At 62.5% G+C, this 54,084-nt stretch carries 58 protein-coding genes, 1 pseudogene and 1 riboswitch (2 of these 60 only partly in view); of the genes and pseudogenes, 39 read left to right on the top strand and 20 right to left on the bottom strand.

Annotated features, from left to right (window positions below; translation table 11 throughout):
* From ACJRW5_RS12035 to ACJRW5_RS12025, 3 genes and pseudogenes are all read right to left on the bottom strand, one after another.
* Positions 1–259, bottom strand: the 5' portion of a protein-coding gene (locus tag ACJRW5_RS12035) for a DUF1145 domain-containing protein (RefSeq protein WP_484570737.1). The gene continues 47 nt to the left of window position 1, outside the view; 259 of the gene's 306 nt are visible here — the first part of the coding sequence; it begins with the start codon at positions 257–259; the stop codon falls past the left edge of the window.
* Positions 260–413: 154 nt separating this feature from the next.
* Positions 414–1,148 carry a PA1041 family peptidoglycan-binding anchor lipoprotein gene (locus tag ACJRW5_RS12030; RefSeq protein WP_484570736.1) on the bottom strand — a complete coding sequence of 245 codons (735 nt, stop codon included), beginning with the start codon at positions 1,146–1,148 and terminating at the stop codon, positions 414–416.
* A 139-nt stretch (positions 1,149–1,287) separates the two neighbouring features.
* Positions 1,288–1,641: pseudogene (locus tag ACJRW5_RS12025) on the bottom strand (OmpA family protein); the annotation flags it as partial.
* Between the two features lie 439 nt (positions 1,642–2,080).
* On the opposite strand from ACJRW5_RS12025, the gene ACJRW5_RS12020 reads away from it, so the two are divergent.
* The 3 genes from ACJRW5_RS12020 to ACJRW5_RS12010 all read left to right on the top strand — a co-directional run bounded on the left by ACJRW5_RS12020 (position 2,081) and on the right by ACJRW5_RS12010 (position 4,248).
* Positions 2,081–2,578: a DUF6231 family protein gene (locus ACJRW5_RS12020; protein WP_484570735.1), complete on the top strand. Its 498-nt coding sequence runs from the start codon at positions 2,081–2,083 to the stop codon at positions 2,576–2,578.
* A 4-nt stretch (positions 2,579–2,582) separates the two neighbouring features.
* A complete protein-coding gene (locus ACJRW5_RS12015; protein ID WP_484570734.1) occupies positions 2,583–3,065 on the top strand; it encodes a YchJ family protein in 483 nt (160 codons plus the stop codon).
* Positions 3,066–3,132: 67 nt separating this feature from the next.
* Entirely contained in the window at positions 3,133–4,248 is a 1,116-nt protein-coding gene (locus ACJRW5_RS12010; RefSeq protein ID WP_484570733.1) for a hypothetical protein, read from the top strand.
* A 34-nt stretch (positions 4,249–4,282) separates the two neighbouring features.
* Here the strand turns inward: ACJRW5_RS12010 and ACJRW5_RS12005 are convergent, their stop codons facing one another.
* The gene (locus tag ACJRW5_RS12005; RefSeq protein ID WP_484570732.1) at positions 4,283–4,834 is read right to left on the bottom strand and encodes a hypothetical protein; all 552 of its coding nucleotides are present in this window, start codon (positions 4,832–4,834) and stop codon (positions 4,283–4,285) included.
* Between the two features lie 192 nt (positions 4,835–5,026).
* On the opposite strand from ACJRW5_RS12005, the gene ACJRW5_RS12000 reads away from it, so the two are divergent.
* The 4 genes from ACJRW5_RS12000 to ACJRW5_RS11985 all read left to right on the top strand — a co-directional run bounded on the left by ACJRW5_RS12000 (position 5,027) and on the right by ACJRW5_RS11985 (position 8,809).
* Positions 5,027–5,524, top strand: a complete 498-nt coding sequence (locus ACJRW5_RS12000) for an LEA/WHy family protein (protein ID WP_484570731.1) — start codon at positions 5,027–5,029, stop codon at positions 5,522–5,524.
* A 4-nt stretch (positions 5,525–5,528) separates the two neighbouring features.
* The gene (locus tag ACJRW5_RS11995; protein WP_037049080.1) at positions 5,529–5,723 is read left to right on the top strand and encodes an SEC-C metal-binding domain-containing protein; all 195 of its coding nucleotides are present in this window, start codon (positions 5,529–5,531) and stop codon (positions 5,721–5,723) included.
* Between the two features lie 7 nt (positions 5,724–5,730).
* Positions 5,731–6,195 (top strand): DUF2489 domain-containing protein, encoded by a 465-nt coding sequence (locus tag ACJRW5_RS11990; RefSeq protein WP_484570730.1) that lies wholly within the window; start codon positions 5,731–5,733, stop codon positions 6,193–6,195.
* A 100-nt stretch (positions 6,196–6,295) separates the two neighbouring features.
* On the top strand, positions 6,296–8,809 hold the full coding sequence (locus ACJRW5_RS11985; protein ID WP_484570729.1) for a penicillin acylase family protein: 2,514 nt from the start codon (positions 6,296–6,298) through the stop codon (positions 8,807–8,809).
* 245 nt (positions 8,810–9,054) lie between these two features.
* Here ACJRW5_RS11985 and ACJRW5_RS11980 read toward each other — a convergent pair whose 3' ends face one another.
* Positions 9,055–9,747: an NUDIX hydrolase gene (locus tag ACJRW5_RS11980; RefSeq protein ID WP_484570728.1), complete on the bottom strand. Its 693-nt coding sequence runs from the start codon at positions 9,745–9,747 to the stop codon at positions 9,055–9,057.
* A gap of 141 nt (positions 9,748–9,888) precedes the next feature.
* Here ACJRW5_RS11980 and ACJRW5_RS11975 point away from each other — a divergent pair, with 141 nt between their 5' ends.
* The 3 genes from ACJRW5_RS11975 to nadE are packed head-to-tail and all read left to right on the top strand — an operon-like array spanning position 9,889 to position 12,567.
* On the top strand, positions 9,889–10,533 hold the full coding sequence (locus ACJRW5_RS11975; RefSeq protein ID WP_484570727.1) for a nicotinamidase: 645 nt from the start codon (positions 9,889–9,891) through the stop codon (positions 10,531–10,533).
* On the top strand, positions 10,530–11,729 hold the full coding sequence (gene pncB / locus ACJRW5_RS11970) for a nicotinate phosphoribosyltransferase (protein WP_484570726.1): 1,200 nt from the start codon (positions 10,530–10,532) through the stop codon (positions 11,727–11,729). Before ACJRW5_RS11975 ends, pncB begins: the two co-directional genes overlap by 4 nt.
* A 10-nt stretch (positions 11,730–11,739) precedes the next feature.
* A complete protein-coding gene (gene nadE / locus ACJRW5_RS11965) occupies positions 11,740–12,567 on the top strand; it encodes an ammonia-dependent NAD(+) synthetase (RefSeq protein WP_484570725.1) in 828 nt (275 codons plus the stop codon).
* Between the two features lie 160 nt (positions 12,568–12,727).
* Here nadE and ACJRW5_RS11960 read toward each other — a convergent pair whose 3' ends face one another.
* Both ACJRW5_RS11960 and dcd read right to left on the bottom strand, forming a co-directional pair.
* Positions 12,728–12,937: a hypothetical protein gene (locus tag ACJRW5_RS11960; protein WP_484570888.1), complete on the bottom strand. Its 210-nt coding sequence runs from the start codon at positions 12,935–12,937 to the stop codon at positions 12,728–12,730.
* Between the two features lie 209 nt (positions 12,938–13,146).
* Entirely contained in the window at positions 13,147–13,713 is a 567-nt protein-coding gene (gene dcd / locus ACJRW5_RS11955; protein ID WP_296269511.1) for a dCTP deaminase, read from the bottom strand.
* Positions 13,714–14,013: 300 nt separating this feature from the next.
* On the opposite strand from dcd, the gene ACJRW5_RS11950 reads away from it, so the two are divergent.
* Entirely contained in the window at positions 14,014–14,226 is a 213-nt protein-coding gene (locus ACJRW5_RS11950; RefSeq protein ID WP_037049100.1) for a cold-shock protein, read from the top strand.
* A 374-nt stretch (positions 14,227–14,600) separates the two neighbouring features.
* On the opposite strand, the gene apbC is transcribed toward ACJRW5_RS11950, so the two are convergent.
* Entirely contained in the window at positions 14,601–15,689 is a 1,089-nt protein-coding gene (apbC, locus tag ACJRW5_RS11945; protein ID WP_484570724.1) for an iron-sulfur cluster carrier protein ApbC, read from the bottom strand.
* Positions 15,690–15,849: 160 nt separating this feature from the next.
* Here apbC and metG point away from each other — a divergent pair, with 160 nt between their 5' ends.
* From metG to ACJRW5_RS11895, 10 genes are all read left to right on the top strand, one after another.
* Entirely contained in the window at positions 15,850–17,886 is a 2,037-nt protein-coding gene (metG, locus tag ACJRW5_RS11940) for a methionine--tRNA ligase (protein WP_484570723.1), read from the top strand.
* A 21-nt stretch (positions 17,887–17,907) separates the two neighbouring features.
* The gene (locus tag ACJRW5_RS11935; protein ID WP_484570722.1) at positions 17,908–18,675 is read left to right on the top strand and encodes a DUF4349 domain-containing protein; all 768 of its coding nucleotides are present in this window, start codon (positions 17,908–17,910) and stop codon (positions 18,673–18,675) included.
* A gap of 123 nt (positions 18,676–18,798) precedes the next feature.
* Positions 18,799–19,383 (top strand): electron transport complex subunit RsxA, encoded by a 585-nt coding sequence (rsxA, locus tag ACJRW5_RS11930; protein WP_061242958.1) that lies wholly within the window; start codon positions 18,799–18,801, stop codon positions 19,381–19,383.
* On the top strand, positions 19,380–19,955 hold the full coding sequence (gene rsxB, locus ACJRW5_RS11925; RefSeq protein ID WP_484570721.1) for an electron transport complex subunit RsxB: 576 nt from the start codon (positions 19,380–19,382) through the stop codon (positions 19,953–19,955). Before rsxA ends, rsxB begins: the two co-directional genes overlap by 4 nt.
* A complete protein-coding gene (rsxC, locus tag ACJRW5_RS11920; RefSeq protein ID WP_484570720.1) occupies positions 19,952–22,603 on the top strand; it encodes an electron transport complex subunit RsxC in 2,652 nt (883 codons plus the stop codon). Before rsxB ends, rsxC begins: the two co-directional genes overlap by 4 nt.
* Before the next feature lie 136 nt (positions 22,604–22,739).
* A complete protein-coding gene (locus ACJRW5_RS11915; RefSeq protein ID WP_484570719.1) occupies positions 22,740–23,771 on the top strand; it encodes an RnfABCDGE type electron transport complex subunit D in 1,032 nt (343 codons plus the stop codon).
* Positions 23,772–23,773: 2 nt separating this feature from the next.
* Positions 23,774–24,409 carry an electron transport complex subunit RsxG gene (gene rsxG / locus ACJRW5_RS11910; RefSeq protein ID WP_484570718.1) on the top strand — a complete coding sequence of 212 codons (636 nt, stop codon included), beginning with the start codon at positions 23,774–23,776 and terminating at the stop codon, positions 24,407–24,409.
* Positions 24,406–25,113 carry an electron transport complex subunit E gene (locus ACJRW5_RS11905; RefSeq protein ID WP_484570717.1) on the top strand — a complete coding sequence of 236 codons (708 nt, stop codon included), beginning with the start codon at positions 24,406–24,408 and terminating at the stop codon, positions 25,111–25,113. Before rsxG ends, ACJRW5_RS11905 begins: the two co-directional genes overlap by 4 nt.
* Positions 25,110–25,748 (top strand): endonuclease III, encoded by a 639-nt coding sequence (nth, locus tag ACJRW5_RS11900; protein ID WP_484570716.1) that lies wholly within the window; start codon positions 25,110–25,112, stop codon positions 25,746–25,748. Before ACJRW5_RS11905 ends, nth begins: the two co-directional genes overlap by 4 nt.
* 112 nt (positions 25,749–25,860) lie before the next feature.
* Positions 25,861–26,040 carry a PA3496 family putative envelope integrity protein gene (locus ACJRW5_RS11895; RefSeq protein ID WP_004423730.1) on the top strand — a complete coding sequence of 60 codons (180 nt, stop codon included), beginning with the start codon at positions 25,861–25,863 and terminating at the stop codon, positions 26,038–26,040.
* Between the two features lie 45 nt (positions 26,041–26,085).
* Here ACJRW5_RS11895 and gloA read toward each other — a convergent pair whose 3' ends face one another.
* The 3 genes from gloA to ACJRW5_RS11880 form a co-directional block, all read right to left on the bottom strand.
* A complete protein-coding gene (gloA, locus tag ACJRW5_RS11890) occupies positions 26,086–26,478 on the bottom strand; it encodes a lactoylglutathione lyase (protein WP_484570715.1) in 393 nt (130 codons plus the stop codon).
* A gap of 92 nt (positions 26,479–26,570) precedes the next feature.
* The gene (locus ACJRW5_RS11885; protein ID WP_484570714.1) at positions 26,571–27,788 is read right to left on the bottom strand and encodes an argininosuccinate synthase; all 1,218 of its coding nucleotides are present in this window, start codon (positions 27,786–27,788) and stop codon (positions 26,571–26,573) included.
* Positions 27,789–27,954: 166 nt separating this feature from the next.
* Complete coding sequence (locus ACJRW5_RS11880) at positions 27,955–28,890, bottom strand: flagellar protein MotY (RefSeq protein WP_484570713.1); 936 nt, start codon at positions 28,888–28,890, stop codon at positions 27,955–27,957.
* A gap of 153 nt (positions 28,891–29,043) precedes the next feature.
* Here ACJRW5_RS11880 and pyrC point away from each other — a divergent pair, with 153 nt between their 5' ends.
* From pyrC to ACJRW5_RS11865, 3 genes are all read left to right on the top strand, one after another.
* Positions 29,044–30,090 carry a dihydroorotase gene (gene pyrC, locus ACJRW5_RS11875; protein WP_484570712.1) on the top strand — a complete coding sequence of 349 codons (1,047 nt, stop codon included), beginning with the start codon at positions 29,044–29,046 and terminating at the stop codon, positions 30,088–30,090.
* Positions 30,087–30,761 carry a ribonuclease T gene (gene rnt / locus ACJRW5_RS11870; RefSeq protein ID WP_484570711.1) on the top strand — a complete coding sequence of 225 codons (675 nt, stop codon included), beginning with the start codon at positions 30,087–30,089 and terminating at the stop codon, positions 30,759–30,761. The genes pyrC and rnt overlap by 4 nt, the downstream gene beginning before the upstream one ends.
* A gap of 178 nt (positions 30,762–30,939) precedes the next feature.
* Complete coding sequence (locus ACJRW5_RS11865; protein ID WP_484570710.1) at positions 30,940–31,158, top strand: bacterioferritin-associated ferredoxin; 219 nt, start codon at positions 30,940–30,942, stop codon at positions 31,156–31,158.
* A 117-nt stretch (positions 31,159–31,275) separates the two neighbouring features.
* On the opposite strand, the gene ACJRW5_RS11860 is transcribed toward ACJRW5_RS11865, so the two are convergent.
* Positions 31,276–31,644 carry a DUF5064 family protein gene (locus ACJRW5_RS11860; protein WP_484570709.1) on the bottom strand — a complete coding sequence of 123 codons (369 nt, stop codon included), beginning with the start codon at positions 31,642–31,644 and terminating at the stop codon, positions 31,276–31,278.
* A 92-nt stretch (positions 31,645–31,736) separates the two neighbouring features.
* Positions 31,737–32,054 carry a DUF2288 domain-containing protein gene (locus ACJRW5_RS11855; RefSeq protein WP_484570708.1) on the bottom strand — a complete coding sequence of 106 codons (318 nt, stop codon included), beginning with the start codon at positions 32,052–32,054 and terminating at the stop codon, positions 31,737–31,739.
* A 296-nt stretch (positions 32,055–32,350) separates the two neighbouring features.
* Here ACJRW5_RS11855 and ACJRW5_RS11850 point away from each other — a divergent pair, with 296 nt between their 5' ends.
* From ACJRW5_RS11850 to ACJRW5_RS11825, 6 genes are all read left to right on the top strand, one after another.
* On the top strand, positions 32,351–33,472 hold the full coding sequence (locus ACJRW5_RS11850; protein WP_484570707.1) for a branched-chain amino acid ABC transporter substrate-binding protein: 1,122 nt from the start codon (positions 32,351–32,353) through the stop codon (positions 33,470–33,472).
* A gap of 119 nt (positions 33,473–33,591) precedes the next feature.
* Positions 33,592–34,515 (top strand): high-affinity branched-chain amino acid ABC transporter permease LivH, encoded by a 924-nt coding sequence (gene livH / locus ACJRW5_RS11845; RefSeq protein WP_484570706.1) that lies wholly within the window; start codon positions 33,592–33,594, stop codon positions 34,513–34,515.
* The gene (locus tag ACJRW5_RS11840; RefSeq protein ID WP_484570705.1) at positions 34,512–35,771 is read left to right on the top strand and encodes a high-affinity branched-chain amino acid ABC transporter permease LivM; all 1,260 of its coding nucleotides are present in this window, start codon (positions 34,512–34,514) and stop codon (positions 35,769–35,771) included. The genes livH and ACJRW5_RS11840 overlap by 4 nt, the downstream gene beginning before the upstream one ends.
* A complete protein-coding gene (gene livG / locus ACJRW5_RS11835; protein ID WP_484570704.1) occupies positions 35,768–36,535 on the top strand; it encodes a high-affinity branched-chain amino acid ABC transporter ATP-binding protein LivG in 768 nt (255 codons plus the stop codon). The genes ACJRW5_RS11840 and livG overlap by 4 nt, the downstream gene beginning before the upstream one ends.
* Positions 36,536–36,538: 3 nt before the next feature.
* Positions 36,539–37,240 (top strand): ABC transporter ATP-binding protein, encoded by a 702-nt coding sequence (locus ACJRW5_RS11830; RefSeq protein ID WP_484570703.1) that lies wholly within the window; start codon positions 36,539–36,541, stop codon positions 37,238–37,240.
* Positions 37,241–38,055: 815 nt separating this feature from the next.
* Entirely contained in the window at positions 38,056–38,916 is an 861-nt protein-coding gene (locus tag ACJRW5_RS11825; protein WP_484570702.1) for a DUF6279 family lipoprotein, read from the top strand.
* A 12-nt stretch (positions 38,917–38,928) separates the two neighbouring features.
* On the opposite strand, the gene ung is transcribed toward ACJRW5_RS11825, so the two are convergent.
* Positions 38,929–39,618, bottom strand: coding sequence for a uracil-DNA glycosylase (gene ung / locus ACJRW5_RS11820; RefSeq protein WP_484570701.1), 690 nt, complete (start codon positions 39,616–39,618; stop codon positions 38,929–38,931).
* A gap of 120 nt (positions 39,619–39,738) precedes the next feature.
* Here ung and ACJRW5_RS11815 point away from each other — a divergent pair, with 120 nt between their 5' ends.
* A complete protein-coding gene (locus ACJRW5_RS11815) occupies positions 39,739–40,569 on the top strand; it encodes an HDOD domain-containing protein (protein ID WP_484570700.1) in 831 nt (276 codons plus the stop codon).
* 7 nt (positions 40,570–40,576) lie between these two features.
* Here the strand turns inward: ACJRW5_RS11815 and ACJRW5_RS11810 are convergent, their stop codons facing one another.
* Entirely contained in the window at positions 40,577–41,458 is an 882-nt protein-coding gene (locus tag ACJRW5_RS11810; protein WP_484570699.1) for an AraC family transcriptional regulator, read from the bottom strand.
* Positions 41,459–41,582: 124 nt separating this feature from the next.
* On the opposite strand from ACJRW5_RS11810, the gene ACJRW5_RS11805 reads away from it, so the two are divergent.
* From ACJRW5_RS11805 to mmsB, 6 genes are all read left to right on the top strand, one after another.
* Complete coding sequence (locus ACJRW5_RS11805) at positions 41,583–43,079, top strand: CoA-acylating methylmalonate-semialdehyde dehydrogenase (RefSeq protein WP_484570698.1); 1,497 nt, start codon at positions 41,583–41,585, stop codon at positions 43,077–43,079.
* Between the two features lie 98 nt (positions 43,080–43,177).
* Complete coding sequence (locus ACJRW5_RS11800; RefSeq protein ID WP_484570697.1) at positions 43,178–44,425, top strand: substrate-binding protein; 1,248 nt, start codon at positions 43,178–43,180, stop codon at positions 44,423–44,425.
* Positions 44,426–44,431: 6 nt separating this feature from the next.
* Positions 44,432–45,595 carry an isobutyryl-CoA dehydrogenase gene (locus ACJRW5_RS11795; protein WP_484570696.1) on the top strand — a complete coding sequence of 388 codons (1,164 nt, stop codon included), beginning with the start codon at positions 44,432–44,434 and terminating at the stop codon, positions 45,593–45,595.
* Between the two features lie 53 nt (positions 45,596–45,648).
* Positions 45,649–46,467 (top strand): enoyl-CoA hydratase, encoded by an 819-nt coding sequence (locus tag ACJRW5_RS11790; protein ID WP_484570695.1) that lies wholly within the window; start codon positions 45,649–45,651, stop codon positions 46,465–46,467.
* Positions 46,468–46,566: 99 nt separating this feature from the next.
* Positions 46,567–47,670, top strand: a complete 1,104-nt coding sequence (locus ACJRW5_RS11785) for an enoyl-CoA hydratase/isomerase family protein (RefSeq protein WP_484570694.1) — start codon at positions 46,567–46,569, stop codon at positions 47,668–47,670.
* A 77-nt stretch (positions 47,671–47,747) separates the two neighbouring features.
* Positions 47,748–48,632, top strand: a complete 885-nt coding sequence (mmsB, locus tag ACJRW5_RS11780) for a 3-hydroxyisobutyrate dehydrogenase (RefSeq protein ID WP_484570693.1) — start codon at positions 47,748–47,750, stop codon at positions 48,630–48,632.
* A 115-nt stretch (positions 48,633–48,747) separates the two neighbouring features.
* Here the strand turns inward: mmsB and ACJRW5_RS11775 are convergent, their stop codons facing one another.
* Positions 48,748–48,993 (bottom strand): DUF1145 domain-containing protein, encoded by a 246-nt coding sequence (locus ACJRW5_RS11775; protein WP_484570692.1) that lies wholly within the window; start codon positions 48,991–48,993, stop codon positions 48,748–48,750.
* 124 nt (positions 48,994–49,117) lie between these two features.
* Positions 49,118–50,905 carry an alkyl/aryl-sulfatase gene (locus ACJRW5_RS11770; RefSeq protein WP_484570691.1) on the bottom strand — a complete coding sequence of 596 codons (1,788 nt, stop codon included), beginning with the start codon at positions 50,903–50,905 and terminating at the stop codon, positions 49,118–49,120.
* Between the two features lie 96 nt (positions 50,906–51,001).
* Here ACJRW5_RS11770 and ACJRW5_RS11765 point away from each other — a divergent pair, with 96 nt between their 5' ends.
* Positions 51,002–51,922, top strand: coding sequence for a LysR family transcriptional regulator (locus tag ACJRW5_RS11765; protein WP_484570690.1), 921 nt, complete (start codon positions 51,002–51,004; stop codon positions 51,920–51,922).
* A gap of 6 nt (positions 51,923–51,928) precedes the next feature.
* On the opposite strand, the gene ACJRW5_RS11760 is transcribed toward ACJRW5_RS11765, so the two are convergent.
* Genes ACJRW5_RS11760 through ACJRW5_RS11750 form a run of 3 tightly spaced genes read right to left on the bottom strand, consistent with a single transcriptional unit; the run spans position 51,929 to position 52,735 of the window.
* Positions 51,929–52,360: a hypothetical protein gene (locus ACJRW5_RS11760; RefSeq protein WP_484570689.1), complete on the bottom strand. Its 432-nt coding sequence runs from the start codon at positions 52,358–52,360 to the stop codon at positions 51,929–51,931.
* Positions 52,361–52,403: 43 nt separating this feature from the next.
* The gene (locus ACJRW5_RS11755) at positions 52,404–52,556 is read right to left on the bottom strand and encodes a hypothetical protein (RefSeq protein WP_484570688.1); all 153 of its coding nucleotides are present in this window, start codon (positions 52,554–52,556) and stop codon (positions 52,404–52,406) included.
* A complete protein-coding gene (locus ACJRW5_RS11750; protein WP_484570687.1) occupies positions 52,556–52,735 on the bottom strand; it encodes a hypothetical protein in 180 nt (59 codons plus the stop codon). The genes ACJRW5_RS11755 and ACJRW5_RS11750 overlap by 1 nt, the downstream gene beginning before the upstream one ends.
* A gap of 205 nt (positions 52,736–52,940) precedes the next feature.
* A riboswitch (guanidine-I (ykkC/yxkD leader) is annotated at positions 52,941–53,059 on the top strand.
* A 52-nt stretch (positions 53,060–53,111) separates the two neighbouring features.
* Between ACJRW5_RS11750 and ACJRW5_RS11745 the strand changes: the two genes are divergently transcribed.
* Positions 53,112–54,084, top strand: the 5' portion of a protein-coding gene (locus ACJRW5_RS11745) for a putative urea ABC transporter substrate-binding protein (RefSeq protein WP_484570686.1). The gene runs 89 nt beyond the window's last position; only the first 973 of its 1,062 coding nucleotides appear in the window; it begins with the start codon at positions 53,112–53,114; the stop codon falls past the right edge of the window.

Genomic DNA, 54,084 nt, shown 5'->3' with positions numbered 1-54,084 from the left:
ACGGTTTCGTCGTATTCAGCGGATACAGATGGAAGATACCGAATATCAGCACCTGCAAACGGTCGCGCCAGGGAGTGGGCCGCCCCGCCAGCGGAGCGGAGAACAGCCACAGCTGCAGTACATGCAACACCAGCATGGCAGCCGCCAACAGATAGATCAGTTGTTCGAACGGAGCACCGAAGCGCTTGGCCAGCGCTGCGCCGCATACCACCCAGAAGGCCAGGACCAACGCCTTGCCCACGGTCAACAATGACTTCATTCCGCCCTCTTGCTCATGCCATTTCAATAGCGCAGCACGTTAACCGGTCGCAGCGCGTACCACCAGCGGCAAGGGTCGTTTTCGATGATTTTGTCTGTGCTGGGCAACGTTAAGCGTGCCCCCGGAACGGTCCCGGGGGCACAGCGCGCCATCATCAGCGGGAAACGTAGAGTTCGACTCGGCGATTTTCCGCGCGTCCGGCATCGCTGCCGTTGTCCGCAACCGGCTGACTCTCCCCTCGTCCTTCGGTGCTGAGCTTGCCTGCCGGCACACCCTGCGCGACAAGGAAGTCCGCAACACTGCGAGCGCGGCGCTCGGACAAGCCCTGGTTATAGGCATCGCTGCCCACGGAGTCAGTGTGACCAACGACTTTTACCGCCACCAGATTAGCGCCCGTCAAACGGCTACTGACGTCGGCCAACAAGCGTTTGGCCTCGTCCGTCAGCTCTGCAGAATCGAAAGCGAACAGCACATTGCCAAGGTCACTGAGCACGATCACTTCATCCTGAGCCGGCGCCTCCATTACTGGCGCGGCGGCAACGCTGCCAGGGTATTGCGGCAGCGGACACCCGTTATGGCTTACCGCTGTGCCAGAAGGAGTATCAGGGCATTGATCACGCCGGTCGAACACGCCATCGCCATCTTCATCGCCGTCCTGCGCGTAGCAGATGATGGTTCCCAGAACCGCTCCGGCTACGGCGCCGCCTGCGGCCCAGGTGGAACTTTCGATTGCACCGAGGCCGCCACCGGCCAGGGCTCCAATCGCACTGCACAGGGGCCAGTTCCCCTGGTTGAGCGGCGCGTCTCCCGTACTGGAAGTCGTGGCGCAACCGGAGAGAACACTGCTGACCAAGAGAAAGGGTACAACCCTCGTAAGGTGGGTTCTCATGGTGGTGTCTCCTGTGTTGCGGGCATTTTGCCGGTATACAGGAGTAAAGACGGCGGCAGGGGTTCACACAAGAACGAGCCCGGTGGCTCAACGCCGACCGGGCTCGATCAGATGACGCAGTCGAAAACGACGAAGCGTCTTAAGGCTGGGCTTCGACCTCAGCTTCTACACGACGGTTGATGGCGCGGCCGTCTGCAGTTGCGTTGTCAGCCACCGGGCGGCTCTCACCGTAACCCACTGCCTGCACACGACCGGACTCGACGCCGTACTGGTTGACCAGCACGTCACGAACGGCGCTGGCGCGGCGCTCGGAAAGACCTTGGTTGTAGGCATCGCTACCCACGGAGTCGGTGTGGCCTTCAACCACGGTGCTGGTTTGCGGGTACTGCTTCATGAAGTCGGCCAGCGCCTTGATGTCGCCGTAGCTTTCCTGCTTGACCTGAGACTTGTCGAAGTCGAACTTGACGTCCAACTCTACACGCACTGCCTCGGCAGGTTCGGCTACCGCCACCTCCTCGACCACGACCTCCTCTACGACCGCAACCTGCTGCTCTTCGGCGCCATGCACCCAGCAGTAAGCAGCCCCAAGGCCAGCGCCGAGCGCAGCGCCTGCACCAGCCCAGGACGAACTTTCAATGGCCCCTAACGCAGCACCACCGACACCGCCTACAGCTGCGCAGGTGGGCCAGTCGGTTTTCTGCAGGCCGGCACAACCAGTCAGCAGGGTACTAGCCAGAATCAGGGGTACAGCGTTCCTTGTGATACTCATACTTTAGGTCTCCAATGTTCATCGGCCCATAACCGACTCAATAGTAGTAAAGACACGAGTTGTGCAATCCGCCAGCTATAGCGCGTCGTGGGGATAATTTTCTCTCGCTCTAGGCCAGATACCGACACCACGTTAGTCTTTGTAGACTTTTCGAGGAACTTCGATGACTGCCAGCCCTAGCTCCCGCACTCCGCAACAGGCAATTGCCGCACTGTTAGCCCGCTATACGCCCGAGAAACTGCTACTAATTGGCGCAAGCGAGCTGCCCGCTCTTAACGCGTTTCAAAGCGCACATCCGCAGTGTCAGGTCATCACGGCACCTGCTGCTCCCCTGGCCCCTGAACTGGCCGCACAGCGCTTCGACTTGGCCCTGCTGGTCGATTGCCTGGAGCATCTCCCCAAGCGTGAAGGGCTGCAGCTACTCGGTGGCATCCGTAACCTGAATGCCAGCCGTGTTGCTGCGCTAGTCGATCTGCAGGCAGGCGAGTGGCGGGAAACCGACTTCTTCGCCCTGGCCATGCAAGCCAGCGAACAGTTCCAGCGCGAGGGGCAGACCCTGCATCTGTTCACCTATGATCTGCTCGATTACAAGCAAGTTCCCGACTGGTTGAATGCAAAGTTCTGGGCCCACCCGGAAAATTTCGGCAAATACTGGTGGTAACGCGATGGATACGAATGACCTCAACTGCCCCTGCGGTAGCGGCAACCCACTGAGCCAGTGCTGTGGTCATTACCACGGTGGCTCTCCTGCCCCCTGCGCCGAGCTACTGATGCGCTCACGCTACAGCGCCTATGTTCTGGGTTTGGTCGACTATCTGGTAGCCACCACACTGCCTGCGCAACAGCAGTCACTCGATCGTGAGGCGATGGCGGCCTGGAGCGCGCAAAGCACCTGGCTTGGCCTTGAGGTGGAAGGCAGTGAAGTCTTTGGCGGCAAGCCCGAGCATGCGCAGGTCACCTTCGTCGCACGGTGGCATGACGAAAACGGCGAACATCAGCACCGCGAGTGCTCGGCGTTCGTCCAGGTTGAAGGACGCTGGTATTTCCTGGATCCGACGGTTCCGTTGAAAGCAGGGCGCAACGACCCCTGCCCCTGCCTGGCAGGCCAGAAATTCAAGAAGTGCTGCGCGCCCTTCATGAGAGCCTGACTGGAGTTATCCTACCTTTCTGCTTGAGTTGAGGCGTTGCGCAAGAACACTCAACAAGGAGAAAGCCATGCACAAGAAAAGTGGTTTGACGATGCTTCTGGCGGGCCTGCTCATAGGCTGCGCCAATCAATCCGGCGAGCTGCAAGGGGAATCCATGGACCTGGGCGACAGCCAGCGCGTCAGCCGGCTGTTCGCCTACCCGAACAACTGCAATGTGGTCTGCTACCGCGACTGGACGCTGGAGCAGACGGTCGAGCACTACCTGCGCCAGAGCCTGGACCGAGATGGCTATCAGCAAGCCAGGGTAAAAGTGGCGCGCCGTGGGACGCATCTTCTCGCCAATTTCCAGGGCACCCCGCAGGGTTACGGCAAGCCGTTACAGCAATTGCTCGAAGCCGGCGACCTGGCCTACCAGGGCGCCAGCCAACTGAATCGCGACGGCAAGTGGCAATACGACTGGTACTTCTTCCTACCGCTGGGCATGGCGCTGGAAAACCGCAAGAGCGTCGAACTGCTGCATTTCCCGCCTGATTATTCGCTGACCCAGGCGCAGGACTATCTGCGCTCCAACACCACTGACCGCTGGGCCACGATGCTCAGCTACAACGGCGTTGCTTTGGAGCAGACACCTGCTTACCAGACCATCGTCGACATCGCCCCCATCGCCGCTCCGGCCAGTGCGGGGAGTACGCTGGAAGGCGTTTACAACTACTTCACTGCATACCAGCAGCGCATGGTAGGTGAACTCACCGCAGGCAAGGGTGACGGCACCCTGCCTATGGTTGCCTTCGGCAGCCCGGTGCGTAACTGGATCAAACAGCAGTACGGTGTGACGCTGCCAGTACTCGGGCTGGGTCAGATCACCTCGGCACCGGGGCAACACACCTCGGTTCTTGGTGCCAACCATCCGAGCTACATCTGGTACGCGGCGGATCCGGCCAACAATCAGGGCAGCGAAGACCAGGCTAACGCCAACGGCATAAAAGTGATGGGGCAGGATCTCAGCGCCGCCTGCTGGCAAGCCAGCATGGGGCAAAATCCGGGGAATGATCCGCAGCAGACACTCAACACCTGCAGCCAGAAGTGGCAAGTAACAGAGAAGCTGCAGACCTGCGAGCTGTTCTTCATCACTGTACGCAATCTCAAGCCCGAGGCCGCCGAGAGCACGTGCAAGGCCGGCTGAAACGATAGGGCCCGCAATCAGCGGGCCCATTCTGTCAATCCTGCAACTTCAAGTGTGATGTATCGGGCGGCGGTGCCGCCGGGTCGTTTTTTGCCTGCCCCATATCGCTACCTACCGGGGCCAGGCTGAACTGCGAAAGATCAACGCTCGGTGCCTCGGCGTCGGGTTTGGTGTCTTGCAGGTCCGCCCCGACCGGAGCGATGCCGAAGTCAGGCGCCTCCACTTCGCTGAACGCAGCCATGTATTCGTCGCGCGGCGCTACCTGCAAACGAGCGGGCTTGCCGGCGACAGCAACAGCCGCGGCGGGCGCTGGTTCAGCGGGTGGCGGAGGAGCCAGTTCGACTTCCTCGATCAGCATATCCATGTCGATCACCTCGACCAGAGCGCCAGCGCGTTCCAGCGTCGAGCGATACTTTTCCGCCGCCGCAGCGTCGAGGTTGTTCTTGATCACGATGCGACGCCCGGAAAACAGCTGGGCAATGCGCTGGGCGTCGGCCTGGAACAGCTTGGCCATGTTGGCCTTGACCAGTTCCGGTTGCGCACCCGGCACCAATTGCCCGGAGAAGGCGATCTCGTAGCGACTCATGGTCACACTCCTGTCCTATTCACGGCCCAGTATGGCGCAGGTTCTTTTACGCTGACACTGCAGGCTTCTCATCCATGCGTTCCCGATTGCAAACTTTCCAGAGGCCGCAATGCTATCTCCTTGAAAATAATAGCGCCCCCCAGTTGCAGCCAAGCGCTTGCTTGTTACACTGGGCCGCAATGGGGGTATGAAATGTTTTCTCAGGCGCAAATGATAAGAATTATCAGCCTATTGATGTTTTTTGGCCTGACTTCAGGCTTGGCAGGATGCTCCACCTGGATGACAGGTGGTTTCAAGGACCCGGATGTCCGACTCATCAAGGTGGATGTAATCAAGGCCAGGCTACTCGAACAGGAGTTCCTCCTGCGCTTTCGCATCGACAATCCCAACAGCGTCAACCTGCCGGTACGGGGGCTCGAGTACGACGTGACCCTCAACGACATTCCTCTGGCCGATGGCTCTTCCAGTGCCTGGTTCACCGTGCCCGCTCATGGGCACCACAGCTTCGACGTACCGGTGCGCACCAACCTCTGGCGTCATGTGCGCCAGGTAGTGAAGATGCTGGAGAAGCCCGACCAGCCGATTCGCTACAGCCTCAAGGGCGAGGTCAAGACAGGCATGCTCTTCAGCCGCAGCGTGCACATGTCGCGTAATGGCGAGATAATCCCCGGCGATTTCATCCCGGAGTAAGTCCATGAGCAACCAACCCCACGTCCACGGCCCTGACTGCAACCACGATCATGATCACCACGATCACGGTCATGTGCATGGTCCGCACTGCAATCACGGCCATCAGGAGCCGGTGCGCAATGCCCTGAAGGATGTAGGCCGCAACGATCCCTGCCCCTGCGGTAGCCAGAAGAAGTTCAAGAAGTGCCACGGCGCCTGAGCCGAGCATGAACGCTCTGACCCTGTCTCTGTTGCTCGCAGGCCTGCTGCTGATCACCGCGCTGGCCGTCTATGCCTGGCGTCTCTGGCGTCGCGTCTGGGCGCAGCAAGACGCTCTGGACAAAGCCCGTCAGGAGCGCCAGGAACGACTCGGCGGCGATCTGAGCATCCTGGCCAGCAGCCTGCTCGACGAGCAGTTGCCGCTGATCGAGGGTGCTATCCGCATCAAGGTACTGCTCGACAACTACGACAGCGATCTCAGCAACGACAGCCGCTGCCAGGTGTTCCACCTGCTCTTCGACGCAACCACCGACGTACCAACCCATGCGGCCTGGAAGGCGCTGGACAAGGCCGAACGGCGACACTTCGAAAAGCGTTTCAACGAACTGGAACTGCAACACAAGGCCGCCGCCCGCACAGCCGCGCGCTGGTTGCTCGATGACGGACTCAAAAGCGTTCAGTCGAACGCCTGAAGCCCTCTTGCCAGCTCGCAACGGCCTCATTACCTTGGCGACTTTGTGGCCGGTCGACAGCCGACCGGCCTCACCTGCTCGTACTCCAAGGAAATCCGCCATGCGCACGCTGGCCCGCCTGACTCTTGCCGCATCCCTGACCGCTCTCAGCGGCTGCCAGTCTCTGCTCAACAGCCGCTATGCCGACAGCGTGCCGCCAACCCGCGGCGTCGAGCGCGTTCAAGGCGTTGCCGAGAGCGCATCGGTACGGCGCAACGCCCTCGGCATGCCACTGATCGAGTCGAGCACTTTTCACGATGCGTTGTTCGCCCTGGGTTACGTACATGCAGGTGACCGCCTCAGCCAGATGGTCGGCATGCGCCTGCTGGCCCAGGGACGCCTGGCGGAAATGGCCGGCCCTGGCGTGTTGGAGATGGACCGCTTCATGCGGGCGGTGAACCTCAAGAAGAGCGCGGAGATTCTCTACGCCGACGCGTCACCGCGCCTGAAGCGCTTCTTCGAGGTTTATTCACGCGGCGTCAACGCTTACATGTTCCGCTACCGCGACCGCCTGCCGATGGATCTGGCCGAATCCGGCTATCGTCCTGAATACTGGAAGCCCGAGGACTCGGTGCTGCTGTTCTGCCTGCTCAACTTCGGCCTGTCGGTGAATCTGCAGGAAGAAATAGCCGCACTGACCATGGCCCAGCAGGTCGGCATCGACAAGCTGCCCTGGCTGCTGCCCATCTATCCGGATGAACCGCTGCCCTTCGCCGAGGCGGAGAAACTCGCCGGTCTCGACCTCAAGGGACAATTGCCCGGCCTGCAAGCAATCGCACGCACAGCAGCCCAAGTCGCTGATCAGCACATGCTGGGGGTCGCGGCCTCGAACAACTGGGCCATCGCCCCAGAGCGCAGTCGCGGCGGCAATAGCCTGCTGGCCAACGATACGCATCTGCCGCTGAGCATGCCGTCGCTGTGGAATTTCGTGCAGATACGCTCCCCGAAATACCAGGCCGCTGGCGTGTCCCTGGCTGGCGTGCCGGCCGTGGTAGCCGGCTATAACGGCAAACTGGCCTGGGGCATGACCATGGTCATGGGTGACAACCAGGACATCTATCTCGAACGCATAAAGCATGAGGGCAGTCGCCTGATGTATCAGGCCGATGGCAAGTGGCTGCCGGTGGCGGAGCGCCAGGAGACCTTCTTCATCAAGGGCCAGCGGCCGATCCGTGAAACACTCTATGAAACTCGCAATGGCCCGTTGCTCAACTCGGTGCTGGGTGAACGCAAACATATGCTGCAACCTCTGCCGTTGCAGAGCGGCTACGGCCTGGCGCTGAAGACCACCCAGTTCGAACGCGACAAGAGCCTCGACGCCTTCTTCGACCTGTCCCGAGCTCAGTCGGTGGATGCCGCCTTCGAAGCCACCCGGGAAATCCGCGCCATGCCACTGAACATCGTCTTCGCCGATGCCCAGCACATCGGCTGGCAGGTCACCGGGCGCTACCCGAACCGCCGCGAGGGCCGTGGCCTGCTGCCTTCACCCGGCTGGGACCAGCGCTATGCCTGGGACGGCTACGCCGACCCGATGCTGCACCCCTACGACCAGGACCCACCGCAAGGTTGGCTGGGCACCGCCAACCAACGCAGCGTCGAGCCTGGCTATGGCATGCAACTGTCCAGTTCCTGGTTCTACCCGGAGCGCGCCGAGCGCATCGCCGAACTGGCCGGCAATGGTCGTCACGATGGCCGCAGCATGATTGCCATGCAATACGACCAGAGCTCCCCCTTCGTCGCCAAACTACAGGCGATGCTCACCGATCCCACCATGCATGAGCCGCTGCGTCAGGCAATTGCGGCGCTGCCCAGCGGCCAGCGCGAGCGTGCCGATGAAGCACTGAAACGCCTGCTGGCTTTCGATGGCAAACTCTCTGCCAGCTCGGCCGATGCAGCCGTCTACGCTGCTTTCCTGCAGGAAAGCGCGCGGCAGATCTTCCTCGACGAGCTGGGGCCGGACGACAGTCCGGCCTGGAAAGCCCTCATCGAGACAGCGAACCTCTCCTATTCCGCGCAAGCTGACCACTTGCTCGGCCGTCCTGACAGTCCGTTCTGGGATGACATCCGCACCCCGCAAAAAGAAGACAAGCCGGCCATCCTGGCGCGCAGTCTGGCCGCTAGCATCGATCTGCTGGAAAGTCGCCTGGGCACAGAGCGCCGCAACTGGCAGTGGGGCAAACTGCACAGCTACGAATGGGTCAGCGACACCACACGCATGGCACCTCACATGAGCGCCAGCCAACGCAGCAGCATCAATGCGCTGAAAGGCTATCTGGATCGTGGCCCATACCCGGCCGGTGGTGACCACAGTACGTTGAACGTATCGGCCTACCCTTGGGGTCAGGACTTCAACACTTTCCTGATCCCGGCCATGCGCATCGTCGTCGATTTTTCTGCCGACGAGCCGTTGATCGGCGTGAACAGCTCGGGACAATCCGGCAACCCTGCCAGTGCGCACTACGCCGACGGCATCGAGGCCTGGCTCAAGGGAGGCTACATGAGCTTCCCGTTCAAGCCACAGAACCTGGACAAGGTCTACGGCAACCAGCGTCTGCTGCTGATGCCAGGCAAGTGATGACCGTTCGTCGGCAGGCGCTGAACCTTTCCTTCAACGCCAGACTCTGAACAATCGACTTACTCCATAGATCATCGTTTAAGGCGCCCTTGGCGCCTTTTCTTTTGCCTGTAAAAAAAAGATGGCATTTCTACATCAGCGGACTGAACTTCTCGCTCGAGGCAGGTTCAGAACCTATGCATCGATTGAAATGCTCCCCTGGCGCCTCTGGCGCCTATTTTTTTGCCCGCGATCAGGCAAACCCTTTACGCCAGCAGACTGCGATCAAAGATAAAGGCCTCACCCGGGCGCGGGCGATGCTCCAGCAGGTTCTGCGGCCGCCCCATTTTCGGATAGTTCTTTTCACCGGTATCACTGATCCAGCCCTGCGCCTTCATCCGCTCCAGGCGCCCTCGCAGGGTGGTGTGTTGCACCGGTTCGCCGAGGCAGGCCTGAAATGCCGCCAGTGCTTCGGTCACGGTAAAACGTGATGCCAGCAAATACAGCGGTAGCGAGCTGTATACCGATTTGCCCTGCAGGCGTTCCGCAGCCAGACGCACCAGTTGCGCATGATCGAAAGGCAACGCCTGCTGGCCGCTGACGACCGCCTGCAATTCGACGAAACGCAGGTCTTCATCCTCCGGCTCGGCATCCGCCGCCAGCAACGCCAGGTAGCAGGTACTCAGCGACCAGCCGCGCGGGTCGCGCACGCCATTGCCCACCGTCGCCACCTGCTCCAGGTAGTGCGGCCGCAGCCGCGCCTTGTCCGCCAACGCCCGCTCGGCGGCTGCATCCAGGTTGGCGTCGGCGCAACGACCATTGACCAGCACACCGGGCAAAGCCCACTGTCCCGCATAAGGCTCACGCTGACGGCGGATCAACAACACCTGCAGCGCCCCCGCCTCGCTCAGGCGCAACGCCACGATATCGACCCCGGCAAGAACCTCCACTGCACTCATCCTGTTACCTGCTCCTCCGTGTACTTATTCCATCTTGACTAATAAGGTGATTTTTTTCACTGGGAAAATCAGATAAACGCTTGACTACATATTTCATCAGATGGAATATGTAGTCACTCACACGCAGAAAGGAGGCACACCATGAAGATCGCCAGCTTCGATGTCGACGCCCAGAAAGGCTTCACTCCGCTGTGCCCCAACGAGCTGCCGGTTCCCGAGGGCGACGCCATCGTGCCGGCGCTCAACCAGCTGGCCGCCCGGGCGCAGCTGCGCATAGGCAGCAAGGATGCGCACAGCCCGCAGGCCGCCTGGGTCGTCGACAGCCACGATGAGATGCTGCGCCCCCTGCCCCTGGCCAATGCCGACCTGACCTGGGTCAGCCACTGCGTACCCGGCACACCAGGCTTCGAACTGCTCGACGGCCTGCCTGCACCGCTGGACTATGACTACTTCGTGTGGAAAGGCGTGGAACCGGACCTGCACCCTTACGGCGCCTGTTACCACGACCTGGCCGAGAAGCGCAGCACGGGCGTGATCGAGTTTCTCCGTCACAATGGCGTCGAGCGGGTCCTGGTCGGTGGCCTGGCGCTGGATTACTGCGTCAAGACCACCGCCCTGCAACTGCGCCGCGCCGGTTTCGACGTGATTGTCTATCTGCCAGCCTGCCGCGCCATCGCCGAAGAAACGGCCGTGCCAGCCTGCCGCGCGATGAACGACGCCGGTATTACCCTCGCCGCCAGCCAGCAAGAGCTGGATGCGATCCTGACTCTGGAGATCCAAGGATGAGCGACAGTATTTTCGCCGACCGTATCGTGCAGAACCTGCTCGACACCGACCTGTACAAGCTGACCATGATGCAGGCGGTGTTGCACAACTATCCAAACGCTGAGGTGGAATGGGAGTTCCGCTGCCGCAACAGTGAAGACCTGACGCCCTACCTGGCCGAGATTCGCTACCAGTTCGAGCGCCTCAGCGAACTGAGCCTGACCGTCGATCAACTCGCGTTCCTCGAGCGTATTCCATTCATCAAGCCGGATTTCATCCGTTTTCTCAGCCTGTTCCGCTTCAACCTGCGCTACGTGCACACCAGTATCGAAGACGGCCAGTTGAGCATCCGCCTGCGCGGCCCCTGGCTGCACGTGATCCTCTTCGAAGTGCCGCTGCTGGCCATCATCAGTGAAGTGCGCAACCGTTACCGCTACCGCGAAGTGCTGCTGGAGCAGGCCGCCGAACGCCTCTACGAGAAGATCGACTGGCTGCGCAGCGAGGCCAGTGATGACGAGCTGGCCGGCTTCCAGCTGGCCGACTTCGGCACCCGCCGGCGTTTTTCCTACCGTACGCAGGAACAGGCCGTGCGCATCCTCAAGCGTGATTTCCCCGGACGCTTCGTCGGCACCAGTAACCTGCACCTGGCACGCGAATTCGACCTGAAACCCATCGGCACCATGGCCCACGAATGGCTGATGGCGCACCAGCAACTCGGCCCGCGCCTGATCGACAGCCAGAGCGCCGCGCTGGACTGCTGGGTACGTGAATACCGTGGCCAGCTGGGCATCGCCCTGACCGATTGCATCACCATGGACGCCTTCCTGGCCGATTTCGATCTGTACTTCGCCAAGCTGTTCGACGGCCTGCGCCACGACTCCGGCGACCCGCTGGCCTGGGCGGAAAAAGCCATCGCCCACTACGAGACTCTCGGCATCGACCCGATGAGCAAGACCCTGGTGTTCTCCGACGGCCTCGACCTGAAGAAGTCGCTACGCCTCTACCGTGCACTTTCCGGGCGAATCCACGTAAGCTTCGGGGTCGGCACCAACCTGACCTGCGACATACCCGGCGTCGAGCCGATGAACATCGTGATCAAGATGATCGCCTGCAACGGCCAACCCGTGGCGAAGATTTCCGATACGCCCGGCAAGACCCAATGCCGCGACGAGAACTTCGTCAGCTACCTGAAACACGTCTTTCGCGTGACCCAGTGAGGACCCAGACATGAGCAACCGCCAAGCAGAAATCGCCGCCGCCCTCGACGTGGTACCGCCCTTCGCCGATGACGCGGCGTTGAACACAGAGATCGAACGGCGCAAGACCTTCATCAAGAACACCCTCAAGCAATCAGGCCTCAAGGTGCTGGTACTGGGCATCAGCGGTGGCGTCGACTCACTGACCGCCGGACGCCTGGCACAGCTGTCGGTCGAGGAGCTACGCGCGGAAACTGGCGACACGGCCTACCGCTTCATCGCCGTTCGCCTGCCGCACAACTCGCAGCACGACGAGCATGACGCCCAGGACTCGCTGAAATTCATCCGCGCCGACGAAGAAGACACCGTCAACATCGCCAGCGCTGTCAGCGGCCTCGGCGAGCAGGTCACCCACCTGCAGAAGCTCACCGACGCCCGTCGCGACTTCGTGGTCGGCAACGTCAAGGCGCGTATTCGCATGGTCGCCCAGTTCGCCATCGCCAACGCCAACAACGGCCTGGTGATCGGCACCGACCACGCCGCCGAAGCGGTCATGGGCTTCTTCACCAAGTTCGGTGACGGCGCCTGCGACCTCGCTCCGCTGTCCGGCCTGGTCAAAAAACAGGTACGCGCCATCGCGGCTCACCTCGGCGCGCCGCAGCACCTGGTGATGAAAACCCCGACTGCCGACCTAGAAGAACTGCGCCCAGGCAAGCCGGATGAAGAAGCCCACGGCGTCTCCTATGCCGAGATCGACGCGTTCCTGCATGGTGAGAAAGTCAGCGACGAGGCTTATGCCACCATCGTGCGCACCTATGACAACACCCGCCACAAACGCGAACTGCCGCTGGTGCCATGAACACAACGCGCGATGACTGACGCCACTCCATGTAAAGGCGGCGCTCTGCGGTAAACCCGCATGGCGCCGCTTCGAAAAGCTTCGCCCTGGTACCAGGCGCCTGGAAAAGCTGTTTTGGCTGATTAGCGCCAGGGCAACGGCCGTTTTAACGCGGCTTCCGTCAATACGCCCCGATGATGCGTTCAGCGGGCGCAGCGCAGCGTTCGGACACCTCGCGCGGGCGACACTGAGCCACCGGAGCCGGTGGCGGTTGATCCGGTAATGTCGGCTCGCCGGGTTCTTGCGGTGGCACAGGCTTGCCTGGTTGGTCCGGAATATCGGGCTCAGGCTGACCGGGAATACCGCCGGCATTGAGGTCGAGCAAAGGCATGAGTCGTTCTCCTGAACGTGGGCTGTAATGGATCGGAGCCCCGCGCCGGAAGTAAATTCAGCCTATCCGACCAAGCGCTAGCACACCCCAAAACGCCGGACGCGTTTCTTGTACGCCGCATAGCGATGGCCCGCAGGTTGCCCGCCTGGGATGGCAGACCACAAAAAAGCCGGGGCAATCCCCGGCTTCTTGGCAACAGATATCGGCGCTCAAGCCTTGGGCAGCGTCACGCCTCTCTGCCCCTGGTATTTGCCGCCACGGTCGCGGTACGAGACCTCACAGGCCTCGTCGGACTGCAGGAACAGCATCTGCGCCACACCTTCGTTGGCGTAGATCTTCGCCGGCAGGTTGGTGGTGTTGGAGAATTCCAGGGTCACATGACCTTCCCATTCCGGCTCCAGCGGCGTGACGTTGACGATGATGCCGCAGCGCGCGTAGGTGCTCTTGCCCAGGCAGATGGTCAGCACGTCACGCGGGATACGGAAATACTCGACAGTACGCGCCAAGGCAAAAGAGTTCGGCGGGATGATGCAGACATCACTCTTGATGTCGACGAAGCTCTTCTCGTCGAAGTTCTTCGGGTCAACCACGGCGGAGTGAATATTGGTGAACACCTTGAATTCATCTGCGCAGCGTACGTCGTAGCCGTAACTGGACACGCCGTAGGAGATCACACGGCTGGCGTCGGCACCGCGCACCTGGCGCTCGACGAACGGCTCGATCATGCCGTGTTCCTGGGCCATGCGGCGAATCCACTTGTCCGATTTGATGCTCATGGCGAAGGGTCCTGAGTGGGCGGTTACAGAAAAGTGAGCGCATCTTACCGATGCGCGCGCCATGCATCAAAGATTGCCCGCCCGGCGCTGGGTCATTATTTGCAAAAAAAGCTGCATCGACTATTCGCACTTGTCGATAAAAACACGTATGGTGTGCCCACTGTGCTGCATGTGTCACCGCGAATCGCTACTAGATGCCTAGATTTCGATCCAAACATCGTCCGACTCCTAGTACTCGTTGCACTCAGTCCCGGCCTGGGCTTTTCCAGGGCTGCTATTACTTTTGTTAGGAGACATCACATGTCCAATCGTCAGACTGGCACCGTTAAGTGGTTCAACGATGAGAAAGGCTACGGCTTCATCACCCCGCAATCCGGTGACGACCTCTTCGTACACTTCAAAGCCATCCAGGCCGACGGCTTCAAAACCCTGAAAGAAGGCCAGCAGGTCTCTTTCGTGGCTACCCGTGGCCAGAAAGGCATGCAAGCTGAAGAAGTTCAGATCGTTGGTTGATCTGCGCTTTTAAGATGCTGAAAAAGCCCCGCCTAGTGCGGGGCTTTTTTGTGCCTGTTTGTACGCCCTGTAGGAGCGGATTTATCCGCGATGCTGTCGCAAACGCCCGCGCGGCAATCCCGGATTGCATCCGGCTACGTGCCGGCGCTGACTGTGGGAGGCGCTTTAGCGGCGAGCTCTTATCGCGGCTGAAGCGGAATGCCGCCCAGCCGCTCCTACAAAAACAGCAGCCTAAGGTGCCGGGGCGCAGCGAGGCCCATCAATCCGTGGCAGCAGGCCAGCACCCCAAGCGCCGGCACTACCCTCTCCCGCCCTTCGGGCACCCTTTCCCATGAATGGGAGAGGGTCAGCAGATGGCCGCTGCGCAGCCGCTCTCAATCATCGCTGATTTCGATACTCGGCATGGCCGGCTTGCCGGCCTGGGCGATACGCGCACCGACCTTGCGCGCCAGATCCTGGTAGATCATGGCGATCTGACTCTCAGGGTCGGCAATGGTGGTCGGCTTGCCATCGTCGGCCTGCATGCGGATGGCCATCGACAGCGGCAGCGACGCCAGCAGCTCGACGCCGTACTGCGCGGCCAGCTTCTCGCCGCCGCCCTCGCCGAACAAATGCTCGGCATGGCCGCAGTTGGAGCAAATGTGCACGGCCATATTCTCCACCACTCCGAGCACCGGAATGTGCACCTTGCGGAACATCTCCACGCCCTTCCTGGCGTCGAGCAGTGCCAGGTCCTGCGGTGTGGTGACGATCACGCTGCCGGCCACCGGCACCTTCTGCGCCAGGGTCAGCTGGATGTCGCCAGTGCCCGGCGGCATGTCCACCACCAGATAATCGAGATCATTCCAGGCGGTCTGGGTGATCAATTGCAGCAGCGCGCCGCTGACCATCGGCCCGCGCCAGACCATCGGCGTGTTGTCGTCGGTGAGAAAGGCCATGGACATCACCTGCACGCCATGCGCCTCGAGCGGCACGAACCATTTCTGATCCTTGACCAGCGGCCGCGTGCCCTCGGCGATGCCGAACATGATGCCCTGGCTCGGGCCGTAGATATCGGCGTCGAGAATGCCCACCCGCGCGCCTTCGCGGGCCAGGGCCAGGGCCAGGTTGGCTGCGGTGGTGGACTTGCCCACACCACCCTTGCCCGAAGCGACCGCGATCACGTTCTTCACGCCTTGCAGCGCTGGCACCTGCGCCTGGCCCTGATGCGAATCGATCACACACTCGACCTGCACGCTAGCGCTGTCGACGCCGTTCAGGTTCTCCAGTGCCATCTGCAGCATCTGCGCCCAGCCGTTCTTGAACAGACCAGCGGCGTAACCGAGTTCCAGGCGCACGACGACGCGCGCACCCTGGATGTCGACCTCACGCAGACACCCGGCGCTGACCGGGTCCTGATCGAGATGGGGGTCAGTGAACTGACGCAGACAGGCTTCGACCGCTTCGCGGGTGACGGCGCTCATGCAAAACTCCAGAAGGCAGGCAGAAAAATCAGGCGACCATCATACCAGCAGCACTCCCGTGCAATGCAGCACGCGCTTTTCCCTGCCGCAGGTAGCTTGAAGCTTGTCGCTTCCCTTATAGTTGTCGACTTCCCTCGTTTTACCAGTGCAGCCGATCACCATGACCGAAGCCCGCAAGATTCTCGTTACCAGCGCCCTCCCCTACGCCAACGGCTCGATCCACCTCGGCCACATGCTCGAGTACGTGCAGACCGACATGTGGGTGCGCTACCAGAAGCTGCGCGGCAACCAGGCCATCTACGTCTGCGCCGACGACGCCCACGGCTCGGCCATCATGCTGCGCGCCGAGAAAGAAGGCATCACGCCCGAACAACTGATCGACGGCGTGCGCGCCGAACACATGGCCGACTTCGCCGACTTCGGCGTGAATTTCGACAACTACCATTCGACTCACTCCGAGGAGAACCGCGAGCTGTCGTCCTCGATCTACCTGGCGTTGCGCGACAAGGGCCATATCGCCACCCGCGCCGTAACCCAGTACTTCGACCCCGAGAAGGGCATGTTCCTCGCCGACCGCTTCATCAAGGGCACCTGCCCGAAATGCGGCACCGAGGACCAGTACGGCGACAACTGCGAAAAATGCGGCGCCACCTACTCGCCGACCGAGCTGAAGAACCCTCGCTCGGCCATCTCCGGGGCCGTGCCGGTACTCAAGGAGTCGCAGCACTTCTTCTTCAAGCTGCCGGACTTCGAGGCCATGCTCAAGCAGTGGACCCGCTCCGGCGCGCTGCAGGAGGCCGTGGCCAACAAGATCGCCGAGTGGCTCGACGGTGGCCTGCAGGAGTGGGACATCAGCCGCGACGCGCCCTACTTCGGCTTCGAGATTCCCGATGAGCCGGGCAAGTACTTCTACGTCTGGCTGGATGCGCCGATCGGCTATATGGCCAGCTTCAAGAACCTCTGCAGCAAACGCCCGGAGCTGGACTTCGATGCGTTCTGGGGCAAGGATTCGACCACCGAGCTATACCACTTCATCGGCAAGGACATCGTCAACTTCCACGCCCTGTTCTGGCCAGCCATGCTCGAAGGTGCCGGTTACCGCAAGCCGACCGCGGTGAACGTGCACGGCTATCTGACCGTCAACGGGCAGAAGATGTCCAAGTCGCGCGGCACCTTCATCAAGGCGCGCACCTATCTGGACCACCTGAACCCGGAATACCTGCGCTATTACTACGCCAGCAAGCTGGGCCGTGGGGTGGACGATCTGGACCTGAACCTCGAAGACTTCGTGCAGAAGGTCAACTCCGACCTGGTCGGCAAGGTGGTCAATATCGCCAGCCGCTGCGCCGGTTTCATCCACAAGGGTAACAATGGCCTGCTGGTCGCCGCCGACCCCGAGCCGGAATTGTGGAACGCCTTCCGCGCCGCCGCGCCGAGCATTGCCGAAGCCTACGAGGCGCGTGATTTCTCTCGCGCCATGCGCGAAATCATGGCTTTGGCCGACCGCGCCAACGCCTGGATCGCCGACAAGGCACCCTGGGCGCTGAACAAGGTGGAGGGCAAACAGGCCGAGGTGCAGGAAATCTGCGCGCTGGGCATCAACCTGTTCCGCCAGTTGGTGATCATGCTCAAGCCGGTGCTGCCGAAACTGGCCGCCGACGCCGAGGCCTTCCTCAACGTCGCCCCGCAAACCTGGGCCGACCTGGCACTGCCGCTGGCCAACCACCAGTTGAACCCGTTCAACCCGCTGCTGACCCGTATCGAACAACCGAAGATCGAAGCCATGATCGAAGCCTCCAAGGAAGACCTCGCTGCCGAAGCGGCCAAACCACAGGGTAACGGCGAACTGGCCAAGGACCCGCTGGCGGCCGAGATCAACTTCGATGCCTTCGCCGCCGTCGACCTGCGTATTGCGCTGATCGAGAAATGCGAGTTCGTCGAAGGCGCCGACAAGCTGCTGCGCCTGTCGCTGGATATCGGCGACGAGAAGCGCAACGTGCTCTCCGGCATCAAGTCCGCCTACCCGGACCCGAGCAAGCTGGAAGGCCGCCTGACCCTGTACGTCGCCAACCTGGCGCCGCGCAAGATGAAGTTCGGCATCAGCGAAGGCATGGTCCTGGCGGCCGGCCCAGGCGGCGAAGAGATCTACCTGCTCAGCCCGGACAGCGGCGCCAAGCCGGGTCAGCGCGTCAAGTAAGGCACAGGCCAGGAGGCATTGATGAAACCATGGATGGTGACCGCGCTTGCTCTCATCCTGACGGGTTGCTCCGACCCGTCAGGCACGCCGGGCGGTGGCGCGCTACAAGGTGAGCGCAACAAGGCCGACAGTTACCTGGCCTATGAACACCATGTCGGCATCGAAATATCGTCCGAACGCATCGGCGAGCGCATCGCCGCGACGCGTGAGGCCTGCCTGAGCGAACGCTTCGGCGCCTGCAGCCTGATCGCCGCGCAGCAGAGCACCGGCCGCAACCCACGCGGTGAGTTGACCCTGCGCATCGTCCCTGATGGCGTCGAAGCCCTCACCGGGCTTGCCAGCGAAGGGGGCGAACTGATCAGCCGCACCACCCGCGCCGAAGACCTGGCCCAGGCCGTTGCCGACAATCGTCGCCAACACGAACAACTGCTGCGCCAGCAACAGACCCTGCAGCAGTTCGAGAAACGTGACGACCTGGCCGTTACCGACCTGCTCACCCTGGCTCGCGAACAGGCTGCGCTGGAAGTGCAATTGCAGGCCATCGCTCAGGAAGCCGCACAGCAGCAATACCGTCTCAGCACCAACCTGCTGACCCTCAACTTCAGCAGCCCCTACGAAAGCTCGGCACTCGGCCGTATCGGCGACGCTTTTTCGCGCCTGAGCGACAACCTCGCCGAGGGCACCGTCAATGTCATCGAGTTCGTCGGTTACAGCCTGCCCTTCCTGATCGTGCTGTTCCCTGTGGCTCTTGGTCTGCGCAAACTCTGGCGACGCCTCACCCGTCACTGAACCCGCTGTGACGAAAGGTCGCCAAATACAGGCGATTCGCCGCATCCGGCTTGTATGGCTAGGGCTGCTTCCCGATAATAGGCGCCCTTTTCCTAAGGCCTTTGCGCATTCGACGGCAACCCGATGACCGAACTCGTCCTGATCATGGTCAGCGCCATCCTGGTCAACAACTTCGTGCTGGTGCAATTCCTCGGCCTGTGCCCGTTCATGGGCGTGTCGAAGAAAATCGAAACCGCCATTGGCCTGTCGCTGGCCACCACCTTCGTACTGACCCTGGCGGCCATGTGCAGCTACCTGGTGCAGCAGTACGTGCTCAAACCGCTGGACCTCGAGTTCCTGCGCACCATCAGCTTCATTCTGGTGATCGCGGTGACCGTGCAGTTCACCGAGATGGTGGTGAACAAGACCAGCCCCTTGCTGTACCGCGTGCTGGGCATCTTCCTGCCGCTGATCACCACCAACTGCATCGTCCTCGGCGTCGCCCTGCTCAACGCCAACAAGGCCGAATTCACCTTCATCACCGCCACCGTCAACGGCTTCGCCGCCGGCCTGGGCTTCTCCCTGGTGCTGGTGTTGTTCGCCGCCATGCGTGAGCGCATCGCCATTGCCGACGTGCCCAAGTCGTTCCAGGGCGCGGCCATCGGCATGATCACCGCCGGCCTGATGTCGCTGGCCTTCATGGGCTTCTCCGGGCTGATCAAGCTATGAGTCTGGTCCTGGTCGCCATTGTTGCCCTGCTCGCGCTGTGCCTGATCGCCGGCGCCATCCTCGGTTTCGCCGCCGTGCGCTTTCGCGTCGAGGGCGACCCCATCGCCGAGCAGATCAACGCCCTGCTGCCGCAGACTCAGTGCGGCCAGTGCGGCTATCCCGGCTGCAAACCCTACGCCGAGGCCATTGCCGGCGGCGACAAGATCAACAAGTGCCCGCCCGGTGGCGAGGCGACCATCGCCGCCCTGGCCGACCTGCTGGATGTCGAGGCCGAGCCGCTTGACGCGGTGGAAGGCGAGAAGCCGCAGATGGTCGCCTTCATCCGCGAAGCGGAATGCATCGGCTGCACCAAATGCATCCAGGCCTGCCCGGTGGACGCCATCGTCGGCGCCGCGCGGCAGATGCACACGGTGATCGCCAGCGAATGCACGGGCTGCGACCTGTGCGTCGAACCCTGCCCAGTGGACTGCATCGACATGCTCGAAGTCGGCAGTACAGTGCAGAGCTGGAAATGGGACAAGCCGCTGGCGCCCGGCCAGCTGATCGCCAGTGACCGGGAGCAGGCTGCATGAGCGCCGCATTGCAAGACGCGATCAAGATCTGGGACATTCCCGGCGGCATTCACCCGGCCGAGCACAAGGACCTGTCCAACCGCACGCCGATCCAGCAGGCCCCGCTGCCCAAGCGCCTGGTATTGCCGCTCGGCCAACATATCGGCGCCGCCGCCGAGCCCTGCGTGGCCGTCGGCCAGCGCGTGCGCAAGGGTGAGAAGATCGCCGAAGCCAACGGCTTCGTCAGCGTGCCGCTGCACGCGCCGACCTCCGGCCGCATCGCCAGCATCGGCGAGCAGCCCTACCCGCACGCCTCCGGCATGCTGGCGCCGGCCATCGTTATCGACAGCGATGGCCTGGATGAATGGATCGAGCTGAGTCCGCCGGCCGACTACCGCAGCCTGGAGCCCGCCGCGCTGCTGACGCTGATCCGCGACGCCGGCATCAACGGCCTCGGTGGCGCCGGCTTCCCCACCGCGGTCAAGCTCACCGCGCGGCCGACGCAGAAGATTCACACGCTGATCATCAACGGCACCGAATGCGAGCCGTACATCACCGCCGATGACCTGCTGATGCGCGAGCGCGCCAGCGAGCTGGTCGCCGGTATCGAGGTGCTGGCGCAGCTGATCCAGCCGCAGCAGGTGCTGATCGGCATAGAGGACAACAAGCCTGAAGCCATCGCCGCCGTACAAGTCGCCTGCGCCGGGCATGATTTTCAGGTGCGGGTGTTCCCCACCAAGTACCCGTCCGGTGGCGAAAAACAGCTGATCCAGATTCTCACCGGCGTCGAAGTGCCCAGCGGCGGCCTGCCGGCGGATATCGGCATCCTCTGCCAGAACGTCGGCACCTGCGTCGCCATCCACGACGCAGTGCTACTGGGCAAACCGCTGATCTCACGCATCACCACGCTCACCGGCGAAGCCCTGGCGCACCCGGGTAACGTTGAGGCGCTGATCGGTACGCCCGTGGGCGAACTGCTGCAGTTCGCCGGGCTGGACAGCGGCAAACTCAATCGCCTGATCATGGGCGGACCGATGATGGGCTTCACCCTGCCCAGCCTCGAGGTGCCGCTGATCAAGACCAGCAACTGCCTGCTCGCCAGCTCCGTCGAGGAATTGCCGGCACCGCCACCGGCCATGCCCTGCATCCGCTGCGGTGAGTGCGCCGAAGCCTGCCCGGCCAGCCTGCTGCCGCAGCAGCTGCACTTCTTCGCCCTCGGCCAGGAACACGAGCAGCTCAAAGCGCACAACCTGTTCGACTGCATCGAGTGCGGTGCCTGCGCCTACGTCTGCCCGTCGAGCATCCCCCTGGTGCAGTACTACCGCGTGGCCAAGGCGGAAATCCGCGAGCTGGAGCAGAAGCAGCTCAAGGCTGAACACTCCAAGCAGCGCTTCGAACAACGCCAGGAACGCCTGCGCCGCGCTGAGGAGCAGAAGGAAGCCGAACGCAAGGCCCGCGCCGAGAAAGCCGCGCGCGCCAAGGCCGCGCAAGCCGAAGCGCCGGTGGCCGCAGTCGCCTCACCCGCCGATGAAGCGCTGAAGAAACTCAAGATCGAAGCCAGCATGGCCCAGGTCGCGCTGAAGAAGGCGGAGAAACAACTGGCCGCCCACGACACCGCCGAGCTGCAGACGCAAGTCGCCGAGCTACGCAGTGCCGCCGAAACCGCGCAAAAAGCGCTGGCCGACGCTCAGGCCGCAGCCCCCGCGCCAGCACCGAAACCGGCCGGCGACGAGGCGCTGAAAAAGGCCAAGATCGAAACCGCCATGCTCAAGGCCCAGCTGCGCAAGCTGGAGAAAATCGACAGCCCGGACGACTTGCAACAAGCCGAAATCGTCCGCGTGCGCCAACAACTGGAAGCTGCCGAGAAAGCTCTGGCCGAGCTGGATAGCCAGAAGCCCGCAGCGCCAGCCAAACCCGCCGGTGACGATGCGCTGAAAAAAGCCAAGATCGAAACGGCCATGCTCAAGGCCCAACTGCGTAAGCTGGAGAAAATCGAAGCCCCGGACGACGAGCAGCAGGCCGAAATCGCCCGCGTGCGCCAGCAACTGGAGGTCGCCGAAAAAGCCCTCGCTGAGCTGGACAGCCCGAAGCCCGCAGCAGCCGCCAAACCGGCCGGTGACGATGCGCTGAAAAAGGCCAAGATCGAAGCGGCCATGCTCAAGGCCCAGCTGCGCAAGCTGGAGAAAATCGAAGCCCCGGACGACGAGCAGCAGGCCGAAATCGCCTGCGTGCGCCAGCAACTGGAGGCCGCCGAAAAAGCCCTCGCTGAGCTGGACAGTCCAAAGCCCGCAACAGCCGCCAAGCCGGCCAACGACGATGCGCTGAAAAAGGCCAAGATCGAGTTGGCGATGAAACGCGCCGAGCTGAAGAAAGCCGAGAAGGCCGGCAGTGACGAAAGCGCGCTGCAAGCATTGCGCGACGCCCTGGCCGCCGCCGAACAGGCGCTGCATGCCGCCGAGGAGAACTCGGACAAACCGGCGCCGCAGTTGGTACGCACCGAGCGTCCCGGTGTGGATGCCGAGCAAAAGGCGCTGAAAACCGAAGTGGCCTTCGCCCGCGCCGATCTGCGCAAGCTGGAGCGTGACGAAAGCGCCGCCGCCGAGGCCCTGGAACACGCACGTAACCGCCTGGCCGAGGCCGAACGCAAGCTGGCCGAATACCAGGCGTAACGATCGCCCCGGATTGCATCCGGGCTACATGACAACAGCCCAGAGCACCCGGGCAACACAGACAACCGTAGCCCGGATGCAATCCGGGGAATGAACACCCACTGCGCTCGACACCAACGCAGTAACAGGAGCACCGATGGCCCTGCCCCGCATCACATCGCCCCACGCCAAGGGCAGCAATCGCACCCAGCAGGTCATGCTGCAGGTGCTGCTGGCCACCGTGCCGGGCATTTTCGCCCTGACCTGGCTATTCGGCATCGGCACCCTGTTCAACCTGGTCTGGGCCAGCCTCTGCGCCCTGGGCTTCGAAGCCGCACTGCTGGCCGCACGCAAGCGCCCGCTGGCGTTCTTCCTCAAGGACTACAGCGCCCTGGTCACCGCCGTGCTGCTGGCCCTGGCCCTGCCGCCCTACTCGCCCTGGTGGCTGACACTGGTCGCCTGCGGCTTCGCCATCGGTTTCGGCAAGCAGCTTTATGGCGGCCTCGGGCAGAACCCGTTCAACCCGGCCATGGTCGGCTACGTGGTGGTGCTGGTCTCCTTCCCGGTCGACATGACCAGCTGGCCGGCGCCACACAGCATCAGCGCGCTGGACGGCATCAAGCACATCCTCGGTATCGCCAATCTCCCCGACGGCTGGGCGCAGGCCACCGCACTGGACGCACTGAAGGTCAACAAGAGCCTGACCATCGACGAGCTGTACGCCAGCAACCAGGCCTTCGGCCGCTTTGGCGGCGCCGGCAGCGAGGCGGTCAACCTGGCGTTCCTGGCTGGCGGCCTGTACCTGCTGCATAAACGTCTGTTCACCTGGCATGCGCCGGTGGGCATGCTCGCCGCGCTGTTCGTCATGAGCCTGCTGTTCTGGAACGGCAGCGGCTCGGACTCCAACGGCTCGCCGCTGTTCCACCTGCTCACCGGCGCGACCATGCTCGGCGCCTTCTTCATCGTCACCGACCCGGTATCCGGCGCCACCAGCAATCGTGGGCGTCTGGTGTTCGGCATCGGCGTCGGCGTGCTGGTCTACGTGATCCGCACCTGGGGCGGCTACCCGGATGCGGTGGCCTTCGCCGTGCTGCTGATGAACCTGGCGGCACCGACCATCGACTACTACACGCGGCCACGCAGCTACGGCCACCGCAAGCCCAACAGCGGCTTCAAGCTGGGAGAATGAGCATGCTGCCGGAAATCAGCCGCTCGATGCTGAAGAACGCCCTGGTGCTCGGCCTGTTCGCCATCGGCACCGTCGGCAGCGTCGCCCTGCTCCAGCAAGGCACCGCCGAGCGTATCGCCAATGCCGAGCGCGACGCCCAGGTGCGCGCCCTGGCCGAGATACTGCCGGCCGGCAGCTACGACAATCACCTGCTGGATAACCGCATCGAGCTGAACGCCGCCGAACTGGGCCACCGCAGTCCGCAGTCGGCCTACCTGGCGCTCAAGAATGGCCAGCCCAATGCGCTGATCCTGCCAGTCACCGCGCCGGACGGCTACAGCGGCGCCATCCACCTGCTAGTAGGCATCTACGCCGATGGCCGTCTGGCTGGCGTGCGTGTGCTCAGCCACAAGGAAACCCCGGGCCTGGGCGACAAGATCGAGCTGGCCAAGAGCGACTGGATACTGGGTTTTGCCGGGAAATCCCTGAGCGAGCCCAGCGAAGAGCGCTGGGCGGTGAAGAAGGATCGCGGCGACTTCGACCAGTTCGCCGGCGCCACCATCACCCCACGCGCGGTGGTCAAGGCCGTGCACGGCGCCCTGCGCTACTTCGCCAGCCATCGCGCCCAACTGCTGGGCCTGACGGAGGATGAACAATGACCAGTTACCGCGAGATCAGCCTCAACGGCCTGTGGAAGAACAACCCGGCGCTGGTGCAACTGCTCGGCCTCTGCCCGCTGCTGGGGGTGAGCAATTCCACGGTCAACGCCCTGGGTCTGGCCCTGGCCAGCGCCGTGGTGCTGATCTGTTCCAACACCGCCGTGTCGCTGGTGCGTGGCGTGGTCAACACCGCCGTGCGCCTGCCGGCCTTCGTCATGATCATCGCCGCGCTGACCACCTGCATCGAGCTATTGATGCAGGCCTACACCTACGAGCTGTACCAGATCCTCGGCATCTTCATCCCGTTGATCACCACCAACTGCGTGATTCTCGGCCGCGCCGACGGTTTCGCCGCCAAGCACGACCCGGCCCGCGCCGCCTATGACGGCCTGATGATGGGCCTGGGTTTCGGCGTGGTGCTGGTGTTGATCGGCGCCATCCGCGAGCTGCTTGGCACAGGCGCCTTGTTCGCCAACATGCACCTGCTGTTCGGCCCGATTGCCGCCGACTGGAAGCTGACCCTGGTGCAGGACTACCGCGGCTTCTTGCTGGCCATCCTGCCGCCCGGCGCCTTCATCGTGCTCGGCCTGCTGATCGCCGGCAAGAACCGCATCGACCAGATCGCCGCCGAGCGAGCCAAGGCCGCCGCGCCCGAAGCGCCGACACAGAGCCGTCGCGTGCGCGTGACCGGAGTCATCGAATGAACGCCGCCAAACGCCTGGAAATCTTCCGTCGCCTGCACGAGGACGACCCCGAGCCCAAGACCGAGCTGGCCTACAGCACACCCTTCGAGCTGCTGGTGGCGGTGACGCTGTCGGCCCAGGCCACCGACGTGAGCGTCAACAAGGCCACCGCCAAACTGTTCCCGGTGGCCAATACGCCAGAGGCGATCTACGCCCTCGGCGTCGAAGGCCTGTCCGAGTACATCAAGACCATCGGCCTGTACAACAGCAAGGCGAAGAACGTCATCGAGGCCTGCCGCCTGCTTATCGAGAAACACGGCAGCCAGGTGCCGGACAACCGCGAGGATCTCGAAGCCCTGCCCGGCGTCGGTCGCAAGACCGCCAACGTGGTGCTCAATACCGCTTTCCGACAACTGGCCATGGCGGTCGACACGCACATTTTCCGCGTCAGCAATCGCACCGGCATCGCTCCGGGCAAGAACGTGATCGAGGTGGAGAAGAAGCTACTCAAGTTCGTGCCCAAGGATTATCTGCTCGACGCCCACCACTGGCTGATCCTCCACGGGCGCTACGTCTGCACCGCGCGCAAACCGCGCTGTGGCGCCTGCCGCATCGAAGACCTGTGCGAGTACAAGGCGAAAACATCCGACGATTGATCGACCATAGAATCCGGCGATCTTCTGATTGAAAAAATCTTTTTTACCCGCTCAATTTTTGCCGCTATAAGGTGCGCAAATGGCCCCTGGTAATGGGCCTGGAGTGGAATAGATGAGCACAGACAAAGAAGATCTCGAACTGGATGAAGACTTTGTCGCGGACGATGCCGACGATGCCGAGCCTGCGGTGGAAGTTGCCAAGACCAACCTGACCAAACGCCGCATTATCGACAACTTCCTCGAAGAGCGTCGCCTGCACAAACAGCTGGCCGAATACGACTTCGATATCTGAGGTCCGAACGCACAAGAAAAGCCCGGTTTGCCGGGCTTTTCTTTGTCAGTCGCGACGCGAGGGCGAGAGCAGCTCGATCTTGTAGCCGTCCGGGTCCTCGACGAAGGCCAGGATGCTCGTGCCATGCTTCATCGGCCCCGGCTCGCGGGTGATCTTGCCGCCGCGGTTGCGAATGTCTTCGCAGGCCTTGTAAACGTCGGCCACCTCCAGGGCGATGTGGCCATAGCCGTTACCCAGCTCGTAGCTGTCGACGCCCCAGTTGTGGGTCAGCTCGATCACGCTGTTGTGCGCCTCATCGCCATAGCCGACGAATGCCAGGGTGAACTGGCCTTCCGGGTAGTCCTTGCGGCGCAGCAGAGTCATGCCCAGCACTTCAGTGTAGAAGGCGATGGACTTGTCCAGATTGCCGACACGCAGCATGGTATGCAGCAGTCTCATGGCTATTCTCCTCATCGGCCCGGTGTAGCCGGGCTCAGAATGACAAACCCCGGCGCGTGGCCGGGGTTATTTGACACGCTGCAAGCAGTCTATCAGAGCAGCTTGCGGCCCTTGCCAGCGGCGATGCGCATGCGCAGGGCGTTGAGCTTGATGAAGCCCGCTGCGTCCTGCTGGTTGTAGGCGCCGCCGTCTTCCTCGAAGGTCGCGATGTTGGCGTCGAACAACGACTCGTCGGACTTACGGCCGGTAACGATGACGTTGCCCTTGTACAGCTTCAGGCGTACCACACCGTTCACGTTGGCCTGAGAGGCGTCGATCATCTGTTGCAGCATCAGACGCTCCGGGCTCCACCAGAAACCGTTGTAGATCAGGCTGGCGTACTTCGGCATCAGCTCGTCTTTCAGGTGGGCGACTTCGCGGTCGAGGGTGATCGACTCGATGGCGCGGTGACCCTTAAGCATGATGGTGCCGCCGGGGGTTTCGTAGCAACCACGGGACTTCATACCGACGAAGCGGTTCTCGACGATATCCAGACGACCGATGCCGTTCTCGCCACCGATGCGGTTCAGCTCGGCCAGCACCTGCGCCGGAGTCATTTCCTTGCCGTCGATGGCGACGATGTCACCGCCGCGGTAGGTCAGCTCGATGTAAGTCGGCACGTCCGGCGCCGCTTCCGGCGACTTGGTCCAACGCCACATGTCTTCTTCGTGCTCGGTCCAGGTGTCTTCCAGCACGCCGCCCTCATAGGAGATGTGCAGCAGGTTGGCGTCCATGGAGTACGGCGACTTCTTCTTGCCGTGGCGCTCGATTGGGATGGCGTGCTTCTCGGCGTAGTCCATCAGCTTCTCGCGCGACAGCAAGTCCCACTCGCGCCACGGGGCGATGACTTTGACGCCCGGCTTCAGCGCATAGGCGCCCAGCTCGAAACGCACCTGGTCGTTACCCTTGCCGGTGGCGCCATGGGAGATGGCGTCAGCGCCGGTCTCGTTGGCGATTTCGATCAGGCGCTTGGCGATCAGCGGACGGGCGATGGAGGTACCCAGCAGGTACTCGCCTTCGTAGATGGTGTTGGCGCGGAACATCGGGTAGACGAAATCACGCACGAATTCTTCGCGCAGGTCGTCGATGTAGATTTCCTTGACGCCCAGGGCCTGAGCCTTGGCACGAGCCGGCTCGACCTCTTCGCCCTGGCCGAGGTCAGCGGTGAAGGTCACCACTTCACAGTTGTAGGTATCTTGCAGCCACTTGAGGATCACCGAGGTGTCCAGGCCACCGGAATAGGCCAGAACTACCTTTTTGACGTCCGCCATGCCATCACTCCACGGGTTGTACGGTAAAACCCGTGATTCTACTGGCCTCGCGGGGCAATTTACAGAGGCGCGACAGCTTGTGACGATGAGGCGACGAAGATATTCGTCATTTATCGCCGCAGATCACAGGCAGCCCCCGGCTCAGCGGCACTCGTGAGAGGATTTATCAGGAGGGCGTACTGCCGGGCGGGTCAGCCGGCGGCGTGGCCGGCGCGCTCTGTGGCGCTGTCTCAGGAACCGGCACGCGGTCCAGGCGCAGAGTGGCGCGGCGGTTCTTGGCGCGGTTGGCCTCGTTATTGTTCGGCACCAACGGATAGCGCTCGCCGTGGAAACGCACGGTAATCTGCTCAGCCGGAATACCGCCAGCTTTCAGATACTCCTGCACGGCCAGCGCACGCCGCCGGGAAAGGTCGCGATTGGTCAGGCGGTTACCGCTGTTGTCGGCGTGACCGTCGATCTGGAAGCTGTTGATGGTCGGATCGGCCTTGACGAAGTCGAGGATGATATCGAGCTTGGCCTTGGCCATCGGATCGAGATCGATTCCGCCGCCGGGAAAGCCGATCTGCGCCTGACGGATCTGATCGAAATTGACTGGTAGCAACTTCGCGGTGCAGGCCTGATAGTCGTCATAGGCCTGATGAAATTTCACCGGCAGCAAACGCACTTCCAGGCTTTCACTGCCATTGAGGGTGCGATGACGCACCACCGGGCTACGGCCTTCCAGCAAGCCGGTCAGCAGCCGCGCGCCCTGCTCCTGAGAGCTGTTGAACGGTACGTCGCCATTACCGATGCTGACCACTCCCAGGTTGATATCACTACGTCCCGGCTGCCAGGGTGCCGCTGCGGCCAACAGAACTGCGGAACCGTTGCCGAGCCAGCGCTCACGCGCCTTGAGGCGGAACGTCACCTGCTCACCCGCGCGGCGCACGAACTCACCACTGCCGAAGTTGCTGATCGGCTGACTCAGACGGCACTCGAACTGGTCGCCTTCGACTTTCCACTCCACCTTCTCCAGTCGAGTCTGGAAGCTGATGGCATGCGCCGGCAGACACAAAGGCATGCCAGCCAGCAGGCTGATCAGGATGAAATAGGGCGCACGCACGACAGGCTCCAGGGCGGTTCACAGCGTTCTCAGGTGATATCGGTCACACTCGCGGAAACTTGACCCCCTGCGTTCGATTGTCACGCTGGCGCGAGCGCGAACAGGCGCTTTTCAGTTACCATGCGGCCACGTTTTACCCGCCTGGAAGCCCCCATGTCCGACCGTCTGACTCTTCTGCGTCCCGATGACTGGCACATTCACCTGCGCGATGGCGCGGTGCTGCCACACACCGTCGGCGATGCCGCGCGCGCCTTCGGCCGCGCCATCATCATGCCCAACCTGGTTCCGCCGGTACGCAATGCCGAGGAAGCCGATGCCTACCGCCAGCGCATTCTCGCGGCGCGTCCGGCCGGCAGCCGTTTCGAGCCGCTGATGGTGCTCTACCTCACCGACAACACCCGTCCCGAGGATGTCCGCGCGGCCAAGGCCAGCGGCTTCGTGCACGCCGCCAAGCTGTACCCGGCCGGCGCCACCACCAACTCGGACTCGGGCGTGACCAGCATCGACAAGATCTTCCCGGTGCTCGAAGCCATGGCCGAGGTCGGCATGCTGCTCTTGGTGCACGGTGAAGTGACCCGCTCCGAGATCGACGTGTTCGACCGTGAGAAGACCTTTATCGACGAGCACCTGACCCGTGTGGTCGAGCGCTTCCCGAACCTGAAAGTGGTGTTCGAGCACATCACCACCCGTGACGCAGTGCAGTTCGTCGAGGCCGCCTCGGCCAACGTCGGCGCCACCATCACCGCCCACCACCTGCTGTACAACCGCAACCACATGCTGGTCGGCGGCATTCGTCCGCACTTCTATTGCCTGCCGATCCTCAAGCGCAACGTGCACCAGGAAGCCCTGCTCGATGCCGCCACCGGTGGCAACGCCAAGTTCTTCCTCGGTACCGACTCGGCGCCACACGCCAAGCATGCCAAGGAAGCGGCCTGCGGCTGCGCCGGCTGCTACACCGCGTATGCCGCCATCGAGCTGTATGCCGAGGCCTTCGAGCAACGTGGCGCACTGGACAAACTGGAAGCCTTCGCCAGCTTCCACGGCCCGGACTTCTACGGCATGCCGCGCAACAGCGACAGCATCACCCTGGTGCGTGAGGAGTGGACCGTCCCGGCCAGCCTGCCACTGGGCGATAGCAGCGTCGTGCCGCTGCGCGCTGGCGAAACCCTGCGCTGGAAACTGCTGGAGGCCCAGGCATGAGCGAAGACAACTACGACGACGAACTGGAAGCCAGCCTGCCGGCCGGGCCGCGCTCGCCGATGGCTGCGCGCTTTCGTGGCTACCTGCCGGTCGTGGTTGACGTGGAGACCGGCGGTTTCAACAGTGCCACCGACGCGCTGCTGGAGATCGCCGCCACCACCATCGCCATGGACGAGACGGGCTTCCTCTATCCGGATCACACGCACTTCTTCCGCATCGAGCCGTTCGAAGGCGCCAATATCGAACAGGCGGCGCTGGAGTTCACCGGCATCAAGCTCGATCACCCGCTGCGCATGGCCGTAAGCGAAGATCATGCGCTGGGGGAAATCTTCAAGGGCATTCGCAAGTCGATCAAATCGGCCGGCTGCAAACGCGCCATTCTGGTCGGGCACAACAGCAGCTTCGATCTCGGCTTTCTCAATGCCGCGGTCAACCGTTGCGGCATCAAGCGTAATCCGTTCCATCCGTTCTCCAGCTTCGACACCGCCACCCTGGCCGGCCTCGCCTACGGCCAGACCGTACTGGCCAAGGCCTGCCAGGCGGCCGGCATCGAGTTCGACGGCAAGGAGGCGCACTCGGCACGCTACGACACCGAGAAGACCGCCGAGCTGTTCTGCGGCATCGTCAATCGCTGGAAAGAGATGGGTGGCTGGGACGAGTTCGACCACTGATCCCTGCATCACCCGTCCATGAAAAGACCGGCGCATGCCGGTTTTTTCATGCCTGAACAATGTGCCACGCACACCGTTCGTCAGCGAATGCGAATAATCGCCGCCGACTTTTGACAAGCATTCTCATTAACATTAGTATCCGATTCATCGAACAGACCCACCAAGACGAGCCTTGCTTATGTACGTCTGCCTCTGTGAAGGTGTTACCGATACACAAATTCGCGACGCGGTTTACGAAGGCTGCTGCAGCTACCGTGAAGTCCGTGGCACGCTCGGCATTGCCAGCCAGTGCGGCAAATGCGCCTGCCTGGCCAAACAGGTGGTTCGTGAAACCATCGCCGAGGTGCAAAGCAGCCAGGCCACCCTCGCCTACCCGGCAGGCTTCGTCGCCGCCTGATACGCACGCCGTACACAAAAAACCGGATCTCAGAATCCGGTTTTTTTATGGCCAATCGTCACTGGCCATCTGCCTCGCCGACATGGACGACGAACAGATGCTTTATCGTCCGATGCGCTACAGGCCATCACGCTCCAGATGATCGAAGTTAACGGCATCGCCCGGCTTGGCGTGCAGCTTGGCGCGGATGTCCTCGAATATTTCATCGTATTCTTCGTGCTCGCGCATGATCGGGCTATGGTTGGGGTGCAGCCCATGCTTGCTGACCAGGCGAGAGATCACGCTGGCGAAATTGAACGCTGTATCGCGATGCATCTCGAAGACCTCCTCGAAGGCCTTGCCATCGATCTCGCCCACCAGGCGCCCGTGCAGCATTGCGCCTTCCTGGGCGTCCTGACGCACCTCATAGTAGAAGTCGATGCTGTAACCGGGTTGTCCATCCAGACTGGGCAAGTTACTGCGATGCAGGTGACCGGGTTCGAACATGGTTCCGCTCCTTTGACGTCGTGCTTCAATTGCCCTCTCAAGGAGAGCTCGGAGAGTCTAGACCGGCACCTACAGCCCTGCCGAGCACCATGTCAGTGCACGCTGGATTGCGCAGCCCTTTCCTGGACCAGCACCCAGGGGGCGACCACCACCGCCCAGAGTTGTGGGTCGCGCTTCAGCAGATTCTCGGCCTGAGTATCTTCGAGCTTGCTCAACAGCCCTTGGTTCATCCACTGAGCGACCTTGGCCTGGTCGTTCTCAGCCACGGCCTGTGCGATTGCCACCAGATCCTGACTGCCGTCGACCCACAGCAGCGCGCCCCGGGCAAAAAAAGGCTGCAACTCCTGCCAACTGATGGCCGCAGTCTCGCCGAGCAGCTTGGCATAGAGGGTGCTAGATTGTTCCGTCATGGTGTGCCCCGTTTCGATGGCGGTATGTGCAGGCGCGCATGATAACGTCGAGCGTTGCCCTGGCAACTGCGCGACGCTCGCCAGCCGACCCAGGCCACGCCGTTTTTCTATACATTCCTTGCAATTAAGCGACAACCCCGTGTTTCGCCTCCAGCTGCCGGCTTTTCAAGGCGCAAATCCGCGCTCTACACTGTTCCGGTACAGTTGCCGGAGGCATTACCGGGATCAAGCGACCCGGTTCTGCAGCTTCGGCCGCAAGAACTACAACAACAGAAGAACACAAGACTGGAGCATTCATGAACAAGGCTACTAAGCAGATTTCCAAACTGTTCGCAGCAATGGCGCTGGCGGGGGCGGCCAGCTATTCGATGGCAGCCGACACCATCAAGATCGGCCTGGCCGGTCCGGTGACCGGTGCTGTCGCACAGTATGGCGAGATGCAATTCATCGGCGCCAAGATGGCGATCGAGCAGATCAACAAGGCCGGCGGCGTGAATGGCGCTCAGCTCGAAGGCGTGGTCTACGACGACGCGTGCGATCCGAAGCAGGCCGTGGCCGTTGCCAACAAAATCGTCAACGACGAAGTCAAGTTCGTGGTTGGCCACCTGTGTTCCAGCTCCACTCAGCCGGCTTCCGACATCTACGAAGATGAAGGCATCCTGATGATCACCGCGGCTTCCACCAGCCCGGAAATCACCGCTCGTGGCTACGAGCTGGTCTTCCGCACCATCGGTCTGGACAGCCTGCAAGGCCCGACCGCCGGTAATTTCATCGCCGACCACATCAAGCCGAAAACCGTTGCCGTGATCCACGACAAGCAGCAGTACGGTGAAGGTATCGCCACCGCGGTCAAGCAGACCCTGGAAGGCAAAGGCGTGAAAGTCGCCATGTTCGAAGGCATCAACGCCGGCGACAAGGACTTCTCCGCCCTGATCGCCAAACTCAACCAGGCCGGTGTCGACTTCGTCTACTACGGCGGCTACCACCCGGAACTGGGCCTGCTGCTGCGCCAGACCAAAGAGCGCGGCCTGAACGTCAAGTTCATGGGTCCGGAAGGCGTGGGCAACAAGGAAATCTCGGCCATCGCCGGCCCGGCCTCCGAAGGCCTGCTGGTCACCCTGCCGAAGTCCTTCGATCAGGATCCGAAGAACCAGGCGCTGGTCGAAGCCTTCAAGGCCAAGAACGAAGACCCGAGCGGCCCGTTCGTGTTCCCGGCTTACGCTGCCGTTCAGGTCATCGCTGAAGGCATCGAGAAAGCTGGCGACACCGACACCGCCAAGGTAGCAGCAGCCCTGCGCTCCAACAGCTTCGACACCCCCACCGGCACCCTGGCCTTCGACGAGAAGGGCGATCTGAAGGACTTCAGCTTCGTGGTGTACGAATGGCACCAGGACGGTACCAAGTCCGAAGCCAAGTAAGCTTCCTGCCTGAACTCAAAGCCCACTGCGCCTCCCGCAGTGGGCTTTGTCTATTAGAAGAATTCCGGCATCGCGCTGCGCCACAAGCGCCGCTTTACGCGCTGCCCAGGAGTTAGGCTATGCCTGATCTTTATCACTATCTGCAACAGTTGCTCAATGGCCTGACCATTGGCAGCACCTATGCCCTGATCGCCATCGGCTACACCATGGTCTACGGCATCATCGGCATGATCAACTTCGCCCATGGCGAGGTTTACATGATTGGCGCGTACGTCGCCTTCATCGTCATCGCTGGTCTCTCCATGTTCGGTATCGAAGCCGTACCCGTGATCATGATCGGCGCCTTCATCGTCACCATGATCGTTACAAGTGCTTATGGCTACAGCATCGAACGGGTGGCCTACCGCCCCCTGCGCGGTGGCAACCGTCTGATTCCGCTGATCTCCGCGATCGGTATGTCGATCTTCCTGCAAAACGCCGTGCTGCTCTCGCAGGACTCCAAGGACAAGGCCATTCCCAGCCTGCTGCCCGGTAATTTCATCCTCGGTGAAAGCGCCACCAACGGCGTGGTCATCTCCTACATGCAGGTGCTGATCTTCATCGTCACTTTCGTCGCCATGATCGGCCTGACCCTGTTCATTTCCCGCTCGCGCCTGGGCCGTGCCTGCCGCGCCTGCGCCGAAGATCTGAAGATGGCCAACCTGCTGGGCATCAACACCAACAACATCATCGCCCTGACCTTCGTCATCGGCGCCGCGCTGGCGGCCATCGCCTCGGTGCTGCTGGGCATGCAATACGGCGTGATCAACCCGCACCTGGGCTTCCTCGCCGGTATCAAGGCCTTCACCGCAGCTGTGCTCGGCGGTATCGGCAGCATCCCTGGCGCCGTGCTCGGCGGCCTGCTGCTCGGCGTGGCTGAAGCCTTTGGCGCCGACATCTTTGGCGACCAATACAAGGACGTGGTGGCCTTCAGCCTGCTGGTCCTGGTACTCCTGTTCCGCCCCACCGGTATCCTCGGCCGCCCGGAGGTGGAAAAGGTATGACGCGCAATCTCAAATCCGCCGTTTTCGGCGCCCTGCTGGTCGTCATCCTGGCGTACCCGGTTCTTGGCCTGAAGCTCAGCACCGTCGGCATCAGCCTGCAAGTCGAAGGTGCCAACACCTTCGAACTGTGGTGCATCGCTATCGCAGCGACGCTGGTGTTCTTCTGGCAACTGCTGCGTGACCGCATCACTCCGGCTTGGGCCAATCGCCCCAGCCTGGCAGGTCGTACTGGCGAGCTGGGCAATTTCCTCACCCTGCCGTCCACCCAGCGCTGGATCATCCTGGCCATGCTGGTGGTCGCCCTGGTCTGGCCGTTCTTCGCCAGCCGCGGTGCGGTGGACATCGCCACGCTGATCCTGATCTACGTGATGCTTGGCCTGGGCCTGAACATCGTGGTCGGCCTCGCCGGCCTGCTCGATCTCGGCTACGTCGGTTTCTACGCGGTCGGTGCCTACAGTTACGCGATTCTCTCGCACTACTTCGGCCTGAGCTTCTGGATGTGCCTGCCGATCGCCGGCATGATGGCCGCGCTGTTCGGCTTCCTGCTCGGTTTCCCGGTGCTGCGCCTGCGCGGCGACTACCTGGCCATCGTCACCCTGGGCTTCGGCGAGATCATCCGCATCCTGCTGCGTAACCTCACCGACCTGACTGGTGGCCCGAATGGCCTGAGCATCGCCAACGAGAACAAGCCGACCCTGTTCGGTCTGTCCTTCGAGCGTCGTGTGCCGGCCGACATGCCCACCTTCCACGGCTACTTCGAGATCGCCTACAACTCGCAGTACAAGGTGATTTTCCTCTACCTGATCGCCCTGCTGCTGGTGTTGCTGACCCTGTTCCTGGTCAACCGCCTGCTGCGCATGCCGATCGGTCGCGCCTGGGAAGCCCTGCGCGAGGACGAGATCGCCTGCCGCGCGCTGGGCCTGAACCCCACCGTGATCAAGCTCTCGGCCTTCACCATCGGCGCCAGCCTGGCCGGTTTCGCCGGTAGCTTCTTCGCCGCCCGTCAGGGTCTGGTGACACCGGAATCCTTCACCTTCATCGAGTCGGCGATGATCCTCGCCATCGTGGTGCTCGGCGGCATGGGCTCGCAACTCGGCGTGATACTCGCGGCCATCGTCATGGTGATGCTGCAGGAAATGCGCGAGCTGAGTGAGTACCGCATGCTGATCTTCGGCCTGGTCATGATCTTCATGATGATCTGGCGCCCGCAAGGCCTGCTGCCGATGCAACGTCCCCACCTGGAGCTGAAGCGATGAGCCGCACGATTCTCGAAGTAAGCGGCCTGACCATGCGTTTCGGCGGCCTGCTGGCCGTCAACGGAGTGGGCCTGAACGTCAAGGAAAAGCAGGTGGTCTCGATGATCGGCCCGAACGGCGCCGGCAAGACCACCGTATTCAACTGCCTGACCGGCTTCTACCAGCCAAGCTCGGGCAGCATCCGTCTCAACGGCGAAGCCATCGAAGGCCTGCCGGGCCACAAGATCGCCCGTAAAGGCGTAGTGCGGACCTTCCAGAACGTGCGTCTGTTCAAGGACATGACCGCAGTGGAAAACCTGCTGATCGCCCAGCACCGCCACCTCAACACCAGCTACCTGGCGGGCCTGTTCAAGACGCCGGGCTTTCGTCGCAGCGAACGTGAAGCCATGGACTTCGCCGGCTACTGGCTGGAGAAGGTCAATCTCGTGGACTTCGCCAACCGCGAAGCCGGCACCCTGGCCTACGGTCAGCAACGCCGTCTGGAGATCGCCCGCTGCATGATGACCCGACCGAGCATCCTCATGCTCGACGAGCCGGCAGCAGGCCTCAACCCGCGCGAAACCGAAGACCTGAAAGAGCTGATCGGCGTGCTGCGTGACGAGCACAATGTCACCGTGCTGCTGATCGAGCACGACATGAAGCTGGTGATGAGCATTTCCGACCACATTTACGTGATCAACCAGGGCACTCCCCTGGCCGACGGCACGCCGGACGAAATCCGCAACAACCCGGACGTGATCAAAGCCTATCTGGGGGAGGCGTAATCCATGCTCAGTTTCAACAACGTCTCCACCTTCTACGGCAAGATCCAGGCCCTGCACGATGTCAGCATCGATGTGCAGGCCGGCGAGATCGTCACCCTGATCGGCGCCAACGGTGCCGGCAAGTCCACCCTGCTGATGACCCTGTGCGGCAACCCGCGCGCCACCAGCGGCAGCATCCGTTACATGGGTGAAGAGCTGGTGGGCATGGACACCCCGCAGATCATGCGCAAGAGCATCGCCGTGGTACCGGAAGGCCGCCGCGTGTTCGCCCGCCTGACCGTCGAGGAAAACCTGGCCATGGGTGGCTTCTTCGGCAACAAGGCGGACAACCAGGAGCAACTGGACAAGGTGCTGCACCTGTTCCCGCGCCTCAAGGAACGCTTCGCCCAGCGCGCCGGCACCATGAGCGGCGGCGAACAGCAGATGCTCGCCATCGGCCGTGCGCTGATGAGCAAGCCCAAACTCCTGCTGCTCGACGAGCCGTCGCTGGGTCTGGCGCCGATCATCATCCAGCAGATCTTCGACATCATCGAGCAACTGCGTGAAGACGGTGTGACCGTGTTCCTGGTCGAGCAGAACGCCAACCAGGCGCTGAAGCTGGCCGACCGTGGCTATGTGCTGGAGAACGGCCATATCGTCATGCAAGGCAGCGGCGAAGACCTGCTCAACGATCCGAAGGTACGTGACGCCTATCTCGGCGGCTAAGCGCTAGCGGCACCATCGAAACCGCCCTTCGGGGCGGTTTTTTATTGGTTATTCGAATTTGGATGCATTTGACACTGGGCTGGAAAGTTTGTGTGTTCTTTTGCGCTATTTACATCGGGCAAAGATCATTGGCGTGTCGATCTTTCGTCTTGGTTTCGCCCCTCACGGGCGAGTCACTTGATTCGCTACGCTCACCCTTCGGGCCAGCCTACGGCTGTTACTCCGCTACGCTCAACCCCTTACGCGGCGATTCCACTCAGCCTCCTAAAGGGGATTTGGGCGTCGTCTGTAACATCGCAGTTGAAAAGCAAAGGCCAGACGCCGCCAATTCCAACTCAGCGAAGATTACGCAAGCTCGCGACCTGGTCCCCTTCAGGAGGCCGAGTGGAGGTGTTGCGTAGGGGAGCGAGCCGCATGGATGCGGCGAGAGGCTTAATGGGCCAGGGATGGCCCATGTAAGCCGGCCCCCGGAGCAGCACCGGAGTGAGGGAAGTTTCGCGTAGCGAAACCCGGATGTCGGGGTGCCCTTCTTTGGCAAACCTTTCTTGGGAAAGCAAGAAAGGTGTGGCGCCCGTAAGGGGCGCAACCCAAACGCTCAGCAAACGCTGTAATGGATAATGCCAAGCCCGTGAGCAATACGCACACAAACTTACCAGTCCAGTATCAACCTGCACTTTCACAATCCATGCAAAAAAATCCCTTTTGCCCGCGATCCAAACCTCACATCACCGAAGTCATAAGCGGATATTTCCGCCATCTTGCGTCAGATTCAACGAGTATTAGTCTCAACAACTCTACCCTGACGAACTCCGCTCATGCGCACCCCCCTTCTTCTGTTGCTCGCCCTTACCGTCCTGCTTGCGGCGTGTAGCCGTGTCGGCCTGGCCTACCGCAACCTGGACTGGATCATTCCCTGGAAGCTGGGCGATTACGTCGAGCTCAATAGTGAACAGGCCGCCTGGCTAGAGCCCAGAGTGCAGCAGCACCTCAACTGGCACTGCAGCGTGGAACTGCCGCGCTATCTCGACTGGCTGCAACACAGCCAGCAGGCGCTGGCCAACCGTGACAGCCAGTTGATGGTCGAGCAACTGAACGGCTTCGAGCAGGCGATGCAGCGCATCGCCGTAGAGATCACCCCCAGCACCATCGAATTGTTACGCGGACTCAATCCGCTGCAGGTCGAGCGTCTGTATGCCGAGCTGGACGAGCAGAACCAGGAACTTCGCGAGAAGCTTCTCGAACCGCCACTGGATGAACAGATCGGCCTGCGCGACGAGCGCATGACGGAGCGTCTGCAGCCCTGGTTCGGCAACCTCAACCCGGAACAGCGTGAGCGGGTGAAGAACTGGGCGCGGGAGCTGGGTGCGCAGAATCAAGTCTGGTTGGACAACCGCCTGGCCTGGCAGCAAGCGTTACGCGATGCGCTGGAAACACGCCGAGGTGACGATTTCGCCCAACGCGTTACCGCCCTGCTGCAGCACCGCGAACGTTTCTACACTGAGGCCTACCAGGCCAGCTACCAGACGAACCGCCAGGCCATGGCCGAGATGCTCGTCGATATCGTCGCAGTAGCCGATGCCAAGCAGTTACAACGCGCCAGCGAACGTCTGGAGGCGCTGCGTGCCGACCTGGCCGCCCAGCAATGCAGCCGCGACGAGACGCTGGCCAGACGCTAAGGCCCGCTGATTTCAGAGCGCTGGCACGCGCCAGTCGATCGGACTCATGCCGTTCTGGCCGAGGAACTGGTTGCAGCGACTGAAATGACCGTTACCAATGAAACCGCGATGCGCGGACAGGGGCGACGGATGCGGCGAGCGCAGCACCAGATGTTTGGTCGGATCGATCAAACGCTGCTTGCTCTGCGCGTGGCTGCCCCAGAGCAGGAAGACCAGCTTGGGCTGATGCTCGCTGACCACCTCGATGACGCGATCGGTGAAATGCTGCCAGCCTTTGCCGGCATGGGACCCTGCATTGGCACGTTCCACAGTCAGCGACGTGTTGAGCAGCAGCACCCCCTGATCAGCCCAGCTCTGCAGATAGCCGTGCGCCGGGATGTCGATATTCAGGTCGCGCTTGAGCTCCTTGTAGATGTTCACCAGCGATGGCGGTGTCTGCACGCCCGGCTGTACCGAAAAGCACAGACCATGCGCCTGCCCCGGCCCGTGGTAGGGATCCTGGCCGATGATCACCACCTTGACCTGCTCCAGCGGCGTGGAATTGAGCGCATTGAAGATCAGCGGGCCCGGCGGGTAGATCTCCTTGCCGGCCGCCTTTTCCGCTCGCAGAAACTCGCCCAGTTCTTTCATGTAGGGCTTGTCGAACTCATCGCGCAGCGCTTCTTTCCAGCTGGCGTCGAGTTTGATGCGGTCATCGGTCATGCGTTTTTCCTGCCTGAATCTTCACAAGTGCAGGCACGCTAGAGAAGGGGCCTGGGCAAGTCAAGAAAGACGATTGCGGCAGGGCTCGCGATGCTTTGCTAGCCTTCGAGCATAGCCACCGTGAACGAATTCGAATCGATGCCGACTACTACCGATACCTTGCGCCTGGCGATACTCAACCGTTTTCTCAAGGGCGAAGCCAAGATACCGCAGATGCCGGAGGCTGCCGTTCGTATCCGCAAGCTGCTGGATGACCCACGGACCTCGCAAGAGCAACTGGCTCGCGTGATCAATGGCGACCCGCCACTGGCGGCCTACCTGATGCAGTTCTCCGCAGCGCCACTGCTGCGTGGTAACCGCCCCTGTACCTCGCTGCGTGACCTGCTCGGTCGCCTTGGCACACGCCAGTTGGCCGACCTGGTGCTGGGTTTCAGCCTCCAGCACCTGTTCACCAGCCAGGATGCCGCGCTTCAGCAGGCCTTCCGTGCACGCTGGCGCAACGCCCGTGAGCGTGCAGCCTACTGCGCGGTACTGGCGCAGAGTGTTGGCTTCTCCATGGATGACGCCATGCTGGGCGGGTTATTGCAGGATATCGGCAGCCTGCCGCTGCTATCGGAGCTGGAGCACTGGCCGCAACTGCCGCGCGACAGCGACACACTGAACGACCTGTGCGAGCAACTCTCCGGCAACATCGGCGCGCTGATCCTGACGCGCTGGCAATTACCATCCGCCGTAATCGAGTGCGCTCGACTCTACGGTCAGTGGCAGCGTGAACATGAACACAACGCCGACCTGGCCGACCTGGTGCTGCTGGCCAGTGCCCTGCAGTCGGGCATTAACCCGGACGAGCCGTTGCCGGCCCAGGTGAAACTGGAACTGGAGCGTCCGCTGGATGAGCTACGCGCAGAACTGGCCGACGGGCTGAAGCTGTGGAAGCGCCTGCTCGCCTGACCCCAGCCTAGCCCTGATGCAGCGCCCGGTAGTGACTGGGCGCCATGCCCACCACCTTGCGAAACAGCCGCGAGAAGTAATAGGCGTCGTCATAGCCCAATTGCTCGGCTACCTGGCGCACCTCGATATCGCCACGGTCGAGCAGGCGGCAGGCCAGGGCCATCTTCAGCTGGATGAAATCCTGGATCGGCGCATGGCCAGTCAGGGCCCGATAGGTCTTGGCGAAATGAAAGCGCGAGAGGCGGAAATGCTCGGCCAGCTCATCGAGGTTGAGGCTGCCGTGCAGGTGCTGACGCATCACCGCATGCACCGCCTCGATATCCAGTACCCGCCCCGACTTGAGATTGACCCGCGCCGGCACCACCGCCAGCGAACTGAGCATCGCCTGCAGCCGATGCGCCGCATGAATGAATGGCAGCGCGTTCAATCCTTGCCGCTGCAGCCCGAGCAGCGCCTCGAAATCGCCCAACAGGCGTGGCTGGACGCCGATACGGCGCAACGGCTGATTCCCCAGCAGGTTCAGAAAGTCCTGGCTGAGCGCCCCGTCGAAGTGCACCCAGTAGATGGTCCAAGGGGCGTCCGCGTCGGCGCCGTAGGCATGTGCGGCGTTCCTGGGCAGCAACAGCAGATCGCCAGCACCGACCTCGAATCGTCCATCCTCGCTGCGAAGCCAGCCTTTGCCCGAGCGGCAGTAGATCAGCAAGTGATCCTCCGGCTGCTCACGACTCATACGGTGTCCCACCGCATCGGGATAGAAACCTATGGCCAGCGGATAGCAGCCAGCGCTCAGCGGATGCCGTGCCAGCATGCGGCGCAGACGTGGCGGCGTGATAAAGCGCTGCCCGCCCAGCGGTAACGGCCAGTTGGAGGTTTCCACGCGCAAGCCCATGCGGAGCGTATCCCGAAGCAATTAACGAATCCCAAGATCGTCCATCCATCGACCAAGATCGTCAATCCACAAGGCCGTTTTCAGCCGCTATAAAAGACGCAGACAAGAACAACAGGAGGCGAAAATGCCCCAGACCCTGCCGCAACTGATCGACGGCCAATGGCGCGCCAGCCAGGCTCACGATCTGATCGAAGTCACCGACCCGACCACCCAGGCAGTGATCGCCCTGGTGCCCAAGGCCACGACCGAGGAAATTGAGACAGCGGTAGCCGGCGCACAGCAGGCCTTCCTTGCCTGGCGTGAAGTCCCGGTCTCGGAGCGAGCCCGCCTGATGTTGCGCTACCAGCATCTGCTCAAGGAGCATCACGACGAACTGGCGGAGATCCTCGCGCGGGAAACCGGCAAGACCTTCGCCGATGCCAAGGGCGACGTATGGCGTGGCATCGAAGTGGCCGAGCACGCCGCCAACATCGCCAGCCTGATGATGGGCGAGACAGTGGAGAACGTCGCCCGCGAGATCGACACCGCCAGCTGGATCCAGCCGCTGGGCGTGTGCGTCGGCATCACCCCGTTCAACTTCCCGGCGATGATTCCCCTGTGGATGTTCCCGCTGGCCATTGCCTGCGGCAATACCTTCATTCTCAAACCCTCGGAACAGGACCCGATGACGCCCAATCGCCTGGCCGCGCTGTTTATCGAGGCCGGTGCGCCGGCCGGCCTGCTGCAGGTGCTGCATGGCGGGCGCGAACAGGTCGACGCCCTGCTGGTGCATCCACAGGTGCGTGCAGTGTCCTTCGTCGGTTCGGTGACGGTGGGCCAGCACGTCTATCGCACCGGCACCCAGCACCTGAAGCGCGTACAGGCCTTTGCCGGGGCGAAGAACCATATGGTGATCATGCCGGACGCACCGAAGGATCAAGTGATCAGCAACCTGCTCGGCGCCAGCTGTGGGGCCGCCGGCCAGCGTTGCATGGCAATCAGCGTCGCCGTGTTCGTCGGCGAGTCGAATCAGTGGATCGACGAACTGGCCGGACAGATGGCTGAACTGCGCCCCGGTCACTGGCAGGACAGCGGAGCCGCCTACGGCCCGCTGATCAGTCCGCAGGCCCGCCAGCGTGTGCTGCGCCTGATCGAGGAAGGCAAGGCCGAAGGCGCCGAATGCCTGCTCGACGGCTCGCAGTGCGCGGTCGACGGCTACCCGGACGGCAACTGGGTCGGCCCGACCCTGTTTCGCGGCGTGACCGCGAAAATGAGCCTGTACCGCGAAGAAATCTTCGGCCCGGTGCTGGTATGCATGGAGGTAGGCAGCCTCGAAGAGGCCATCGAACTGGTCAACGCCAGCCCCTACGGCAACGGCACCAGCCTGTTCACCCGTTCCGGCGGCGCCGCGCGGCATTTCCAGCACGCCGTGGAGGTCGGCCAGGTGGGCATCAACGTGCCGATCCCGGTACCGCTACCGTTCTTTTCCTTCACCGGTTGGAAGGGTTCGTTCTATGGCGACCTGCACGCCTACGGCAAACAGGCGGTGCGCTTCTACACCGAGACCAAGACGGTAACCAGTCGCTGGTTCGACGACGCTGCACTGGGGGACGGACCAAACATGACCATTTCCCTGAAATGAGAACTAGATAACAAGTACTTAGACCAATAGACGATCACCCGAACTGGACAAGCGGCGTAAAAGGGTTCTCAGCAGAACAAAAACAAGGAGAACTGCAAATGCGCCAACTGTCTGCCATTCTGGCCCTGTGGGCCGCTGTCACCGCCTGTGCACAGGCTGCCGAGCCAATCACCCTGGGGCTCAACTACCCGCGCACCGGACCATACAAGGAGGAGGGATTGGCGCAAATGCGTGGAGCCCTGCTGGCCATCGACGAGCTGAACGCCCAGGGCGGTGTGCTGGGCAGGCCATTGCGCCTGTCCAGCAAGGACACCGCTTCACGCCCGGCCAAGGCGGTGAGGAACGTCGACAAGCTGGCTGCCGACGGTGCGGCGATGCTCTTCGGCGGCTCCTCCAGCGCCGTGGCCATCGCGGCCGGCAAGCGCGCCAGGGATCACGGTCTGCTGTATTTCGGCACCCTGACCTACTCCAACGACACCACCGGCAAGGATGCTCATCGCTACATGTTCCGCGAGTGCAACAACGCCTGGATGAGCGCCCAGGTGCTTGGCCAGTACCTGAGCAAGACCTTGCCGGACAAACGCTATTTCTACGTCACCTCCGACTACACCTGGGGTCACACCACCGAGGCCTCGCTGCGTCAGGCCACTGCCAGCGAAAACGCCGGCCAGCACGCGGGCGTTCGCGTGCCCTTCCCCGGCGCCCGTCTGGCCGACTACCAGGACGCTCTGACCCAGGCGGCCTCCAGCAATGCCGAGGTGCTGGCGCTGGTACTGTTCGGTGAAGACCTGGTGCGCGCCATGCGCATCGCCAAGGATCTCGGGCTGACCGAGCGCATGCAGATCATCGCGCCCAACCTGACCCAGAGCATGGTCGAACAGGCCGGGCCGGACCTGATGCAGGGCGTGATCGGTACCGAGCCCTGGACCTGGCGCGTTCCGGCGCTGGAGAAGTCGGCACGCGGCGAAGCCTTCGTGCAGTCCTTCAAGACCCGCTACGAGATGTACCCGTCCAGCTCCGCCGCCTCGGCCTACAGCATCGTCCAACAATGGGCCGATGCCGTAAAACGTGCCAACAGCCTGGACAGCGAGGTGCTGATCAAGGCACTCGAGGGCCACCGCTATAGCCTGCTGAAGGACGAGCAGCAATGGCGCGCCTTCGACCATCAGAACCTGCAGACCGTCTATGCGGTACGGGTCAAACCCCGCGAGGAAGTGCTCAAGGACCCGCTGAAACAGGACTACTTCGAAATCGTCGACCGCCTCGACGCCAACACGGCGCTGCCCAGCCTCGCCGACTGGCAGGCCGAACGGCGCGCCGGCGGCCAACCCCTGACCTTGCAATGAGCTGCCATGGACTTCGAACTCAGTGATGAACAACGTCTGCTGACCGCCAGTGCCCGCGCCTTCGCCGCGCGGGAACTGGCGCCCAACGCCGCCGACTGGGACCGCGACCACCACTTCCCGGTCGAGGTGATCCGCCGCGCTGCCGAACAGGGTTATCTGGCCCTGTACATCGCCGAGGAAGACGGCGGCCTGGGGCTGTCACGCCTGTCCAGCGCACTGATCTTCGAACAACTGGCGGCCGGCTGCGTCGCCACCACCGCCTACCTGAGCATCCACAACATGGCCACCTGGATGCTCGCCAGCTTCGCTGACCAGGCACTGAAGGACACCTGGCTACCCGGACTGATCAATGGTCAGTCGCTGGCCTCCTACTGCCTGACCGAGCCGGACGCCGGCTCTGACGCTGCCAACCTGCGCACCCGGGCACGGCGCGAGGGCGACGACTACGTGATCGACGGCAGCAAAAGCTTCATCTCCGGAGCCGGGAGCACCGATGTGCTGATCGTCATGGCGCGCACCGGTGAGGCCGGCGCCAAGGGCATCTCCTGTTTTCTCGTGCCGGCCGATACACCGGGTGTGCGCTACGGCCGCAACGAGGACAAGATGGGATGGCGGGCACAGCCGACCCGCACCATCACCTTCGAAGGCGCGCGCATCCCCGCCAGCCAGCGTATCGGCCCGGAGGGCGAAGGCTTCGTCTACGCCATGAAAGGTCTCGATGGTGGTCGCATCAACATTGCAAGCTGTTCGCTTGGCGCCGCCCAGGCCGCGCTTGAGCAAAGCCTGCGCTACGTCGAGGAACGCAAGCAATTCGGCAAGGCACTGAGCGAGTTCCAGGCGCTGCAGTTCAAACTGGCCGACATGCTCACCGACCTGACCGCCAGCCGACAGATGGTACGCCTGGCCGCGCACAAGCTCGATCATGACCATGCTGAAGCCAGCCTCTATTGCGCCATGGCCAAGCGTTTCGCCACCGATCACTGCTTCGCCGTGTGCAACGAGGCGCTGCAACTCCATGGTGGTTACGGCTATCTCAATGACTATCCACTGGAACGCTGGGTGCGCGACGCCCGCGTACACCAGATACTGGAGGGCACCAACGAGATCATGCGGGTGATCATCGCCCGCCGCCTGCTCTTGCAGGGCGGCATGCTCGAGCGCCTGCTGTAGCTTTTTAATCCCCTCTCTCCCTGGAAGAGGGGAGCATCATTACGAGGATCGTTATGAGCACTGCCATCGAAACCTACAAATCCGGCATCTTCGACCTGACCCACAAGCTCACCGTGGAAAAGCACGGTCATACCGCACTGATCACCATCAACCACCCGCCAGCCAACACCTGGGACCGTGATTCGCTGATCGGCCTCAAGCAGGTGGTCGAGCACCTCAACCGCGACGACGAAGTCTACGCCCTGGTGGTGACCGGCCAGGGGGCGAAGTTCTTCTCCGCTGGGGCCGATCTGAACATGTTCGCCGATGGCGACAAGGCTCGCGCCCGCGAAATGGCCAGGCGCTTCGGCGAAGCCTTCGAGACCCTGCGTGATTTCCGCGGTGTGTCCATCGCCGCGATCAACGGCTACGCCATGGGCGGCGGCCTGGAGTGTGCGTTGGCCTGTGATATCCGCATCGCCGAGCGCCAGGCGCTGATGGCTTTGCCAGAGGCCACCGTGGGCCTGCTACCCTGCGCGGGCGGCACCCAGGCGCTGCCCTGGCTGGTGGGCGAAGGCTGGGCCAAACGCATGATCCTCTGTGGCGAACGCATCGATGCCGACACCGCCCTGCGTATCGGCCTGGTCGAGCAGGTGGTCGATAGCGGCGAAGCACGCGGCACCGCCCTACTCTTGGCTTCCAAGGTGGCGCGGCAAAGCCCGGTGGCGGTGCGCACCATCAAGCCGCTGATCCAGGGCGCCCGCGAACGCGGCTCGAACACCTGGCTACCCGAAGAGCGCGAACGCTTCGTCGACCTGTTCGACGCCGACGACACTCGCGAAGGCGTCAACGCCTTCCTGGAAAAGCGCGACCCGCAGTGGCGCAACAAATAACCGCATAACCAGTTCGTAGGGTGGATGTCGCCATTTACATCCACCACAACCCACACGGTGGATGGATAAAGCGTCATCCACCCTAAGCGGGAAAGCCTCATGAACCTGCAATTCGAAGAACGCCCCAGCCTGCACGGCTATCGCATCGGCATCGCCAGCCTAGACGCCGAGAAAAGCCTCAACGCACTGTCGCTGCCGATGATCGAGGCACTCGACGCTCGCCTGAAAGCCTGGGCCGAAGACCCGGGCATCGCCTGCGTGCTGCTGCGTGGCAACGGCCCCAAGGCCTTCTGTGCCGGTGGCGACGTGGTCCAGCTGGTCCAGCAATGCCGTGAACACCCTGGCGAGGTGCCCCCTCTGGCACGACGCTTCTTCGCTGACGAATACCGCCTCGACTACCACATCCACACCTTCCCCAAGCCCTTCATCTGCTGGGCCCACGGCCATGTGCTGGGCGGCGGCATGGGCCTGATGCAGGGTGCCGGCATTCGTATCGTCACGCCGAGCAGCCGCCTCGGCATGCCGGAAATCAACATCGGTCTGTATCCGGATGTCGGCGGCAGCTGGTTCCTCGCCCGCCTGCCCGGCAGGCTCGGCCTGTTCCTTGGTCTCACCGCTGCCAGCATCAACGCCCGCGATGCACTGGACCTGAACCTGGCCGACCGCTTCCTGCGTGATGACCAGCAAGACGCCTTGCTCGACGGTCTGGTGCAAATGAACTGGCGCGAGCAGCCGCACGTACAACTGCACAGCCTGCTGCGTGCATTGGAAAGCGAGGCCTCCAGCGAGCTGCCGGCGCCCCAATGGCTGCCTCGTCGCGAGCGTATCGATACCCTGTTCGATGTCGCCGACCTGCCTACGGCAGTCCAGGCAATGGTCGCCCTGCAGCAGGATGACGACGCCCTGCTAGCCCGCGCCGCCAAAACCCTGGCTGGCGGCTGCCCGCTGACCGCGCACCTGGTCTGGGAGCAAATCCGCCGCGCCCGTCACCAGTCCTTGGCCGAGGTATTCCGTATGGAATACGCCATGAGCCTCAACTGCTGCCGTCACCCTGAGTTTGCCGAAGGCGTACGCGCCCGCCTGATCGACAAGGATCACACCCCGCACTGGCACTGGCCGGACGTCGCGAACATTCCCGCAGCCGTGGTCGACGCGCACTTCGCCCCGGCCTGGGATGGCGAACATCCATTGGCCAATCTGTAGCCAGAAATACCCGTAGCCCGGATGCAATCCGGGCTACACATCTGCCCCGCTCAACCACAACAACAAGGAGCGCCAACATGACCCAGATCGCCTTTATCGGCCTTGGCCATATGGGCCTACCCATGGCTCGCAACCTGCTCAAGGCCGGCTATCCGCTGAACGTCTTCGACCTGGTACGCAGCGCCGTCGACACGCTGGCCAGCGAAGGTGCCGTGGCGGCCGATAGCGCCGCCGACGCCATCGATCAGGCAAAGGTGGTGATCAGCATGCTGCCGGCCAGCCGTCATGTGGAAGGCTTGTACCTGGGCGACGACGGCCTGCTTGCGCTGCTGCCCGTCGGCACACTGGTGATCGAGTGCTCGACCATCGCCCCGGAGTCTGCACGCAAGGTGCATGCAGCTGCGCGCGAGCGTGGCATCGAGCTGCTCGATGCACCGGTGTCTGGCGGTACCGCAGGTGCAGCAGCCGGCACCCTGACCTTCATGGTCGGCGGTGCCGCCGAGGCCCTGGAAAAGGCCCGGCCGCTGCTCGCGGTCATGGGCAAGAACATCTTCCACGCCGGGCCGGAGGGTGCCGGCCAGGTCGCCAAGGTGTGCAACAATCAGGTGCTGGCGGTGCAGATGATCGCCACTGCCGAAGCCATGGCCATGGGCGTGGCCAACGGCCTGGCCCCCGCAGTGCTGGCCGAGATCATGCGCCAGAGCTCAGGCGGCAACTGGACGCTGGAGAAGTACAACCCTTGGCCTGGGGTGATGGAAAACGCGCCGGCGTCGAAAGGCTACAGCGGCGGATTCATGGCCGAACTGATGGCCAAGGATCTCGGCCTGGCCCAGGAAACCGCCAGCCACAGCGGCAACAGCACACCGATGGGCGCCCTGGCCCTGCAGCTCTACCGCCTGCTGCTCAAACAGGGCAAGGGCAAGCAGGATTTTTCGGTGGTACAGCAGTTGTTCGTGCAATAGCGCCTTAATCGCCCGTAGGGTGCGCTGTGCGCACCAAGGCGTTTGCCGATAGAGCTGGTGCGCATGGCGCACCCTACGGGTGCCGTCCCCCATCGTGGGATGCGCCCATCGGCATTCAGCGTAGCGTCTGCAGATGCAGCAGACCGAACAGCAGCACCTGCAGGCGCTGCCACCACAACAGCGGTAGACCCCGCAGGCGCGCGCGGAACAGCAGCATCTCGGCAACGTGCGCCAGCAGCACCGCCAGCGCCAGCCAGTTGACCCAACCGCCCAGCGGCGCGGCGAAGGGATAGAGCAGGTTGAGCAGCGCCACCAGCCAGAACACGGCCAGGGCGCCCTTGGCGAAGGACAGCAGGTTCATCGTCAGTCTCCGAATGGATGAACCCGAAGTGTGCCGGGCCTGACGCCGTCCGAACGCCCCTCTTTCGACTGGCGTGGCCCTGCTCCTGCGGTGATTCGCCGGGGCATGGCAGCAGCCAGATCGGCTAGCGCAAGGTCAGCCCGAAGGCTTCGTCGGTGAAGTCGAAACAGCTGAGAAAGCGGCGGATATCCAGCAGATTGCCATCGACCTGTACATCACCCAGCAGCGCGCCCTTGACCAGGCCACCCTCGCCGGTCAGCAGGGTGTCCATGAAGCTCTTGTCCATCGACAGGCGCAGGCCGGTGCCCTCGGGAATGCCCTTGTGCAACTGCGCGACGCCACGCCGTACTTCCAACGCCCACTGCTCTCCGACATCAGGGAAGCTGAAGCCCAGGGTCATCTCCACATCGCCGGCCTTGTCCGGGTCGATGCGGGTCACCCAGTTCTGCAGGAAGCTCTGCGGGGTGAAGCTGCGCACCATGTCCGGCGAGAGGAATACCTTGCGCATCTCAATCGAACGCTGGCTGATCTCATCGCCGTCGAGCTTGCCCTCCAGCTCCATGGCGCTCATCAGGTACCAGTTGCGCCAGTTGATGTTCATGCTGGCGTAGCCCAGCTTGCGGAAGCTGCGCGCCTTGATATCGCGCGCCAGCTGGTCATCGTGATCGACACGGATGGCGTAGCCGGCCAGCTCGGCGGCCCACTGGTAATCACCCTTGAGGTAGGCGTTGCCGGCCTCCAGCAGCAGCTTCTCACGCCCGCCCAGCATGGCGATCAGGCGCTCGGCCTTCTGCCGTGGCGGCGTCGGGTCGAGGTCCACCGGATCGCCCTGGAACCAGCCCAGGTAGCCGTTGTAGATCTGCCGCACGCTGTGCTTCACCGTGCCGTAATACTCACGCAGGTAGGGCGTGTAGCCCGCCAGGTGTGGTGGCAGCTTGACCTTTTCCACCAGTTCGTCCGGGGTCAGCCCCTTGTTCATCCAGCGTACGGTCTGGTCATGGATGTAGGCGATACCGTCGCGGGTCATGCGCAGCACTTCCTCCACCGCGTCCTGACCGCTGACCGGGCGACCATGCAGCGGCACCATGTAGTCGGCCCGGTAGGCACGCAGCTTGTCCAGGCTGTCGACCCACTGCACCGGATCACGGAACTTGGTGCCACGCAAGGTGTGGATGTTCGGCAGCGTCGGCCCCTGGTCCACCTCAGCGCTGATCAGCACGCGATTGGCCGGCAGGTAGAGGACGATCTCGTCCGGCGCCTCGCTGGGGACATGCAGGAACTGCACGTCGAGCCCGGCGATGCGGGTGTCGAGCTTGTCCGCGAAGGTCACCGTCGGGGCAATGAAGGTGGAAGGCTCCGGGGTGACCAGCGGGCCGATGCCGCCGTTCATGTCCTGCTCGTCCTGCGCCTCGAGGAAGGAGCCGAAGCTGTAGGCCGAGCGTACGCCGAGAATCGGCCCGACCAGCGCCCCCTGAGCCACCACGTTGCCCAGCAGGGTGTCGTGGGCGTAGATCTGCACGTCGCCGGACTCGACCTGCTCGCGCGTGACGAACGCCTGCACGCCGTTGATATGGTCCGGATGGAAGTGGGTGTAGACCACCGCCTTCACCGGCTTGTCGGTGATCTTGCGGAACTCGGCCATGATCTTGCGCGACTCGCTGACCGACTCGCCGGTGTCGACGATGATCAGCCCCTCCGGCGCCTCGATCATCACCACGTTGCCGAGCTGCCAGCCCACGGCGGAGTAGACGTTGTCGGCGACGCGGTAGATCTGCTGGGCGAAGACCTTGGTGTGGGCCGCCAGCTCGGCATTGATGCTGGGTTCGATGCGCTCGGCCGGCAGCTCGGCGTAGGTGCTCAAGGGCAGGGAGGCGGCCAGCAGCAGGCCGCTCAAGCGAAAGAATGTGCTCATGGCGATGGACGTCTTGTTGTAGGAATGCTGGCAGGTTGGCAAAGCCTGTTCGATAATTCCAATGCATTCGAACAAGCAAGTTGATGCACAAAACACATGAACGATCTACGCCAGCTTCGCCACTTCGTCGCGCTCGCCGAGCACCAGCACTTCGCCCGTGCCGCTGCCGCCGTGCACCTCAGCCAACCCGCCCTGAGCCGCAGCATCCAGGCCCTGGAGAGCCAGCTCGGCTGCACCCTGGTGGATCGCCACAACCGTGGCGTCACCCTCACTGCTCATGGCCAGCTGGTGCTGGAGCATGCCCGACGCCTACTGGCCGGAAGCCTGGCGTTGAGCAATTCCGTCAACCAGCTGGGCAACCTGCAGGCCGGTGAGCTGCGCCTGGGCGCGGGTCCCTACCCCGCCGCCAGGCTGGTACCGCAGGCCCTCGGCCAGTTGCTGCAGCGCTATCCGCGCGTGCAGGTAAAGCTGAACATCGCCAACTGGCTGGAGCTGCGCAACGCGCTGCTGGAGTCGACTATCGAGCTGTTCGTCGCCGACATCCGCGAACTGCAAGACGATGCGCAATTGCACATCGAGCCGCTGCGGGTGCATCAGGGCGTGCTGTTCTGCCGTCCGACGCATCCGTTGCTGCAACGGCACGACCTGAGCCTGAATGATCTGCTCGACTTCCCCCTGGCCGGCACGCAGTTGCCGCAGGTGGTCGAACGCAGCCTGAGTACCGCCAGCGGCCGGCCACAACCGCTGAGCGTGGAATGCGATAACTTCCTGGTGCTCAAGCGTCTGGTCGCTGGCAGCGACGTACTGAGCATGGCGCCCTGGGACGTAATTGCCGAAGAGGTTCGTAGCGGTCAGCTCTGCCTGTTGCCCATGCAGGCAGAGGGTCTGCAGCAGCACTCGGCCTATGGCCTGGTCAGCCGCGCCGGCCACAGCCTGTCGCCAGCGGCGCAGGCCATGCTCGAAGCAATTCGTCGGGTCGATGAGCAAACCCCGCGCAACGACGGTGCGCAGGGCTGAAGGGACTTACCAGCGGCGCTGGTTGCTACGCCGCTGGTCGTTATAGCTGCGCCCGTTGGAATAACGCTGCTGCGTACTTCGGCCAGCATCCCAGCTGCGTTGCTGCATTTTGACGCCACGCTTTGCCTCGCGATGCACGTCGCGGTACTTGTCATGACGTGGCTGCTGGTGACCCTTGTAGTCACCACGGTAGCGCTGCTCATAGCTGTAGCGATGGCGTGGTTGTGGCGCCGGCACATAGCGAGGCGGCGCATGATACTGACGACGGCGATCGTCGTAGTAGTAACGCGGCGTCACGTAAACCGGCGGCGAGTAATCCCGACGATAACCGTTGTAGTAATGATGGTCGCGATAACCGCGGTCATCACCATAGCCATAGACCGCACAACCGCTGAGCGGGATGAGCAACGAGGCGACAAGCAGGATTCTATAGAGCATGGAAGCCTCCGCATGGGAAGCGGGCCAGAGGCCCGTGACCGGATTAGCAACGACCTTTCTTGGCCTGCCCTGGCGGGCAGTGTGGAGGACCGCCGCTATCGCCAATATCAATGCCAAGGCCTGGCATTCTCAGGCTGCAGCCAGACAGGCCCAGCGTCAGGCTCGAAGCCAGCAACAATGCAAAGATCGCTTTCATCAGCAGTTCCCCTTCATGCGATGCCCGGGCGGGCAGAAGTAACCGCCGTTGGAATGGCCACGGCCATCCAGGTCGACACGGATCACATCGGGATCACCCACCCTCGCATGCACGCCAGGCGCACTGAAGCTGCAACCGCCCAGCAGAAATGCCAATGCCATGACAGTCAAACCACGCATATCGGAATACTCCTCGATTTCCAAACAGCAGTTGGAGATGCGCTGACCGTGACGGACGCAGCCCCAGCAGGATGCACGTTCGACAATATGTACTGAGTCACGTTCCGTAGTGCCGAGTGAACAGAATCACAGAGTCATCACGGTTGCTGGCACATTCCTCGCTTAGCATCGCGTGCAGCGGGAAAGCGGAAGGCGCTGCACAGATAAAATGGCCGACTAGGGTTCCGGCTCGCCACACGAGCGAGTGACTGGTCCGAGAGTGGGCGACCTCATGCAGCGGCAGGATGCCGCGGGGTTACACGGCGGGATAAAAGCCCGGGAGAACACGCAGCCTGACTGCCTGCTTTCCCGCGTCCGTCAACCAACCGAGGTTCATATGCCCATTCGCCCGCTACTCACCGCTCTGCTCTGCGCCTGCCTGCTCAGTGCTCCGATGGCTCAGGCCGCGCCGAAAACCTTCAAACTCTGCTGGTCGATCTTTGCCGGCTGGATGCCATGGGGCTATGCCGCCGAACAAGGCATCGTGAAGAAGTGGGCGGACAAATACGGTATCGACATCCAGGTGCAGGAAGTGCCGGATTACGTCGGTTCCATCGAACGCTACAGCGCCGGCCAGTTCGATGCGTGCACCATGACCAACATGGACGCGCTGACCATTCCGGCGGCCGCCGGCATGGACAGTACCGCGCTGATCATCGGCGACTTCTCCAACGGCGCAGACGGCCTACTGCTGCGCGGCAGCGGCAAGAGCATCCGCGACCTCAAGGGCAAGACCGTGCTGCTGGTGGAAAACTCGGTTTCCCACTACCTGCTCAGCCGCGCCCTGGAGTGGGCGTTGCTGGACGAAAAGGACGTGACCATCAAGCACGTCTCCGACACCGAGATCGCCGACGCCTTTCTCTCCGGGCAAGGCGATGCAGTGATCACCTGGAACCCGATCCTCTCGGAGATCAAACGCAAGGCGCAGGTCAGCCTGGTGTTCAACTCAAACCGCATCCCCGGTGAAATTCTCGACCTCACCGTGGTCAACAGCCAGACTTTGACCCAACACCCCGAGTTCGGTCGGGCGCTGACCGGTGCCTGGTTCGAAACCCAGCGCCTGCTCGGCCTGCCGACGCCGGCCGGACGCGAAGCCCGGGCCCGAATGGCGGCGGCTGCCGACACCACCACCGAGGATTTCGAAGATCAGCTGAGCACCCTGCGTTCGTTCTACTCCCCGCGTACCGCACTCAACTTCGCCCGTACCGGCAAGCTGCCGGACCTGATGCGACGTGTCGCCCAGTTCGCCGATGCTCATGGTCTGCTGGGCAAGAGTGGCCAGGGCCTGACCAACCTGGGCATCGAGTTCA

The organism is Pseudomonas pichavaramensis (assembly GCF_050473265.1).
Lineage (GTDB): Bacteria > Pseudomonadota > Gammaproteobacteria > Pseudomonadales > Pseudomonadaceae > Aquipseudomonas.
The sequence above is the reverse complement of the archived record's forward strand: the minus strand, read 5'-3'. Positions and strand labels throughout refer to the sequence as shown.

What these genes read in the sequence shown, in the direction of transcription:
- ACJRW5_RS12030 (WP_484570736.1), bottom strand. Translation starts at nt 1,148, where the DNA reads ATGAGAACCCACCTTACGAGGGTTGTACCCTTTCTCTTGGTCAGCAGT.
- ACJRW5_RS12020 (WP_484570735.1), top strand. Translation starts at nt 2,081, where the DNA reads ATGACTGCCAGCCCTAGCTCCCGCACTCCGCAACAGGCAATTGCCGCA.
- ACJRW5_RS12015 (WP_484570734.1), top strand. Translation starts at nt 2,583, where the DNA reads ATGGATACGAATGACCTCAACTGCCCCTGCGGTAGCGGCAACCCACTG.
- ACJRW5_RS12010 (WP_484570733.1), top strand. Translation starts at nt 3,133, where the DNA reads ATGCACAAGAAAAGTGGTTTGACGATGCTTCTGGCGGGCCTGCTCATA.
- ACJRW5_RS12005 (WP_484570732.1), bottom strand. Translation starts at nt 4,834, where the DNA reads ATGAGTCGCTACGAGATCGCCTTCTCCGGGCAATTGGTGCCGGGTGCG.
- ACJRW5_RS12000 (WP_484570731.1), top strand. Translation starts at nt 5,027, where the DNA reads ATGTTTTCTCAGGCGCAAATGATAAGAATTATCAGCCTATTGATGTTT.
- ACJRW5_RS11995 (WP_037049080.1), top strand. Translation starts at nt 5,529, where the DNA reads ATGAGCAACCAACCCCACGTCCACGGCCCTGACTGCAACCACGATCAT.
- ACJRW5_RS11990 (WP_484570730.1), top strand. Translation starts at nt 5,731, where the DNA reads ATGAACGCTCTGACCCTGTCTCTGTTGCTCGCAGGCCTGCTGCTGATC.
- ACJRW5_RS11985 (WP_484570729.1), top strand. Translation starts at nt 6,296, where the DNA reads ATGCGCACGCTGGCCCGCCTGACTCTTGCCGCATCCCTGACCGCTCTC.
- ACJRW5_RS11980 (WP_484570728.1), bottom strand. Translation starts at nt 9,747, where the DNA reads ATGAGTGCAGTGGAGGTTCTTGCCGGGGTCGATATCGTGGCGTTGCGC.
- ACJRW5_RS11975 (WP_484570727.1), top strand. Translation starts at nt 9,889, where the DNA reads ATGAAGATCGCCAGCTTCGATGTCGACGCCCAGAAAGGCTTCACTCCG.
- pncB (WP_484570726.1), top strand. Translation starts at nt 10,530, where the DNA reads ATGAGCGACAGTATTTTCGCCGACCGTATCGTGCAGAACCTGCTCGAC.
- nadE (WP_484570725.1), top strand. Translation starts at nt 11,740, where the DNA reads ATGAGCAACCGCCAAGCAGAAATCGCCGCCGCCCTCGACGTGGTACCG.
- ACJRW5_RS11960 (WP_484570888.1), bottom strand. Translation starts at nt 12,937, where the DNA reads ATGCCTTTGCTCGACCTCAATGCCGGCGGTATTCCCGGTCAGCCTGAG.
- dcd (WP_296269511.1), bottom strand. Translation starts at nt 13,713, where the DNA reads ATGAGCATCAAATCGGACAAGTGGATTCGCCGCATGGCCCAGGAACAC.
- ACJRW5_RS11950 (WP_037049100.1), top strand. Translation starts at nt 14,014, where the DNA reads ATGTCCAATCGTCAGACTGGCACCGTTAAGTGGTTCAACGATGAGAAA.
- apbC (WP_484570724.1), bottom strand. Translation starts at nt 15,689, where the DNA reads ATGAGCGCCGTCACCCGCGAAGCGGTCGAAGCCTGTCTGCGTCAGTTC.
- metG (WP_484570723.1), top strand. Translation starts at nt 15,850, where the DNA reads ATGACCGAAGCCCGCAAGATTCTCGTTACCAGCGCCCTCCCCTACGCC.
- ACJRW5_RS11935 (WP_484570722.1), top strand. Translation starts at nt 17,908, where the DNA reads ATGAAACCATGGATGGTGACCGCGCTTGCTCTCATCCTGACGGGTTGC.
- rsxA (WP_061242958.1), top strand. Translation starts at nt 18,799, where the DNA reads ATGACCGAACTCGTCCTGATCATGGTCAGCGCCATCCTGGTCAACAAC.
- rsxB (WP_484570721.1), top strand. Translation starts at nt 19,380, where the DNA reads ATGAGTCTGGTCCTGGTCGCCATTGTTGCCCTGCTCGCGCTGTGCCTG.
- rsxC (WP_484570720.1), top strand. Translation starts at nt 19,952, where the DNA reads ATGAGCGCCGCATTGCAAGACGCGATCAAGATCTGGGACATTCCCGGC.
- ACJRW5_RS11915 (WP_484570719.1), top strand. Translation starts at nt 22,740, where the DNA reads ATGGCCCTGCCCCGCATCACATCGCCCCACGCCAAGGGCAGCAATCGC.
- rsxG (WP_484570718.1), top strand. Translation starts at nt 23,774, where the DNA reads ATGCTGCCGGAAATCAGCCGCTCGATGCTGAAGAACGCCCTGGTGCTC.
- ACJRW5_RS11905 (WP_484570717.1), top strand. Translation starts at nt 24,406, where the DNA reads ATGACCAGTTACCGCGAGATCAGCCTCAACGGCCTGTGGAAGAACAAC.
- nth (WP_484570716.1), top strand. Translation starts at nt 25,110, where the DNA reads ATGAACGCCGCCAAACGCCTGGAAATCTTCCGTCGCCTGCACGAGGAC.
- ACJRW5_RS11895 (WP_004423730.1), top strand. Translation starts at nt 25,861, where the DNA reads ATGAGCACAGACAAAGAAGATCTCGAACTGGATGAAGACTTTGTCGCG.
- gloA (WP_484570715.1), bottom strand. Translation starts at nt 26,478, where the DNA reads ATGAGACTGCTGCATACCATGCTGCGTGTCGGCAATCTGGACAAGTCC.
- ACJRW5_RS11885 (WP_484570714.1), bottom strand. Translation starts at nt 27,788, where the DNA reads ATGGCGGACGTCAAAAAGGTAGTTCTGGCCTATTCCGGTGGCCTGGAC.
- pyrC (WP_484570712.1), top strand. Translation starts at nt 29,044, where the DNA reads ATGTCCGACCGTCTGACTCTTCTGCGTCCCGATGACTGGCACATTCAC.
- rnt (WP_484570711.1), top strand. Translation starts at nt 30,087, where the DNA reads ATGAGCGAAGACAACTACGACGACGAACTGGAAGCCAGCCTGCCGGCC.
- ACJRW5_RS11865 (WP_484570710.1), top strand. Translation starts at nt 30,940, where the DNA reads ATGTACGTCTGCCTCTGTGAAGGTGTTACCGATACACAAATTCGCGAC.
- ACJRW5_RS11860 (WP_484570709.1), bottom strand. Translation starts at nt 31,644, where the DNA reads ATGTTCGAACCCGGTCACCTGCATCGCAGTAACTTGCCCAGTCTGGAT.
- ACJRW5_RS11855 (WP_484570708.1), bottom strand. Translation starts at nt 32,054, where the DNA reads ATGACGGAACAATCTAGCACCCTCTATGCCAAGCTGCTCGGCGAGACT.
- ACJRW5_RS11850 (WP_484570707.1), top strand. Translation starts at nt 32,351, where the DNA reads ATGAACAAGGCTACTAAGCAGATTTCCAAACTGTTCGCAGCAATGGCG.
- livH (WP_484570706.1), top strand. Translation starts at nt 33,592, where the DNA reads ATGCCTGATCTTTATCACTATCTGCAACAGTTGCTCAATGGCCTGACC.
- ACJRW5_RS11840 (WP_484570705.1), top strand. Translation starts at nt 34,512, where the DNA reads ATGACGCGCAATCTCAAATCCGCCGTTTTCGGCGCCCTGCTGGTCGTC.
- livG (WP_484570704.1), top strand. Translation starts at nt 35,768, where the DNA reads ATGAGCCGCACGATTCTCGAAGTAAGCGGCCTGACCATGCGTTTCGGC.
- ACJRW5_RS11830 (WP_484570703.1), top strand. Translation starts at nt 36,539, where the DNA reads ATGCTCAGTTTCAACAACGTCTCCACCTTCTACGGCAAGATCCAGGCC.
- ACJRW5_RS11825 (WP_484570702.1), top strand. Translation starts at nt 38,056, where the DNA reads ATGCGCACCCCCCTTCTTCTGTTGCTCGCCCTTACCGTCCTGCTTGCG.
- ung (WP_484570701.1), bottom strand. Translation starts at nt 39,618, where the DNA reads ATGACCGATGACCGCATCAAACTCGACGCCAGCTGGAAAGAAGCGCTG.
- ACJRW5_RS11810 (WP_484570699.1), bottom strand. Translation starts at nt 41,458, where the DNA reads ATGGGCTTGCGCGTGGAAACCTCCAACTGGCCGTTACCGCTGGGCGGG.
- ACJRW5_RS11805 (WP_484570698.1), top strand. Translation starts at nt 41,583, where the DNA reads ATGCCCCAGACCCTGCCGCAACTGATCGACGGCCAATGGCGCGCCAGC.
- ACJRW5_RS11800 (WP_484570697.1), top strand. Translation starts at nt 43,178, where the DNA reads ATGCGCCAACTGTCTGCCATTCTGGCCCTGTGGGCCGCTGTCACCGCC.
- ACJRW5_RS11795 (WP_484570696.1), top strand. Translation starts at nt 44,432, where the DNA reads ATGGACTTCGAACTCAGTGATGAACAACGTCTGCTGACCGCCAGTGCC.
- ACJRW5_RS11790 (WP_484570695.1), top strand. Translation starts at nt 45,649, where the DNA reads ATGAGCACTGCCATCGAAACCTACAAATCCGGCATCTTCGACCTGACC.
- ACJRW5_RS11785 (WP_484570694.1), top strand. Translation starts at nt 46,567, where the DNA reads ATGAACCTGCAATTCGAAGAACGCCCCAGCCTGCACGGCTATCGCATC.
- mmsB (WP_484570693.1), top strand. Translation starts at nt 47,748, where the DNA reads ATGACCCAGATCGCCTTTATCGGCCTTGGCCATATGGGCCTACCCATG.
- ACJRW5_RS11775 (WP_484570692.1), bottom strand. Translation starts at nt 48,993, where the DNA reads ATGAACCTGCTGTCCTTCGCCAAGGGCGCCCTGGCCGTGTTCTGGCTG.
- ACJRW5_RS11770 (WP_484570691.1), bottom strand. Translation starts at nt 50,905, where the DNA reads ATGAGCACATTCTTTCGCTTGAGCGGCCTGCTGCTGGCCGCCTCCCTG.
- ACJRW5_RS11765 (WP_484570690.1), top strand. Translation starts at nt 51,002, where the DNA reads ATGAACGATCTACGCCAGCTTCGCCACTTCGTCGCGCTCGCCGAGCAC.
- ACJRW5_RS11760 (WP_484570689.1), bottom strand. Translation starts at nt 52,360, where the DNA reads ATGCTCTATAGAATCCTGCTTGTCGCCTCGTTGCTCATCCCGCTCAGC.
- ACJRW5_RS11755 (WP_484570688.1), bottom strand. Translation starts at nt 52,556, where the DNA reads ATGAAAGCGATCTTTGCATTGTTGCTGGCTTCGAGCCTGACGCTGGGC.
- ACJRW5_RS11750 (WP_484570687.1), bottom strand. Translation starts at nt 52,735, where the DNA reads ATGCGTGGTTTGACTGTCATGGCATTGGCATTTCTGCTGGGCGGTTGC.